The 57671-nt window shown below is 36.2% G+C and carries 42 protein-coding genes, 2 tRNA genes and 6 pseudogenes (2 of these 50 only partly in view); 13 read left to right on the top strand and 37 right to left on the bottom strand.

Features of this window, described 5'->3' with window-relative positions; all coding sequences use genetic code 11:
- Positions 1-2119, top strand: partial view of a putative LPS assembly protein LptD gene (locus CHV_RS01570; RefSeq protein WP_034576651.1) — the 3' portion only. 455 nt of this gene lie to the left of the window's left edge; the window shows 2119 of its 2574 coding nt (coding positions 456-2574); its start codon lies beyond the left edge, outside the window; the stop codon is at positions 2117-2119.
- A gap of 29 nt (positions 2120-2148) precedes the next feature.
- Here the strand turns inward: CHV_RS01570 and CHV_RS01565 are convergent, their stop codons facing one another.
- From CHV_RS01565 to mutS, 6 genes are all read right to left on the bottom strand, one after another.
- Positions 2149-2925 (bottom strand): TatD family hydrolase, encoded by a 777-nt coding sequence (locus CHV_RS01565; RefSeq protein ID WP_034576650.1) that lies wholly within the window; start codon positions 2923-2925, stop codon positions 2149-2151.
- 13 nt (positions 2926-2938) lie between these two features.
- Complete coding sequence (locus tag CHV_RS01560) at positions 2939-3454, bottom strand: metallophosphoesterase family protein (protein WP_034576649.1); 516 nt, start codon at positions 3452-3454, stop codon at positions 2939-2941.
- A 143-nt stretch (positions 3455-3597) separates the two neighbouring features.
- Entirely contained in the window at positions 3598-3840 is a 243-nt protein-coding gene (locus tag CHV_RS05170) for a SemiSWEET family sugar transporter (protein ID WP_191321619.1), read from the bottom strand.
- A gap of 55 nt (positions 3841-3895) precedes the next feature.
- A tRNA-Leu gene (locus CHV_RS01550) sits at positions 3896-3980 on the bottom strand.
- 89 nt (positions 3981-4069) lie between these two features.
- A tRNA-Gly gene (locus CHV_RS01545) sits at positions 4070-4142 on the bottom strand.
- Between the two features lie 71 nt (positions 4143-4213).
- Positions 4214-6811, bottom strand: coding sequence for a DNA mismatch repair protein MutS (gene mutS, locus CHV_RS01540; protein ID WP_034576648.1), 2598 nt, complete (start codon positions 6809-6811; stop codon positions 4214-4216).
- Between the two features lie 288 nt (positions 6812-7099).
- On the opposite strand from mutS, the gene CHV_RS01535 reads away from it, so the two are divergent.
- Positions 7100-8281, top strand: a complete 1182-nt coding sequence (locus CHV_RS01535; RefSeq protein ID WP_165393809.1) for an ankyrin repeat domain-containing protein — start codon at positions 7100-7102, stop codon at positions 8279-8281.
- Between the two features lie 149 nt (positions 8282-8430).
- Here CHV_RS01535 and CHV_RS01530 read toward each other — a convergent pair whose 3' ends face one another.
- The 4 genes from CHV_RS01530 to atpD form a co-directional block, all read right to left on the bottom strand.
- On the bottom strand, positions 8431-9492 hold the full coding sequence (locus CHV_RS01530; RefSeq protein WP_130721312.1) for a hypothetical protein: 1062 nt from the start codon (positions 9490-9492) through the stop codon (positions 8431-8433).
- The gene (locus tag CHV_RS01525; RefSeq protein ID WP_156933584.1) at positions 9473-10192 is read right to left on the bottom strand and encodes a hypothetical protein; all 720 of its coding nucleotides are present in this window, start codon (positions 10190-10192) and stop codon (positions 9473-9475) included. The genes CHV_RS01530 and CHV_RS01525 overlap by 20 nt, the downstream gene beginning before the upstream one ends.
- Positions 10193-10477: 285 nt before the next feature.
- Entirely contained in the window at positions 10478-11086 is a 609-nt protein-coding gene (locus CHV_RS01520) for an OmpH/Skp family outer membrane protein (RefSeq protein ID WP_034576639.1), read from the bottom strand.
- Positions 11087-11399: 313 nt separating this feature from the next.
- Positions 11400-12902: a F0F1 ATP synthase subunit beta gene (gene atpD / locus CHV_RS01515; protein ID WP_034576637.1), complete on the bottom strand. Its 1503-nt coding sequence runs from the start codon at positions 12900-12902 to the stop codon at positions 11400-11402.
- A gap of 441 nt (positions 12903-13343) precedes the next feature.
- Here atpD and CHV_RS01510 point away from each other — a divergent pair, with 441 nt between their 5' ends.
- Positions 13344-13793 (top strand): SPOR domain-containing protein, encoded by a 450-nt coding sequence (locus CHV_RS01510; RefSeq protein ID WP_034576634.1) that lies wholly within the window; start codon positions 13344-13346, stop codon positions 13791-13793.
- Between the two features lie 169 nt (positions 13794-13962).
- Here the strand turns inward: CHV_RS01510 and CHV_RS01505 are convergent, their stop codons facing one another.
- The 5 genes and pseudogenes from CHV_RS01505 to CHV_RS05165 form a co-directional block, all read right to left on the bottom strand.
- Positions 13963-14985, bottom strand: a complete 1023-nt coding sequence (locus CHV_RS01505) for an Rpn family recombination-promoting nuclease/putative transposase (protein ID WP_034576632.1) — start codon at positions 14983-14985, stop codon at positions 13963-13965.
- A 198-nt stretch (positions 14986-15183) separates the two neighbouring features.
- On the bottom strand, positions 15184-17109 hold the full coding sequence (locus CHV_RS01500; protein WP_034576629.1) for a hypothetical protein: 1926 nt from the start codon (positions 17107-17109) through the stop codon (positions 15184-15186).
- A gap of 123 nt (positions 17110-17232) precedes the next feature.
- On the bottom strand, positions 17233-22371 hold the full coding sequence (locus tag CHV_RS01495; protein ID WP_034576626.1) for a contractile injection system tape measure protein: 5139 nt from the start codon (positions 22369-22371) through the stop codon (positions 17233-17235).
- Between the two features lie 98 nt (positions 22372-22469).
- Positions 22470-22649, bottom strand: a complete 180-nt coding sequence (locus CHV_RS01490; protein WP_051602141.1) for a hypothetical protein — start codon at positions 22647-22649, stop codon at positions 22470-22472.
- Positions 22646-23408 (bottom strand): annotated as a pseudogene (locus CHV_RS05165) (IS5 family transposase). Before CHV_RS05165 ends, CHV_RS01490 begins: the two are co-directional and overlap by 4 nt.
- 361 nt (positions 23409-23769) lie before the next feature.
- Between CHV_RS05165 and CHV_RS01475 the strand changes: the two are divergent.
- A complete protein-coding gene (locus tag CHV_RS01475) occupies positions 23770-24849 on the top strand; it encodes a C2H2-type zinc finger protein (RefSeq protein WP_034576624.1) in 1080 nt (359 codons plus the stop codon).
- A 183-nt stretch (positions 24850-25032) separates the two neighbouring features.
- On the opposite strand, the pseudogene CHV_RS05160 reads toward CHV_RS01475, so the two are convergent.
- From CHV_RS05160 to CHV_RS01455, 4 genes and pseudogenes are all read right to left on the bottom strand, one after another.
- Positions 25033-26439 (bottom strand): annotated as a pseudogene (locus CHV_RS05160) (IS5-like element ISCca5 family transposase).
- Between the two features lie 199 nt (positions 26440-26638).
- On the bottom strand, positions 26639-27388 hold the full coding sequence (locus CHV_RS01465; protein ID WP_165393807.1) for an ankyrin repeat domain-containing protein: 750 nt from the start codon (positions 27386-27388) through the stop codon (positions 26639-26641).
- Between the two features lie 404 nt (positions 27389-27792).
- On the bottom strand, positions 27793-28854 hold the full coding sequence (locus CHV_RS01460; RefSeq protein WP_051602139.1) for an NAD(P)H-dependent glycerol-3-phosphate dehydrogenase: 1062 nt from the start codon (positions 28852-28854) through the stop codon (positions 27793-27795).
- On the bottom strand, positions 28829-30454 hold the full coding sequence (locus CHV_RS01455) for a 1-acyl-sn-glycerol-3-phosphate acyltransferase (protein ID WP_034576619.1): 1626 nt from the start codon (positions 30452-30454) through the stop codon (positions 28829-28831). Before CHV_RS01455 ends, CHV_RS01460 begins: the two co-directional genes overlap by 26 nt.
- 98 nt (positions 30455-30552) lie before the next feature.
- Here CHV_RS01455 and ybeY point away from each other — a divergent pair, with 98 nt between their 5' ends.
- The gene (gene ybeY / locus CHV_RS01450; protein WP_034576616.1) at positions 30553-30987 is read left to right on the top strand and encodes an rRNA maturation RNase YbeY; all 435 of its coding nucleotides are present in this window, start codon (positions 30553-30555) and stop codon (positions 30985-30987) included.
- Positions 30988-31146: 159 nt separating this feature from the next.
- Positions 31147-31323, top strand: coding sequence for a hypothetical protein (locus CHV_RS05535; protein WP_156933583.1), 177 nt, complete (start codon positions 31147-31149; stop codon positions 31321-31323).
- A gap of 91 nt (positions 31324-31414) precedes the next feature.
- Here CHV_RS05535 and CHV_RS01445 read toward each other — a convergent pair whose 3' ends face one another.
- From CHV_RS01445 to rpsL, 13 genes are all read right to left on the bottom strand, one after another.
- The gene (locus CHV_RS01445) at positions 31415-32134 is read right to left on the bottom strand and encodes a polyprenol monophosphomannose synthase (protein WP_034576614.1); all 720 of its coding nucleotides are present in this window, start codon (positions 32132-32134) and stop codon (positions 31415-31417) included.
- On the bottom strand, positions 32135-33958 hold the full coding sequence (gene uvrC / locus CHV_RS01440) for an excinuclease ABC subunit UvrC (RefSeq protein ID WP_034576612.1): 1824 nt from the start codon (positions 33956-33958) through the stop codon (positions 32135-32137).
- Positions 33959-33980: 22 nt separating this feature from the next.
- Positions 33981-34343 carry a 30S ribosome-binding factor RbfA gene (gene rbfA / locus CHV_RS01435; protein ID WP_034576611.1) on the bottom strand — a complete coding sequence of 121 codons (363 nt, stop codon included), beginning with the start codon at positions 34341-34343 and terminating at the stop codon, positions 33981-33983.
- Positions 34324-35100, bottom strand: a complete 777-nt coding sequence (gene tpiA / locus CHV_RS01430) for a triose-phosphate isomerase (protein ID WP_051602138.1) — start codon at positions 35098-35100, stop codon at positions 34324-34326. Before tpiA ends, rbfA begins: the two co-directional genes overlap by 20 nt.
- Positions 35100-36080 carry a pyruvate dehydrogenase complex E1 component subunit beta gene (locus tag CHV_RS01425; protein WP_034576609.1) on the bottom strand — a complete coding sequence of 327 codons (981 nt, stop codon included), beginning with the start codon at positions 36078-36080 and terminating at the stop codon, positions 35100-35102. The genes tpiA and CHV_RS01425 overlap by 1 nt, the downstream gene beginning before the upstream one ends.
- Before the next feature lie 90 nt (positions 36081-36170).
- Positions 36171-36962 carry a diadenylate cyclase gene (locus CHV_RS01420; protein WP_084303083.1) on the bottom strand — a complete coding sequence of 264 codons (792 nt, stop codon included), beginning with the start codon at positions 36960-36962 and terminating at the stop codon, positions 36171-36173.
- Positions 36963-37234: 272 nt separating this feature from the next.
- Positions 37235-38104, bottom strand: coding sequence for an NAD(+)/NADH kinase (locus tag CHV_RS01415; RefSeq protein WP_051602136.1), 870 nt, complete (start codon positions 38102-38104; stop codon positions 37235-37237).
- Positions 38105-38173: 69 nt separating this feature from the next.
- Positions 38174-38479 (bottom strand): septum formation initiator family protein, encoded by a 306-nt coding sequence (locus CHV_RS01410; RefSeq protein ID WP_051602135.1) that lies wholly within the window; start codon positions 38477-38479, stop codon positions 38174-38176.
- 152 nt (positions 38480-38631) lie between these two features.
- Positions 38632-39918 (bottom strand): DNA recombination protein RmuC, encoded by a 1287-nt coding sequence (locus CHV_RS01405; RefSeq protein WP_034577063.1) that lies wholly within the window; start codon positions 39916-39918, stop codon positions 38632-38634.
- 260 nt (positions 39919-40178) lie between these two features.
- Complete coding sequence (gene rpsJ, locus CHV_RS01400; RefSeq protein ID WP_034576608.1) at positions 40179-40484, bottom strand: 30S ribosomal protein S10; 306 nt, start codon at positions 40482-40484, stop codon at positions 40179-40181.
- Between the two features lie 19 nt (positions 40485-40503).
- Positions 40504-42645, bottom strand: coding sequence for an elongation factor G (gene fusA, locus CHV_RS01395; RefSeq protein WP_034576607.1), 2142 nt, complete (start codon positions 42643-42645; stop codon positions 40504-40506).
- Positions 42646-43116: a 30S ribosomal protein S7 gene (gene rpsG / locus CHV_RS01390; RefSeq protein WP_034576606.1), complete on the bottom strand. Its 471-nt coding sequence runs from the start codon at positions 43114-43116 to the stop codon at positions 42646-42648.
- Between the two features lie 55 nt (positions 43117-43171).
- Positions 43172-43549, bottom strand: coding sequence for a 30S ribosomal protein S12 (gene rpsL / locus CHV_RS01385; RefSeq protein ID WP_034576604.1), 378 nt, complete (start codon positions 43547-43549; stop codon positions 43172-43174).
- Between the two features lie 535 nt (positions 43550-44084).
- Here rpsL and CHV_RS01380 point away from each other — a divergent pair.
- The gene (locus CHV_RS01380; RefSeq protein ID WP_034576603.1) at positions 44085-44810 is read left to right on the top strand and encodes a rhomboid family intramembrane serine protease; all 726 of its coding nucleotides are present in this window, start codon (positions 44085-44087) and stop codon (positions 44808-44810) included.
- A gap of 132 nt (positions 44811-44942) precedes the next feature.
- On the top strand, positions 44943-45260 hold the full coding sequence (locus CHV_RS01375; RefSeq protein WP_130721306.1) for a phage holin family protein: 318 nt from the start codon (positions 44943-44945) through the stop codon (positions 45258-45260).
- Positions 45261-45407: 147 nt separating this feature from the next.
- Here CHV_RS01375 and rpoN read toward each other — a convergent pair whose 3' ends face one another.
- On the bottom strand, positions 45408-46826 hold the full coding sequence (gene rpoN, locus CHV_RS01370; protein WP_034576599.1) for an RNA polymerase factor sigma-54: 1419 nt from the start codon (positions 46824-46826) through the stop codon (positions 45408-45410).
- A 124-nt stretch (positions 46827-46950) separates the two neighbouring features.
- Between rpoN and asnS the strand changes: the two genes are divergently transcribed.
- The 4 genes and pseudogenes from asnS (at position 46951) to ltrA (ending at position 52216) form a co-directional block, all read left to right on the top strand.
- The gene (gene asnS / locus CHV_RS01365; protein ID WP_034576598.1) at positions 46951-48369 is read left to right on the top strand and encodes an asparagine--tRNA ligase; all 1419 of its coding nucleotides are present in this window, start codon (positions 46951-46953) and stop codon (positions 48367-48369) included.
- A 428-nt stretch (positions 48370-48797) separates the two neighbouring features.
- A pseudogene (locus CHV_RS05155) lies at positions 48798-50208 on the top strand (IS5-like element ISCca5 family transposase).
- Positions 50209-50238: 30 nt separating this feature from the next.
- Positions 50239-50367: pseudogene (locus tag CHV_RS05150) on the top strand (transposase); the annotation flags it as partial.
- 538 nt (positions 50368-50905) lie between these two features.
- Entirely contained in the window at positions 50906-52216 is a 1311-nt protein-coding gene (gene ltrA, locus CHV_RS01355) for a group II intron reverse transcriptase/maturase (protein ID WP_051602132.1), read from the top strand.
- Between the two features lie 164 nt (positions 52217-52380).
- Here the strand turns inward: ltrA and CHV_RS05145 are convergent.
- Positions 52381-53790 (bottom strand): annotated as a pseudogene (locus CHV_RS05145) (IS5-like element ISCca5 family transposase).
- A 117-nt stretch (positions 53791-53907) separates the two neighbouring features.
- Here CHV_RS05145 and CHV_RS01340 point away from each other — a divergent pair.
- A pseudogene (locus tag CHV_RS01340) lies at positions 53908-54339 on the top strand (IS256 family transposase); the annotation flags it as partial.
- Between the two features lie 19 nt (positions 54340-54358).
- Here CHV_RS01340 and CHV_RS01335 read toward each other — a convergent pair.
- The 3 genes from CHV_RS01335 to CHV_RS01325 all read right to left on the bottom strand — a co-directional run.
- Positions 54359-55984, bottom strand: coding sequence for a hypothetical protein (locus CHV_RS01335; protein ID WP_034576592.1), 1626 nt, complete (start codon positions 55982-55984; stop codon positions 54359-54361).
- 379 nt (positions 55985-56363) lie between these two features.
- Positions 56364-56801, bottom strand: a complete 438-nt coding sequence (locus CHV_RS01330; RefSeq protein WP_034576591.1) for an ankyrin repeat domain-containing protein — start codon at positions 56799-56801, stop codon at positions 56364-56366.
- Positions 56789-57671: the 3' portion of an ankyrin repeat domain-containing protein gene (locus CHV_RS01325; protein WP_051602129.1), read on the bottom strand. 65 nt of this gene lie beyond the right edge of the window; the window shows 883 of its 948 coding nt (coding positions 66-948); its start codon lies off the right edge, out of view; its stop codon occupies positions 56789-56791. The genes CHV_RS01330 and CHV_RS01325 overlap by 13 nt, the downstream gene beginning before the upstream one ends.

The following is a 57671-nucleotide window of genomic DNA, read 5'->3' as shown; positions in this document are numbered from 1 at the left end:
ATTAGCGTATCCCCATTTTTACATACGTGCCAAACGGGCTAAAATGGTTCAAGATAAGCAAATTACTACTGGACCTTTTCGTTTTTACTTTGACCATGTGCCTACGCCATTGGGCTCTATTTTTGGCACCCTATTTCTCGAAGGAAAGCGTACACATGGTATTATTCCACCGGAAATAGGGGAGGGAGACAATGGGTTTTATCTCCGTAATGGTGGATATTATATAAACTTCAATGATTATGCAGACATTTCTTTTTTAGGTAGCATTTATTCCAGTGGTATTGTAGAACTTAAAAATGCACTCCGTTATAAAAAAAGATATTTATGTAGTGGAGAGCTGGATTATGCAATAAACACAACAGAAACAGATAAGGGGTGGTCTTTAAAATGGGAACATAAAACGCTTATACGTGGCCCTAGAAGCTTGAATACAAATGTACATCTTCACAACAGATCTTCTAAAACACTAGACGATGAAGATAAAAAAATTCCAAAAAAATTGGAAGATGAGTCTGGTTTTAGTCTATCTTACCGAGACCGATTGGTAGGCTTCCCCTATGCATTAACGTTACAAGTAAAATATAAAAATGATCTTCGGTATAATTTTAAACATTGGACCTTGCCAGAAGGTAGCCTAAGTACAAATACTTGGTATCCATTTAGAACAGATCGCTCTAAAAGTACCAACTATTGGTTCCATAATATTCAGTTAAAACATAATATTAATTTTGAAACGCACTTTCAGAATGCCCAGCAATCGCCTACAGAATCCACCCTTTCGTCCTACTCATCACGTCCGTCAGCGCACGCTGTTCCTGCAACCTGGCCATGGAATCATTATGTAGGAAATGGTATAAAACATAACATACCGGTTAGTATGCGATGCAAAATATTTGATTTTATCAATATAGAGCCCCATTTTACCTATAATGAAGTATGGTATTGGCTGAATAAGGATACAAAAGGACCTATACAGGTACCAGGATTTAATAGAATCTATACTTGTGATTTTGGTGCAGAAATAGGAACTACATTATACTACACCCATTATTTTGAAAGCGGAACATGCGTTCAAGGGTTTCGTATAAAGACAGAACCCAGTGCTAACTTTACCTATACACCTGATTTCTCCGAAAAATATTGCCGAGTGATAGAAAATAAAAAAGGACAAATAGAAAAAGAATATGCCTTTAAAGGACTACGGCCTTACATAAGTTTGCCTAATCGGGCCACCTCTATTCTAAAATTTAAGCTACACAATACAGTTGAGTTAAAAGTAAAAAAAGAAACAAATCCAGAAGAAAAACAAAAAAAACAAACCAGTCGTAAAATATATTTATTAAAAAATTTAGATTTTAAAACAAAATATGATTTTTCAGAAAAGGAATTCCATCTCATAGATGGTATTGATATGCATCTTGCTAGCGAAATACAAGTGGGTAAAATAGGCAAAATTGGCTTTGATTTAATAACAAATTTTGACCCTTATCAATTTATTCAATCGTCAGAAATGAATCGAAATCAAGGAAAAATAATAAACCAATTTGCATGGAACCATGGTCAGTATCTTGGCAAAGTGCAAGCAGCACAGTGCAAGGTAAATATAGATTTTGCACATCATTCCAGTGAGCAGAAAAAGAAACCTAAGGAACTATTAAATGGTGGTGATCAGTCGACTGATAAGCTTGAAAGAACAAAGATAGATTTTGAATCGCCTTGGAATTTTGGGTGGGAGTTTAATTGGATTTATAAAAGCCCATGGTATAAGGATAAGAAGGATAAGTGGAAGAAGGCGTGTCAAACATTATATCCGAATCAGGATGATAAAAAGCATACCAATACAGAAAAATATGTAACTTTTAACGGTAGTGTTACCTTGGTTAAAAAGTGGAAAGTAACGTTATCCACTACCTATAACTTTAAGAAAAATAAACTTGATCCATCTGCTACAGAAATTTCCATTCAAAGAGATTTACACTGCTGGCAGCTTAGTTATAAATGGCATCCACTAGGAGAATCGGGTAAATATGACTTTTCTTTGGGGGGTAAGGCGAATGTTTTAAAAGCATTGAAATTACCAAGAAAAAGAACTTATAATAAAATAACTGATTTAGGGTAAATATTAATCGGATTTATTTAAAGAACCGATTAGTAGGATCCAAATACTTGTATTGGCTCAAAAATTTTCTCAGCATTTTGTGTAGTGACGGATGCTACTTCTGCTAAGGTTACTTGTTTGACTACCGCAAGCTTTTCGGCTATGTAGTGTAAGTAGCTTGGCTCATTGGGTTTCCCTCGAAGAGGTGCTGGTGTTAAGTAAGGGCTATCGGTTTCTAAGACCAAATGGTTGAGATCTATAGCGGCCACTGTTGTCGCTAATCCGCTTTTAGCCATGGTAAGTATGCCGCCAATCCCCAGCGCAAAACCTAGGGCTATACATTTTTCTGCTTCTTGTAGATTACCTGTAAAGCAGTGGATAACCCCTTTTAGGTTGCCATCTTGTTCTTTTTCGAGTAGTTGAATGACTTCCTTAAAAGCATTTCTACAGTGAATAGAGACAGGAAGATGATAGCGTTTGGCCAATCCAAGTTGGATTCTAAATGCTTCCTGTTGTGCTTCTAACAAAGTAGTATCGTGGTATAGATCTATACCAATTTCACCGACTGCTATAAAACCACCTTTATCAAGCCATTCCTCGACTAAGTATAATGGTTTGGTAAAATCTTTGCTGATATAACAAGGATGGATGCCCATCATAGGTAAGCAAGGATATAATGCAGCCAGATCCATCATCCTTGCTATGGTTGTTGTATCTATATTGGGCATATAAATTTTTTTAATAAAGTTTTTTTGTGCCCTTTCTAAAACCAGTGGTAAGTCATTTTGCAGATCATATATATGTGCATGTGTGTCAATAAGTTGCATACTCCATCAGTGGTTAGTGGTAATTTACTAATGTGGCCCTTTTGCCCAATTCGATCACTTCTATATGGTTGATATTTTTATTATTTATTTCAAAACGCAATAGGGTACGCATGTAATGGGAACCATGACGTCCAGCAGCACCAGGATTAAGATAAAGCAGTGGGGGATGCTTTACATCATGCATCACCCGCAAGATATGTGAATGGCCACCCACTAAAATATCAGGTTGTGTTTGGCTTAATTTAGTGCGTATTGTTGGCGTATACAAAGGTGGATGACCCGTTATATGCATCAGCCATACATGCAATTGTTCGCATTGAAATGATTGAAATACTGGATATTTTTGTCTTATTATGTGGCCATCAATATTACCATGCACTGCTCTAAAATGGTTAAACTGATCAAATGCAGTTAGCAATGCTGCATCGCCAATATCGCCTGCATGCCATACCTCATCGCATTTTTTAAAGTGATCAAAAATTTTAGGATCTATCCATCCATGGGTATCTGAAAGCAAACCGATTTTCATGTCAGTATATAGGGCTATAAGATCAAAAAGTAAAACCTAAGATATAAGCAACCGATTACAACGTATAGGTGACTACTTGTGCCAATAGACTTAACCCTAAGGAAAGATAAATTGCGTCCAATCAATAGGTACCCTTGTGCAACTTACGTAGAGCGATATTTTCGTTTGAGCACTACCAGTATCAATGAACCAACGGTCAGTAATAAATTGGTGAGCAGCAATGGCTTATCATCAGTGAGTGCGCCGTAGAGGGTCCAGCTAACCGAGGCAACGGTTAGGTTCAATAACATCAACATGGAAACATCATCCACAGATTTTGTCTTGTATGACTGTATAATTTGGGGAAGAAGGGATATAACAGCTGTAAAAGAACCAATACATGCCACAACATCTAACAAAGAAATAGAAGAAAAGCCCATCGATACAATAAAAAAAGAACATTGGTACCAGGAGCGGGACTCGAACCCGCACGGCCAAAGGCCACAAGATTTTAAGTCTTGCGTGTATACCATTTCACCATCCTGGCAAAGTTAAATATCTGTGGAAATGGTTACATTAAAAATTAAGAATGCCATTGTAGGATATAGTTAACAGATGCTCTAAACAGATATGACGAGCGAGAAACGGGACTCGAACCCGCGACCCCGACCTTGGCAAGGTCGTGCTCTACCAACTGAGCTATTCTCGCTTATAAGCTAAACAATAAGTCTAATTTACTTAAAGATTCTTTTTTTTCAAAATAGTTACGGAATTTTATAGCTAATTATTAAATCTTTTAATCATGTTTTTGATCTGATTTAACTTTAATAAGGCTTCTATTGGAGTAAGCAGGTCAATATCCATACCATCTAAAAAAGCTTTCAAATCACTTAAGGTTTCGTCTGGACCAAAAAGCTTTAACTGGTATTGCTGCGCATTTTCCACTTGTGCATCGATTTTGCCACCTACTTGCGATAGGTGGGCCAATACCTCTCTAGCCCTTTCCAAAATTATAGAGGGCATACCAGCCATTTGTGCTACATGGATACCAAAACTATGCTGACTACCTCCCGGTACCAGTTTATGTAAAAATAAAATTTTTTGTTCTATTTCTTGGACTGCTACATTAAAATTTTTAACTCTAGGAAGCGATTTTGCCAATTCATTCAGTTCATGGTAATGGGTCGCAAAAAGCGTTTTAGCGCTATAACGTGGGTGATGATGCAAATACTCTACCAATGCCCAGGCGATAGAAATACCATCGTAGGTACTGGTACCACGTCCTATCTCATCCATCAATATCAAGCTACGTTCACTAAGATTGTGCATAATGCTGGCCGTTTCGGTCATCTCCATCATAAAAGTAGACTCCCCTTGGGCCAAGTTATCCGATGCACCGACCCTTGTAAATATTTTATCTACCACGCCAATTTGTGCAGAAGCAGCTGGTACAAAAGAACCCATTTGTGCCATTAATACCGTTAGGGCAACTTGACGCAATAAAGCTGATTTACCAGCCATATTAGGCCCTGTAATCACTATGATTTGTTGCGATGAAGGGTCTAAATAAATATCATTAGGTGTATAGGCTTTGTCTATGGGTAAGCGTTGTTCAATAACAGGATGTCGATTACCTTTCAAATCGAGCAAGGTTCCATCATCTACCATAGGCTTGCTATAATGGTATTCACAAGCCTGTTTGGCAAACGAAAGATAACAATCTAATTGTGCAATATACTTTGCATTTTCTTGAATTTGAGGAATATATTCTACGGCTTCTCCTACTAACGCTTGATAGAGTTGTTGCTCTAGAAGTTGCGCTTCTTCACCTGCATGTAGAATTTGGGATTCATACTGTTTTAAGGCTTCTGAGCTATACCGTTCTGCATGGGCTAAGGTTTGTTTTCGGATCCAATCCGTCGGAACTTTATTTTTATGCGCATTGGGTACTTCAAGGTAGTAGCCAAATATACGGTTATAAGCAACCTTTAAAGAAGGAATGTTGGTACGCTGGCTTTCCTTCTTCTGTAGTTCAACCAAGTAATCTTTACCCGTACGCATAATTTCATTTAAGGCATCCAATTGATCGTTGACATGGGGTTGAATAAGGCCGCCTTGATGGGTAAGAAGGGGAGGCTGCTCTTGTAGTGTTTGGTGGATACGGTCCACCAAAGCATGGCACCCATTAAGTTGGGTATTCATTTTTTGTAGCAAAGGAAATGGAATGGGTTGCAATGCTGTTTGTATGGATTGCACTTGCTGCAATGCCCTTTTTAAGGCTACCATCTCTCGAGGATTCACCCTTCCAACTGCTACTTTGGAAATTAGCCGCTCTAAGTCACCTATTTGTTTCAGATGGTTGGCTAATAAGGCGGCTAATGGCGCATCCTCTACCAGATATTCTACTATAGCCAGCCGCTCTTGAATCGAAACCACCTCCTTAAGCGGAAACAACAACCATTTTTTAAGCAATCGTGCCCCCATAGGGGTAACCGTTCGATCTAATATTGCAATCAGCGCTGTTCCCCCTAATTGCTGAGGAACCATTAGCTCTAAAGCCCTAACAGTAAATGGATCCAACCAAACATACTGATGGGCCTCTAGCCGGACCATTGAACGAATGTGTTTGATTGCTTTATGTTCCGTTTCTGATAAATAATGCAAAATAACACCCGCTGCTACAATACCTGCAGGATAATCTGAGATGCCGAAACCTTTTAAAGAATGGGTTCCAAAATGGTCGTTTAACAAACCATAGGCATAATCAAATTGAAAAATCCAATCTTCTAATCCATACGTATGAAAAAAATCTTGCGTAAAATTATTCCATAAAATTTGCTGTTTTTTGTTAAAAACAATTTCAGATGGCCCCAAATGATGCAATATTTTTTGCATGTAATCAGTCGTCCCTTGTGTGACAAAGAATTCTCCAGTAGAAAGATCTAAGAAAGCCATACCGAGCAATGTTTTGTCAAAAAAAATGGATGCTACGTAATTATTGGCTCTTGTATCTAAAACCGCTTCACTAAAAGAAAGACCAGGCGTAACCAGTTCAGTCACGCCTCTTTGTACAATACCCTTAGCCTGTTTGGCATCTTCTAATTGATCACAAATCGCTACACGATAGCCTGCTTTTACCAATTTAGGTAAATAAATATCTAAAGCATGATGGGGGAAACCTGCTAACGCCACACTAGCAGCTGATCCATTAGACCGTTTCGTAAGGGCAATATCTAGTACCTTACTGGCTTTAACCGCATCTTCCAAAAAGGTTTCGTAAAAATCGCCCACCCGAAAGAGCAACAATGCCCCGGGATACTTTTCTTTAATAGCCCAATACTGCCGCATTAATGGCGTTGAATCAACCAGTTTTGACATAACAATAAAATTATACCATCTAAATAGATTAAGAATCTTACATTAGGCAATTTCGTCTAAATCGATGTCCTACAAACCAAATTTACGATAATGATTTAATGATTTGTTTTAAAATGGTAAAATACGAGATGGCATCTAGTTTTTTACCGTTTGATTGCTTATAATAAAAAGTAAGTGATCATTTTAAGCAAAGGTAAAAGTTTTACTATAAGACATACCGAATCGTTATTCAAAGATTACTTGTTTCTAAAAATTTACGTGTAGTTTACAAAGAAAATGTATAATATTATGAATAACCAACTAAAAAAACAGATAAAAGAGCTTAATTTAAATACCAAACAGCGTTGTTTTTTTTCAAAAAGCATTGCGGTTTTATCCCTATCCTTTGTCTTGCAAGGTAGAAGCTGTCGCTCAGGTGGTGGCATACAGGGCCAAACGGTAAAAATGACAACTGTTGAGCAATTTTGTGAAGAAATAAATGACAGAAAAGATATTAGTCGTGCTCCAGATGGAGTAGGTGACAATTGGCTCTACAATGCAGTTATAAATAATAGCCCTAAAAAAGTAGCCCATGTGTTAAAGCGTATCGATAAAGACATTGCGTCTAAATATAATCTTAAATATAAGCATAAAGATTTTCCCAACACATATCATAACAAGAGCAAAAAAACAGCCCTTGGCCTAGCTATAGAAAAAAATTATATCGAAATCGTCAAACGGCTAGCTCAGAGTGAGCATATTGATATCAATAAAGCCAAAATGGGTTCCACTTCATTGTTAGAAGCACTCTCTCATAAAAAGAAAGAAATAGCCAATATTTTAGTACATCACCCTAAGATAGATATCTATACCAAAGATGCAGCTTCAGGTTCTTCCCCATTACATTTAGCGATTGAACAAAAATATGAAAATATAGCTCATTCAGTCATTTGTACACTCAATGAGCAAGGTTTAAGAGAAAAAAATAAGAAATCTGAAACACCACTCCATCTGGCAATAGAATATAATCTTGACCATCTAGTAGCATTACTGGTAAACAAACTTTCTGGTATAGCAGATTTATGTGCACAGGATAACAAAAAGAGGACTCCGCTACATATGGCAGTGCGTGGTAACCATAAAAATGCATTCCAAGTAGTGTTTCATAAAATAGAGGATTTGTGTAACGAAAAAAGTGCATCCATTGTTAAACTTTTTGAGAAAGATAACCAAGGCCGCTCTGTATTTGCACGTGCTTATTTGCCAAAGTATACTACACAAAGACGGATTCATATACCTCAAGATAATGAAGAAATGTTCAAATATGTTTTGTCCAATGTACAGCATAGTTTAGATCCAGAGCATTGGAAATGTATTACTAGTGAAATTAATAGCTTAAAGCAAAAAGGAACCATCAATGAAAAATATGCGAATCAATTACTCAAGACAGTGAATGGATATAGGCCTGCACAAAAGGAAACAGGTGTATAAAATCATAGGTAAAAAAAGCCTTTTCTTTTTGTAATAGCAGCAAAAGGAAAGGGCTCTCCCCCGTTTGTTTTAAACAAATATTATTACTGATTTTTATTGTCTGCCTTGTCCGAACTTTTCGGTCCACTATATGTCACTGGAAGAGCCTATTAAAGCAACTCTTCTACTGCGCGATATTCTGGAGCAAAGTTTATGACAAATTCTGATTTAGCCCTTTGCATCCATTTGTCAAGCACTGCTTTTCTTTTCTGTTCCAGGAAGTGAGCATGGATCTGTTCATAATCTTGAGTAAGATTCATAGGATGCGCTTCTACCTTTTGCTTAAGATAGTATAACCGCCAAGCTGATCTACCTAATGTGTCAATATACTTCTCTGGTTGACTAACTTCCCCTACATTAAGGCGCTCAATTGCAAAATAGACTTCTGGATGCAAATGTTCAAAAGGAATGCGTATACCTGCTGATAATAGTTCATCTTGTTGGTTATGCGTAATTAACCTTGCCTGAACGGCTATTTTTTTGTCTTCTGCATATTGCTGTACAACTGCTTCAAACTTTAATGTACCTGAAACTATTTGTACGCTAATTTTATTTAATTCAATCTCAACTAATTTAATTTCTTGTTCTGTTGGCTTAACTGCTTTAGGATAGACAATTAGTTCATATACCTCACCAGAGGTAGGATAGTAAGGAAGATGATCTGGTGGCAATGCATTGAAATAACTTTTCACCTCTGCTGGTGTAAGTGCTACATGTTGGGTAAGATGGCGATAGGTTGACATAATCAAATATTGTTCCTTTAATTGTTTTTTTAGCTTTTTCTTAATATGATAGATAGATTTGTCTTTAGACTCCTGTAAAAGCTTTTCTTCAGAGCCAAACTTCTCTATCCAACTGGCTATTTTAGCATCACATTCTCGTTCAAGATATGCTTTGGGAACCTTAAGATCGTCTAATTTAGCTTTTGCTAAAAGCATTTTATGTACAACCAGATCCCGTAATAGTCTTATTTTTTTAGATTCATCTACTACTTCTGAGTAGAATTGCTGCTTGTATGCTTCTTCTAAATCAGAATATAAAATTATCTCTTGATTTACAGTAGCAATTACTTTATCCAACAATAATTTATCGCTCGCCCTAGCGATAGGTAATCTAGCACAAATAGTTATGGCAACGCAACATACTAGCGTTTTAGTTAATCTGAATAACACAGGTATTATTTTTTTTAGCATCTTCTAGGAGTTTACATTTAATTTTATTTATAAGATCTAATTTCCTTTTATGTAAAATAATTGCCTTAACTCGATCTTCCACTGCTTCTAACGGCGCAATTTCTTGTGCTAGTTTATACTGATCTATTTTTAAAAAATAGGTATACTTTTGGCCCACTATATGAATAAATTTGTTGGTTTTTAACAGTCTAGTTGCATCTCCAACTGGACGATAGCCAGTTTTAACCAAAACTGTTTCCCAAGGCAACCATTTGTTTCTTTCTAAGATAGCGGCATGAGCATAAGATTTGCAATAGGATTGCAATTTTGCTCGATCTGCTGCTTTATTTGATAGTATAAGTGACCTTACAGAATTAATAGAAGCAGCTTTTGAAGGAAGCACCAAAAACAGCCCCCTTACGATATCATGAGGTAGTATAAAGTCACGCTGTTTGTATTTTTGATAGTAATCTGCTACTTCTTCTGATGATACATATGGATCCCATTCAGACTGAATTAGCCTTTCTAAAAAATGATAGGCCAATAGGTCATTTTTATAGTCATTTAACTTCGCTTCCATAGAAGGCTGGATAGATGGGTAATCCGCTTGCGCAATAAGGAGCTGCTTACATGCCCACTCTTCTACATATTTTTTAATAAAAAAATCTCGATCTGCAACATCAGTATGCAAAGGATCCATGGGTGCAAGATCCGATGGATATAAATATTGCTTACCAACAAAAGCAATAAAAGAATCTTTTTGGGAATTTTTTGTGCTTTTTTCAGCATTACAACTGCCCAATATCCAATAAATCAGGATTGACAGCAAGCCATAACCAAAAAATCTATTTAGATAAGATAGCCTCAAAATGAATCCACAAAAAATGATACTAAACTAGACTACAGATTAATAAAAACACCATTATAAGCTGTATAATACCCCCTCTTTATTGACTACCTAAAATAGGAAAGAGGGGGCTTTGGCTTATTTTTTCTTGACTGCTTTAGCCGAACGAGTAGATGGCTGAGCAGGAGTTTGTGTTTTCGGGCCTACTACAGGTGGTTCTATCTCTTTAGGCGCCATTGTTTTAAGTTTTTCCAATACAAGCTCAGAAAGATCAAATCCAGGCTGCGCAAAAAGTACTACAGGACCTGCCTCTGTATCTTTGGCTAATACAAAAGAATAACTTTGTTCTTTTGCAATTTTGTCAATGACCTGTTTTATTTTGTGATGGATGGGTTGTATAACTACCTTATATTTTTTTTCTATTTCAGCAGGCATTTGCTGCTCAAGGGTACGAAGACTTTGGTGCAATTCACTGAGCTCTGCCTGTTTCTGTTTTTGCTGAGCTTCCGTAAACGTATCCACCTGTTTTTGGTAATCGGAATACTTTTTTTCTAGCTCGCTCGCTTTCAATCCAAGGTTATTACTCAATTGCTTCTGGAAAGTTTGAAAGTCTTGATTATTTTTTATAGCCTCTGGTAGTTGCTCGAATATATAAGCCACATTTACATACCCAATCTTTAAACTAGGTGGTACCGCTTGCGACTGGTCATCCTCTTTAGGTGGATGTGCTTTTACCCCGGTATACATGGAGGCCATTAGCACCCATGCAAATAAAAATCTATAATTCATCACAGTATAATTTTTAATGTTTAATGATATCAATACAAAAGAAATATTACATATTTCTTACTTCTACCTATTACTGTGCCATCCCATAGATGCCAAACTGATGGCACTAGTGCTATTTAGTTAAGTAAATAGCTTTTGTTTGGTAAATTTAACTAAAAAAATAGACTTTTAAATCTTTTTCATCATCATCTATGCGGCATACCCTTATGGTTGGTTACAGATGTAGCTCCTTTTCAAATCTGCTTTCAACTAAATGAGCCTATTGTCTCCCTTAATGTGGGCTGCTTAGCAGCTTTTCTCCTTTGGCAATAGCTTGTTCAATATTCCCGACTAAGTTAAAAGCCATTTCAGGTAGATGGTCTACCGCTCCATCAATGATCATATTAAATCCTTTAATCGTATCTTCTATAGGTACACGCTCTCCTTGGATCCCTGTAAATCGCTCTGCTACATGAAAAGGCTGAGATAAAAACCGTTCTACTTTTCTAGCACGGTAAACCGTGCATATATCTTCTTCTGAAAGCTCATCCATACCCAAAATGGCTATAATATCTTGTAGTTCTTTATAACGTTGGAGGGTTCTTTTTACTTTTTGAGCCGTATCGTAATGCAAATCGCCTAATACTTCAGGATTTAATGCCCTAGAGGAAGAGGCCAAAGGATCTACAGCCGGATAAATACCCAGTGCCGCTATCCTTCTGGAAAGGACCGTAGTGGTATCCAGGTGGGTAAAAGTAGTAGCAGGAGCAGGATCTGTTAAGTCATCGGCTGGAACATAAACTGCTTGAACAGATGTAATAGAGCCATGCTTAACAGAAGTAATCCGTTCTTGCATGGCACCCATTTCTGTGGCCAAAGTAGGCTGATATCCTACAGCGGAAGGTATCCGCCCCAGTAATGCAGAAATTTCTGCACCGGCTTGTGTGAAACGGAAAATATTATCAATAAAAAAAAGAATATCTTTTCCTTCCTTCCCTTCACCATGATCACGAAAATACTCTGCAATAGAAAGTCCAGTCAGTGCTACCCGGGCCCTTGCACCGGGAGATTCATTCATTTGCCCAAATACCAGTGCAGCCTGGGATGTTTTCAATGCTTCATAATCTACCTTACTTAGATCCCAATCGCCTTGTGCCATGGCCTCCGTAAATGCTTCCCCATAATTGATCACACCTGCTTCAATCATTTCCCGTAAAAGATCATTGCCTTCACGGGTTCGTTCGCCTACACCAGCAAATACAGAAAGCCCATTATAAGACTTAGCAATGTTGTCAATCAGCTCCATAATCAAAACTGTTTTACCTACACCTGCACCCCCAAACAACCCAATCTTTCCCCCCTTCACATAAGGCGCAAGCAAATCAATTACCTTGATACCGGTATAGAGTATTTCTGTTGTGGAAGAAAGTTGGTCAAAAGGTGGCACTGGCCTATGAATCGGCAATTTCTGATCGGTTACTGGTTGTGCCATGCCATCTATAGCGCTTCCTATAACATTAAAAAGGCGCCCACGTACCCCATTTCCTACCGGTACCTGAATGGGGGCTCCTGTATCCATTACCTCTAGTCCTCGTGTTAATCCTTCTGTTCCTTCCATAGCAATGGCACGTACACAATGGTCACCCAAGTGTTGTTGACATTCTATGACAACCAGTTTCCCAGAAAGGGTTTTAACATACAATGCATTTAATATGCTAGGCAACTGAGCTTCTTCACTAAAACGGACGTCTATTACAGGACCTATGATTTGAATAACTTTTCCAGTATGAGACATTGCTTTTTAATCAAAATTTAAAGATATAATGCAAGCATTTTTTGCCTATCGATTGTACTAGATCTTCAAAAAAGATCCTACAAAAAAATTAAATACCTGCAGCTATATGCAAAAATTTGGGAAAAACACCAATAGTTCTAAGCAACAGAGCCGTATATAATAACATTAAAGACTGGAAGTAAAGTTATAAATGGACGTTCAATGGTTGAAACTATTTTACATGGTGTATAACCATTTCTAATACATTGCAATGCAGTATCTACATTGTTTCCTAAATTTATAAAAAAGGATTGAATTTGCTACTGTAAATGTAAAAGGATCGATCTCTCGCGTTTGGTCTGTTGCTACTTTATGTTTATTTTTCGATAATGTAACCACATTTGAACTAATATGACTATAAAGTATTTCGTATGGATTTTTTTTAATGGCATCATAGGATGCATGGAATCAAAAGCTACCTCTTCATCTAACTTGAAACAATTAAAAAAGGGGATCTATGAAGAAAATCTTGCTCCATACAGAATGGAATACTTTAAAAGCCCTAAAGCAATAAAAAAGGGGCCTTCCCTTCCATTGATATGTCCATTAGACCAAACGAGTTGTTTGATGGAGCGTTTAACACAGCGAAAGCTAGCTTATAAGCAAGCTAATTCGTTAAAAGGTTATACCATACAGCTCTATATGGGTAGTAGTAGAACAGCAGCGTTAAAGGCACAAGAATCAGTGGCTACCTTTGCTTATCCTGCTACGCTTCACTACAGGCAACCCCATTATACTGTTCAGTTAGGCTTTTTTGGGGATAGATTAGAGGCCTATTTTGTCTATCTTACCTTAGTAAAAAAAATACCATCTGTGATAATTCGACCTTCTATACGCTCTATAGTGGACTGAAACCTTTATAAAATAGGTTCTATTTCTTCGTTAAAAACGTTACTCGGATTTCTACTATAGTTAACTCACCCTGTATTGCAAATACAGGGCTTAAGATTACGGTATGAATGACTTAGCTACAACTAAAATCTAAAAATCTATTGCAACGGTCTCATTTTGGGAAAAGCATTTAAAGCATAGATAGAGTCTGCTTAATATATTGAATATCAGACTTAGATAAGCCAGTAAGGAGAGTAATATCTTCCATAGGGTATCCTTTTAAAAGCATAGCTCTAGCTATAGAAATGGCTTTATTTTTTTCTCCTTCTTGTCTCCCTTCTTGTCTCCCTTCTTGTCTCCCTTCTTGTCTCCCTTCTTGTCTCCCTTCTTGTCTCCCTTCTTGTCTCCCTTCTTGTCTCCCTTCTTGTCTCCCTTCTTGTCTCCCTTCTTGTCTCCCTTCTTGTCTAGCTTTTTTTTTCATATAGTCCTCTACAGCCTGATTATCCATAATACGCTTAATCTCTTTCTCATAGGTCCTTAATTCTTCTTCTGACCAGTTAAAACGATTTAAGACTTCATACGCACGTTGGATCACTAAATCTGAATCTATTATTTTACGTACGTCTGCTTCGTTAGTAGAGGAAGCATATTTAAAAAAGTAACACCACTTCTCTATCATCGTAGAGAGTGATTCGATAGATTTAATCTTGAATTTGGGTAATTCTATAAAGGTGAAAGAAAAATCTTTTAAATCTCTTTGATACGTTTTAGAGTCTAAAATAACATGATTAGATAAATAATCTTTTTTTTCAGGAAAAACAATATAATCCGTGATAGCTATAAAGATAACTGATTTGAGATCTTGATATCTAGCGCCTACTTCTTGACCTACGTTGAGTTGTCTGGAATAGGCTTTAGAGGCATAGTATTGCGCTCTTTTTTCAAATCCTTCTTGAGGAGCTACCTGCATTTCTACAATGATTTGCTTCCCATACTGGTCGGTGCATAATACATCTACGATACTCTCTTTTTTACAAGCGATATCTGGATCTTGAATAGTAGACAAAAAGGTAACCTTTTCTACCTTTTCTGAGCCTTTTAGACCCAACACATCATTGATAAAGTGAATAAGAATATCTTTATGTTTTTCACTACCAAATATTTTACGAAAGGCTACATCGTTCTTGGGATTTAGAAATTTTGAGGTCACCATAAGGATAGAGTAGAGCTATTAATAATAAGGTTCAATATAATGACTTTTTAGGTTCTGGCGAACCAATATGATGGCAATAGAATCCTATTTTTGACATATCTTCTCAAGAATACTAAAAATAATGAGTTTATAGTATTTTTTTTGAGACTGAAATATAATACAAATATACTTTGAATCTATAGCGCCAATGCCACTATATTAGTTAATAATAAGTTCTATACTTACTGGACTGCTCCATACAATTTTATTTTCATATTCTGCCCAATAGCTAATCTTTAAAGCTTGATTGCCTGCTGACTCATTTTTATATGCGTCATACATATTCCTTACTAAGTCCTGTTCCATTCCTCCCGTAAGCTCCTCTTGGAAGATCAAAAATGTACCATCATAAAATATGGGCCTATTTTTATTTTTAATAAAGTTGCGAATCACATCACTATGATTATCCATTTTTGAACCATTTAGCTGTGCAGCCTTAGCGATTAAAAAGCCTCCATGGGCAAGCTTATTTTTATCTAATTGTTTAGGTGTTAATGTAACTTTAGGGAGGTTATAGTCAATATAGGGTTCTGACCAAAGTTTCCAAGCAGGGGGTACAGTCAAAGTAATATGGGCATCCTTATTATCTAAGGTTATATCTATTGGCCGATGGGATTGCAGCCCATCTTTTTTAGGTAGTTGTGGTTTTTCTTTTTCTTGTATGGTTATGTTTTCTTTTTGTGTGCAAAATGTAAGCTTATGGTTTTCTGTAGAAAGCAAGCAGACAAAATATTCATAGTCTGTTGCACGGCTAAAAAAGTTTATACAAGATGCGTCTAGCAGTTTGCCTGAACCGGCTGCCAGACAAATGGTTCCATCGTCGCTTATACCAGCTTTTTGGTTCGATGTCTTCAATTTTTTAAACAAAGATTCAATGGTAGCGGTTCGCCAAAGGGTATTTTTTGGTAAAAAAAGCAAAAATGGCTTTAGATGAGCCGGTAATGATGTTTTTTGACCATTAAGAGCATAGTCAATTTTAAAATCAGACAAGGTAACCACTTGCTTTCCTTCTGATACTTCCTCACGGCAAAGGCTTACATTGGATACTTCTATACGATGGCTATCGTCGGTAAAGAGGATAGTAGCAGGAGCACTAGCATCTGATTTTGACCTACCATCAGAGATTATATGTTCCATTTGACTCAAATAGCAATGTTGATTTTGAATCCAATAACAAATTACCTTAAACTTACCACCTTGAATAGGGGCTTGGCTACTTAATAACTCACCTACTATAGGAGGATCTTTTTCCCTTAAACTACCTGGAATGATAACCATTTCATCATTAAAAGATGTAGGTAGCGTAGGCCATCCCTCTTTAGAAGCCATTACTTGCTGAACCAATGGATAAGGGTTAATTGCTTCTCTAACCAATATAAAACCCATTTTGGTACCATTTTTTAGGTCTGCATTTATCTTACCTTTTAAGAACCAACCTGTACTATTATTGATTTGTTCTTCAATAGGGTCTATGGCTTCTAAACCAATATTTTGATAATTGGGCAGCTGTTCATTTTTATCTTTAGCATTTATTTGAACTGAGTTAGTCGAAATAATATGATCCTCGGGAGAGGCACCATTGGGAAGGTATACCATATGCACTGCATATGTTTTTGACGTTAATTTTTTGTAATCCTGTTCTTTTATCTTAATAATCCATTCGTTTATACCTGTATCAGGTTTATGCCAATAGATAAAACCATCTTCGCCTTGCCATAGTAATATTTCAACTTTATCTTTAGCATCTATCGCACTTTTTACTATAGGTGATGCTTTATTAGGGGACCTAGCACCATCTACTATCCCTATAAAAGCCAATTGACCTTTTAATGGAAGGTTTATATTGGAAATGGTCCCTTTACATTGAAATAAAAAATCTGTTTTTGCACCTCCCATGCAACTGATGCTGCCTAGCTCCCTGTAAGAAGAAAGCGAAACGACAGGCGGCTTACCTGCTAATCTATGATTCTGTAGTATATCTTTATGGTCTGAAATCGATAAAATAGGTACTTGCTTACAGTTAGAAGAAACGAAGAGCAAACAGTAGGATAGTGACAAGATCAATTTATTTTTGTTGTAAAACATGATAAGGATCAATTAAATGGTTTATAGATAGATAAGTTCATAACTTATTTTAATAATCGCAAATATAAAATACATTTTTAATCAGCAGTATAGCTTGACAAGATCACTATATAGGTCTTTGTACTACTCAACCATCCAAAACAAAACAATGGCTTCTTGCATCCAAGGTAGCTTCAGGCGGGTCGTAGACCAAGGAGGCAGTAACTCGACTGTATCATATTCTTGATGCATAACGGTAAGATGCCAAAACGTGCTTTCAGAACCATCATGAATCTGCTGCCTAGTCAAAATCCCCATTCTGTTTAAAAAATAATCGTTCAATATATGTTGAAGTGTAACATCCTGATATAAGATTGTTTCTTTAAGTTTTTTTAAACTTTTCCACCGTTTTATTACTTTTTCAATAAGTAGTTCGGTATGAATGGCTATGGGTTCCAATGTGTCAGCGGCTATTAAGCTGTTGGAGGCTATTTTTTTTGTAGCGTCCTGTAAGGATTGCTTTTCTAGCTGAGCTACCATTTCTGATTGCAGTTGACCATAGGCATCATCATTTGCATCTATAGGGCTATAGGGTAGCAATACTGCATCATAGGCTAAGCCACAAAGTAGCTTCGGAAGGGTAAGTTGCCATTCTGGACTCTTTAGCTTTCCTGTAACTAAGTATTGCAAGAGATAAACTCCATTGTGGGCTGCTTGCTCACAAACAAATTGATTGCCTACCATTAGGTTATGGACCTTAAAAAAATCATAGAAAAAAGGCCATAGAAAAACCAATCCAGTATTTTTGGTATAGACCCGAACCTCTTCTGTTGCTATATTATCTTTCTTAGCTGTTTTTTTTTCTAGGGTTGCTGGTAACTGTTCTAATGGATTATTTACTACCATTGATGCGTCAATCCTATTTTGATTGATCTGGTTAATCAGTGGCTTAAGGTAGCTTATGATTTTATTTTTTTCTTGGTTGGTATCTTCGTTCGCTACGGTTGAAGTGATGACTTGGTAAACAATTTCTTTAGGATAACAGATAGTCAGTAACGTACGGTGTACAAACTCTGCTTCTTCAACTTGATTGTTTGTAATTAAATAATGCATAATAGAAATACAGAGTTCTTTTTTCCATCTAGATAGATGGTGGAGTGGTATAATAGTGTGTGGCAATGCATTGCTTAATAGATCCAGGTAGTGCGTTATAAATAGAGATTTTTCTTTTGCCAAACAGGTTATCATTTTTGTAGTAATTTCTTGGCTAAAGTAGTATACCATACGTCTGGCTGCCAATTCATGGTTATCCTGCTCTTTTAATAGCTTTGATAAAGCCAATGGTTGGTCCGCCATGGATTGCATCAATTCATTACCCAATGTAGCCATGGCTAGAGGATACTGTTGGGAAAAAAAAGATAAGCTTCCATTCAGCAATAGATACAGTTTGGTTAAAATAGGTGTTTTGTAGCCACGTTGTGCGGCTTGTTGTTGAATGCCTTCTCGATATTTTTCTTCTAGCCTGTGTAATGAAGTCGTTAGTTGTTCTACTTCTGGTATCCCTTTGGTATCCTGAATAAAGAGTTGAAAAGTTTCTAATAGTGTAGTGGGGGTGATTTGTAAAATATTACTCCATTCGGTAATGATCTCTGCAAGCCAATCGTCTTTGGTCATTAATGTTCTAGGTAGTGTTTTCAATACACTCTCCCAAAATAGATTTCTACTAATATTTTGTTGGTCTAATGAGCCTTCTGTAGCACACCACAATTGGTAGCTTCCTTGTATAAAGTTTGCCAATGTTTTGCCTATATCATTATGGTTTCGAACCAATAACATGAGTTGACCGGTCGTAAAATTTGCAATAAGGCGTCGTCGTACATGTATTTTATCTTGTGCTAAGGGAAAAGTAGGCAAATGTTCTATCACATCATTCCATAAAGCGGTAACATCTGTATATTGTTCTAATTGACCGGTATGTAAAAAAAGGTTCCATCTTTTTGCAACGCGTTGTTGCTTGCCTTGTAAGGAATCGGTAATTTGTTTGTAGAGCGCTGTGCCAATGGTTCTCTGTAAGGGTTTATCAATAGTTGACAGGTGTTGCGCAACCAGTTGGTCGATCACCGATTGGGATAAATTAGCTCCATCGAACTGTCGGACGCTATGTTTAATAGCTGGCAGCAGCTTACTATAGTAAATTGGAAACAAGGTTTGGTCTAAAGAAAATGTTTCATGTGTAAATAGAAACATAAGATCTACTTCATCTATCTTATTTAGGTTCAGTGGTGCTAGCTTTTTTTTGAGCAAAGAAAAAGTCTCTGCTAGATGGTAATCGTTTGTCTGTTTGGTACCATCAATCAGCTGATCACATAAAATAATTGGACTGAATGAAGTTTGTCTGCCAAGATGGTATAATATGCGTTCTATATACTGTTTTTCAGTAGTAGGTGGTATATGCATGATCGCTGCTTTAATAAAAATTTCTTTTATTAACCGGATATTAGTCAGCTGTTCTGTGCACTGCACTACTTTTGATTGGGCAATGACCTCCTCTAGTCTATCTAATATTTGATCGGAAAAAGGAACAAAGACCTGTAACAGTTTGTTTAATATTGGTTCTGTCGCATGTTGTATTAACTTTCTTAGGATAGTTGCTTCTTGGCATACAGGTGTAAGCTGATCTCGTATTTGTTGGTATGTCGCATGGCCCAACCGTTTGGCTATTAAATAAGCTGGCACCAACTGGTCTTTGGGCAATTCATTATAAAGCAAAAAATCTACTACATCAGATAAGCTACTTTCTAAGCTCGAAACAGAATCCCTATCCAAATAGGTAGCTCCAATACCTGTTAGTTTCGGATCGGTATGTAGGCTATTATTGTCATGCACCCTTATTTTTGGCCCATCTGATAGAAGAGACGTTTGAGAGATAGATACCAAAGGTTGCATGATGGCTTCTACTTCTGGATGATAGGTATGCGTGGCACATAGTATGGAGAGGCCTTGCTTGTTGATGAGGCCATTGGAAATATATTCCTTAAATAGGGACTGAATCGCTTTAAGATAGGCCCTTTTAGAATGCTCAAAGGCACAATAATCCAAACTATTCGCTTTAATAGCGCAGATAGGTGCGCTTGTAACAGTAGTAGCTGTTACAAGCGCTACAAAATCAGCGTATAGCGTTACTATATAAGGATCTATAGATTGCAAAAATCTAATAAACAGTGCATCAGATAAGCGTGTAATCAATTTTTTCCTGGTTGCTTTTTCTTTAAGCCAGTTTTTTACTAAAGAACGTATGCTAGGTTGGCCTATTGCTACCTTAATTTTACGAATAGCTTCCGATCGTTCATCAGCTGGTATAGTAGGGTGGATTATCGTTTCTAATGCTTTTAATAGACTAGATGATCCACCTTCTGAAATTGAAATAGGTGCGCTATTTAAATAGGCTGGCTGGGTAGAGACCAGTTGAGGATTATCTATACTGCCATCTGAATAGGTGGTTATTTTGGGTCCATTTGATAGAACGGAGGCTTGTGTTATGGATACCAAAGGTTGCATGATGGCTTCTACTTCTGGATGATAGGTATGCGTGGCACATAGTATGGAGAGGCCTTGCTTGTTGATGAGGCCATTGGAAATATATTCCTTAAATAGGGACTGAATCGCTTTAAGATAGGCCCTTTTAGAATGCTCAAAGGCACAATAATCCAAACTATTCGCTTTAATAGCGCAGATAGGTGCGCTTGTAACAGTAGTAGCTGTTACAAGCGCTACAAAATCAGCGTATAGCGTTACTATATAAGGATCTATAGATTGCAAAAATCTAATAAATAGCCCATCAGGTAGACGTTTAATGAAAATTTCCCTATTCTGCTTCTCTTTAAGCCAACGCTTTACTAAAGAACGTACACCAGGTTGGTCTATTGCTGCCTTAATGGTACCAATAGCTGCGGATAGTTGATAGGGGATAGTCGTAGGGCTACTTATTTTTTCTAATACTTTTAATACCTTTTCCTGGTTTTTAACCTCATTAAAATGTTCAAAGGCACAATAGGCTAAAGCATTGGCTTTTATGGTACCAATAGGCACGATTGTAGAAGTAGTATCCGTTGCGATCTTCTCAAAATCAGTGCATAAATTTACATAAGGATCTATAGATTGTAAGAATGCAACAAATAACGCATCAGGTAAGCGTTTGATCAATTTTTCCCTGTTTTTCTTTTCTTTAAGCCAGCTTTTTACTAAAGAACGTATACCCGGTTGACCTATTACTGCCTTAATGGTACCAATAGCTGCGGATAGTTGATAGGGGGCCATGGTATAATTTCCTATTTTATCCAATTCTTTTAGTACTTTTTGCTGATTGTTATGGTCTTGATACCAGTATTTTGGTGGCATTGCAACCATATCTCTCAACTGAAATATGCATGCTTTAACAGTTGGGTTATATAAATATTTTTTTTCATTTTCTTCATAATAAGCGTGTAATTTTTCTAGAATTTTTTCGTAGCTGGTAGAAGTTTGAATAGCTGCTTGTTGGAGGAGCATTTGCAAAAAACCGATCCGGTCTACTTTATGCTTTTGCTGGTTAATGGTGGCCAATAGGGCTATTCCATGCAGTTGCTGCTCCAGTGTGTATGGCCTATTAATCAAAATCCCTGTTTGGTGTAACAGTAGTCCTATTTCGGCTAATATAGGTGTAAAGTAGGGTATAGGCTGCTTTAATAAATAGGCAAGCGTATTGGCCAGAGTAGTTTGGGAAAAAAGTCCCATACAACGTTGAACAGCTTTTTCTTTTTTCGTTAAATTACACCAAAGTTGTGCTATGCGCAAAGGGGTATGGTGAAGCAATTCTAAATATATTTTTTCAATTTGTTTTTCAGAACGTTCGACCATCCACCAGGCAAAGTTACCTTCTGATAGATAGTGTGCTATAGCCTGCATTTTTGCATCAGGTAGTGGAATGATTTGGTCTATAGTAGGGTTATGTATTACCTTATTAATCTCTTCTTTTAATTTAAGCATTAAGATCCGTTCGACCTGATAAGGTAGTTGTTTGCCAAGGGTAGATAGATTTAAATCACCAATATCTATTACAAGTTTATCTAAATGAATAACTGCATCATCGGGAACGTATTGAGAAAATAATTTTGATAAGATAGGCATAATATGCCGCTGGACCACTTTATGAAAGGTATGTTGGAGTATGTTATTTTGATGATGTTGATCAAGCGTAATCTCGATCCGACTACGTAGAATAACATGATGGATTTTTGTAGACATAACCAATTAAGTTAGATATAGCGGGTTTAAAGACTGCTTTCCTATTTCTGTAAAATTCAGAATTGACGTAGATAAAATGTTATTGAGGCCTTCTTGGCCTAATCATTTTTAAGATTATTTATTTCATCTTTATATACGCCCACAACTTTGCATGGATCAAAGGCTAATGAAGGATTTTCCAAAAATTGACGTTCCCAATTTTGGATCGTCTTACCACCTACTCCATACTTTGATGATAATTGAGACAACGTTAATTGTTCTCTATATAGTCTCGTCATAAGAAGTTAGTCCATAGATGGATACATCTAAATTGGACAGCTGCCAAGAATGATGCTGTGTTTTTTGCATACCTAGTGGAGATTCCTCTCCATTGCTTAATTTTGAGAAACATATTTTCAACAAGATGTCGGAATTTATATAGATTTTTGTCAAAATCACGCTTTATTTTTCTGTTTTTTTGGGAGGGATAACAGGAACAATACCTTTTTCTCTAGCATATTTAATGATTTTATCGGTATCATAGGCGCGGTCTGCTAACAAATGCTTTGGAGTTATCCCTTCAATAAGATATGTAGATTGGCTACAATCAGCTCTGGTACCTTCTGTGATAATAGCTCTGACCGGCATACCAGACGCATCCACGGCCAAATGTAGCTTCGTATTAAGCCCCCTTTTGTTCGACTCATAGATTGGTTTCCTCCTTTCGCACCCGTTCCATGCATATGTACTTTTATATAAGTAGAATCAATCATAAGCCATTTAAAATCAGGATTATTAATTAGTCTCTCTAAGATCCTTTCCCATATACCATTATCTCTCCAGCGAGAAAATCTACGATGGGTGTTTTTCCAATCCCCATAGCTAGATGGAAGATCACGCCAAGGAGATCCTGTACGTAAAATCCAAAATACTGCATTAATAAACAGCCTATTATCTTTGGCAACAGCTCCCCAACCTCCTTGTTGACCTGGAAGTAGAGGTGATAAAATAGACCATACTTTGTCTGAAATATCATGACGGTGAATCCATTTAGACATCTTAGGAATATAATTGATCTTATTAATCTAAAAATATAATACGAACTACAAACCTAATATACAAAATATTTCATGACGACACTATCTAACTTAGAGCTAATACTATTTTAGTCTTTTCTGATGCATTAAACTTTCTAATCTTATTTCTTCCCATTTGATTTATTCATATTAATTTGATGGAATCATACTTGCGAGAAACAAATCTAGTTTTTTTCTGTTCTAATTTTTCCGGCCATTATAGTTAAAATATTCCTTTATGACGTAAGTAAATATTTATTGTATTTGCTTTTTGATAAAAAGTTTATGAATTTTGCAAAAGTATGTTTTTGGTTGATAACCATTTTTTATTTATATAGCCTTTATGAAAAACTATTTTTTTGTTTTACCTCTTATCGCATCTTGTAGTGGTTTGATGAATAAGTCTAACAGGATCAATAATGAGTCACAAGTTTTATACAATGGTGTACAGATTACGTATGACACGGTTGCTGTGAATAGAGATAGCCTAGCCTTGTCGATAGGTCGACATGGGGATACTAACCTTCATGTTCTAGCCTCATATAATAATACAAATTTTTTCAAAGATTATATTGAATCTAATAAGCTATCCGGACACGATTTTTTAATGGAAGTATTCAAAATAAAAAATCAATCAGGGAATAATCTATTCCATATTGCAGCTAAAAATGGTCATATAGATATATTGACCACGATCTTAGATGGCTTATCTAGTTTAGATTCCATACAAGGTACTTCTTCTATAGAATCATTGACAAATGAAATTTTAACGATAAAACATGGTAATAGTGCTGATGGTTTAACTTTTATTGATTTATTAATTGAGAATGGACATATAGGTGCGCTTCAACGCTTATTAGATGATTCATCAAATAAAGGATTTTATATTGAAGCATATATGCTAATGCCTTCTAGGAATTATGCAAAAAGTTGTGCAGAAAATAATCAAAATATTGAATCTAATAAATTCGTGATTAAAATAATGGATAATTATATAGATAAATCAGTGATTGAAATAATAGATGATTCTATAGATCAAAGCAATCAATTGTCCGAATTTTCAAAAGAGTTCGAAAACTACAAAAGTTTTAGAGATCTTGAAAGTTTAAAAAATTTGGGCGGTTCGGAACAAGTCGAATCTTTAGAAGATATCGATTTATCTTGTTTGGATATACGATTCAATCACAATGGTATACAAAACTCTATACAAAATTTACATAACCTTATAACCCACGCAAGCGTTTATACAATCGAGAAACCTTATACATGTCAAATATGTGAAAAAAAATTTAGACGTAAAGCTACCCTTCAAATGCACCAAAGGACATGTGAAGGAGAGGGTGCTCATGAATGCGATAGATGTAAAAAGCGTTTTAAACGGCGAGGTGACCTTACAAAGCATGAAAGAATACATGACAGATAAAAGCCGACACTTTATCAATATTATTATGTAATAAAAGTTTTATCTTGCATCAGTAAGCTGCGTGATTCATAGAAGTTGCTACACTGAATATATAGAATTAAAAATCAACTTGAATGTATATCATGCCTATTCAAGTTTTAATTTAATAAGTAGTCGGCCCTGAAATATTTTTTTTGAATAAATTTATTGAATGGATCTTTTTTTACAATATTTATGGTTTAGCAGGCGCTCTATTTTTCCTACCCAAGATATAGGTATAACTGGTTTTGGATTAAGAATTTTAATTATATAGGTTTTAATTTATGTGATTGTGAGTGTGTTAAGAATAACTTTCTTGTAATCAGTCGTAGGTTATGAGCAATAGCACATAAAATAACGTTAAGTTTATCTCCTAGAATACCTTTCAAATAGTTAACAGATAATTTACCATCGGATTTCATATGACCAATATGCGGTTCAATAGAAGATCTTCTTTTTATAGCTTTTTTTAGAGCAGGCGTTATTCCCCTTTTAGAACCACTTATAAATATATTACATTCACTAACAGGTATATTATTACCCCGGTAGGCTTTATCTACAAAAGCATACTTTACTTTGGTACCAGATAATTGCTCGGCTTGTAATAAACTCTTCTGCAAAGTATGGCCATCGTAAGCATTAGGATGTATTGCTTCTGTTGAAACAATTAAACCTTTTTTATGCGTTACTGTAAATTGTACCTTGCAACCAAACTCATAAGGATGTTTAGACTTACCTTTACTTACACAGTAGACGGATGGTTCATGGATGCTATAAATTTTATCTTTACTTTTTTTGTATTGGTTTATAAGTTTTTTACTTATAGATAGTAGATTGGTAAATTGATTCCGTATTAGATCATCAGAGGATTGTATAGAACGTTCTACATCTCTGACTACTCTACCAAGATAGGTTTTTAATGTTTTAATGCCTTTAGATAAACGTTTATACTGTTTAGCATGAGCATAGCAATCAACTTTACGTTTGTATAGATAGACCTAAACGCTTGATAAGTTTGACGCAGTTTAATACCTGTTTTCTTGGCTATACTGACCAATTTTTCTCTGGATTTATTAAGCAAAGAAGAGTCAGTTGGGTAACGGATATTTTTCTCCATTACAGTAGTATCAGCTATAACTTTTTCAAGTTCTTTTCGGGTCAGTACTTTTTTTTTAGCGCTAAGTCTATAGTCATAGATAAAATCTTATTGAGACCTTCTTGACCTAATCTATGGCGCCAACGGGTCAATGAACTGGGGTTACAAGGCATCTTAAACTGAAAATAATCATATCCACAAAAGTATTGCCAATAAGGGTTTTCTACCCATCTAACCACTACTTGTTCATCAGAAATATTATACATATGACTGATAATGAGAAGACCTATAATTAAACGAATAGGCAAAGGAGGTTGACCAGGTCCATAGCTAAAACCGCGGTCTAAATCTGATGATAAGGAGTGAAAAGGAATCGAATCAGATAACTGGAATAATGGATGTTTCGGGTTGAGAAAACTAGATAAGCGTTGCTCAAACAAACGCTCAAGGCTATTATTTATTTTCTTAGATTTCATCCTTATTTTGCAAGCTTTTTATACAAAACAACCTAAAAACTGGTTATTAACCATATATAAATTTAACCATTTATTTGCTGATTAACAAATAATTATATGGTATTTCAGGGCCGACTAAGTATGGTTGTAGAACCCAAAAATAGAAAAGTTATTAGGTTTAAGTTTAATCGAACAACATAGGTGTAACAACCTCTACGCATCACGCAGCTTTTATGTATTGCCTACAATTGGGACATCTTGTTATCTTATTTGAAAGACTAGCGATCCATTTTTTAAGGCAGTGTTTATGAAAAGAATGGCAACAGAGCGTTATATATAATATATCATGGGATATACGATCAAGACATATAGAACAAAATGGGTCATATTTTGTTCTGTTATCATTTAGTAATAATTTAACTATTTCCGTGTGACCATTCTGCAATGCTATATAAAGAGCTGTTTCTCCATGATAGTTCTTTAAATTAACCAAGATCTTAGCAGAAGATAGCAATACTTTAGCCACTTCTGTATAACCTTTAATCGATACTACATGAAGGGGCGTATTGCCATATTTACTTGCTTGATTTACATCTGCATGGCCATGATTCAGTAAAAAAGCTACTGATTCTACTTTATTGTGTTCAGATGCCCAATAAGTTGGTGTTTTCCCATCTTTATCTCGTTCATTGATATTAGATTTGTTTTTTAATAAAAATTCCATAAGGGATATATCCCCCATTTGGCTTATGGTATGTAATAGGGTACGACCTTGTGCATCTTTTTTATCAAGTTTTTTCATTTGCACAGCATTTTGTATACAATGACGTGCAATAGTACTCAACTTTTTCGGTCTATATGTTTTTCCCTTATTGCTACCAGACGTAGCAATCACATTCATACCAAATCTACCAACCACTTTACCACAACCAGTCAATACTGGAAATGAAAATAAAATTGATCTAGCCATCAATTTAAAATTTAAACCGACGATTTTACGGCTTTTATATAGGCTATCCATAGGGCTCTGTCTGGTTTGTTAAAAAATGCTCGTATTAAATTTTTTCTTCAGCACAAGTAATTTTGCTATTGCCTATATGAAATGCTCTTTTTGCTTTGACCTATAGAGATCTAAGACCATATGGTCTCATATTATTTTGTCTTTCGTAACAAAACGTGATACACTTTTTGACCTAAAAGTAGTGGCGATAAAAAGAAGATAGAAGAAATTTTGTTTGAAATATCCTCAGAGTAAAGTTTATTTAAACATCTAATGATGTAATCATCTAATCTTTTTAAGATATAAAAATTATATGTTAAAAGCAACATAAGAATTTAAAAACAAATGTACAAAATATTTTATATCTATAGTTTTTAGTTCAGTATAGGAGGGGGTAGATCAGTAGGATAGGTGGCGCTTTCTGAAGTACGCATTAAATAAGAAAGCCCTTTTTTCAATGGAAGTTCCTCAAAAAGGATCCGATAGATCAGTGCGGTAATAGGTGCTTCTACGCTATAAAATTGCATAAGTTGATGGATGACTTTAACCGTTTGGACCCCCTCGAAAACCTCTTTTGCGCTATGCAAAATGGCGTTTAGCTTTTCACCTTTTGCCAAACGATAGCCAAGCATATAATTTCTACTAGCCGTACTGCCACAAGTAGCTACAAGATCCCCTAGACCAGCTGGTCCGAACAAAGCAGTTGTGCCGATGCCCATAGTGGTCATCACATAATGCATTTCTGAAATGGACATGGTAAGGAAAAAGCCATAGGTATTGCATTGGTACCCCATGCCTTGTAACATACCCGCACCAATGGCAAAGATATTTTTAAGCACACTACACATTTCTACACTAACGAGATCATGACTTGTATAGACACGGAACCAATTTTGGCTTAAAAGCTGTTTCCCTATAGATAAAACCTTTTCAGAACCACTGGCAACGACGGTAACCGCTGGATCTTTTTTAACTAAATCTCCAGACAAATTGGGGCCAGCCAGACAACCAACCTGTCGAATGGTTGTTTCTTGCATGATGACTTCACTCATAGTAGCCAAGTGGCTTCTGGTCAATACGCCATCATATTCGACCAAATCTAATCCCTTGGTGCCATGTATGCATATGTGGTCTGGTCTAAGATGTGCAGCAATTTCTTGGATTAATCGACGAAATTTAGCCGCAGGCACTATTGGAAAAATAACGGGACAAGAACGCAAAACCGTTACCAAATCATCTGTGACCACAATATTAGCTGCCAATGGTTGCGCTGCCATGGTGCGGCTTATTTGTCCAGCAGCAGCACGTGTTGTTTTATGCGTATAAAGCAATACTTGGTCTACATTAGCAGCGATTAAGTTTGCAATAGCTGTACCAAATTTCCCAGCCCCTAAAACGGCTACTGGATTACTAAGAGAAAACTGCTTGAAGTCCATAACCAGTAAGTCTATTGTGATAATAAAATAATGTTAAAAGGTCTTGAATAAGTAAATTCCCTTCTTTTGTTGCCACCAATGGTCGTTGGCCATGGTAAATCCCCAATTTAGCCAATCCATCTTTGGCAATGGCATCTAATTGATCATTCCGTAAGATAGGGGTAAAATCTATTTTTTTTTCTGTATAAAGCCGTTGTAATGCTTGATAGGTATGGCCAAATGCTACCATAAAATCGCCATACTGGATTACAATATGGGTCAGATCTATGGCAAACTTTTGGCTTTTTTGAGCCAATTCATAGGCTACAAAAGCTACTAGATGACTACTTAAGACCGTATTCATACTGTAGTACGTTGCTACGATTTTATGGCGCACCAATTTAACATAGTCATCTGATCGCTTTCTAAAAGCCGTTTTGATGGGAAGATCTAGAAACTGTTGATATAAATCTATTGCTTGTCCTTGATCATCGTAACTATCTCCTTTTATATCTACCCTGTTTCCCATTACATCTAGTGGTGCGCCTATATTAACGAATATTTCTGACCCTTTAAATAGTATATTTTTACTGAACAACAGATTGGTACAACAATCATTTTGCGGACGCATAGAGGGCTCAATCTCTTTAATTTGAACCGACTCACGTATCAATTGGCAGGCTTCTAAGACACAATGGTAATTAAGTACTATAGGAAAAATAAAAACTTTCTTGGCGTTTGCGCCTTTATTTTGGAAGTTGCGTTCCTGTGCCTCAAAAGGAGTACCTAATAACCCTAATTTTAAATCGGATTCTATTGCCCCTAAGCGACTACGGGTTCCACCCGGATAAAATAGGGTATGACAGCCCCATTCAAGTATGAGTGAGGCATAATCTTTCTGTACTTGTAAGTAGGGTATGGTCTTTTTACGCCGATCTACCTTATAGGTACCTAGTTTATTAAAAATATAACGAAACCCTTTATGATTAAATAAATTCAATCCTGCTCCCCAGGTCAGAGGAGGTAGTCCCAATTGTTTCATGGCCAATCCTATCACAACAGAATCCCAATTGCTGACATGGGTAGGTACTAAAACAATAGTCCCTATTTGGGCCAACGCCCGAATGGTATCCGTTTGGCCCATCAAATGAAATTTATCTTGCAACCTTTTGTGTGGAAAGGTCCAACGTTTTGTTCCAAAGCGCAAACAATGGGGTTTAAGCAGATAAACAAAGGTATGGTGCACACCTTTGGCTATGCACTCATAATGACCGACACTAAAATAGCTGCAAATTTCCCTTACATAACGTTCTATAACACTTTTTAAAAGCTTCGTTGCTTCGATTTTGTTTGCAATGGCAGCTGCCATTGCTTCCCAAAAAGAGCGATCATCTTTAGGATCACAATGCCATGGATCTGATTCGATTCTGGCTAACTCTCTAGAGGTTGTTTGCGTCAATATCCGGTAAACGACTGTGTCCATTGGATAACGTGCAGACAAAGAGGTAAGACTTTTATCGACTACTTCCTTTAAAAAGGTTTTTTGGTTTTTATGGAGTATGGTAATGGGCCAACGATTGGATTTAGGCTCAACAGCCACAAACTGATCTTGTGTAGACATCCTATATCTTTTTAAGAGAATAAGTCGTAATTTAGGGCCCAACTGGCTGGACTAAAAGTTTACTTGATCGTTCCGCTTAGCAAGATAATAAGATCAAAATGAATATTTATTATTTTTCAGAAGAAATTAGGTTTAGATTACGACAGAAAAAAAAAATTTCTGCTTGGCTGCAAATGGTTATCCAACAAGAAGGCTACACCCTCATCCAGCTTAACTTTATTTTTTGTGCAGATAGCTATTTGCATGCTAAAAATATCACCTATCTGAGCCATGACACTTTAACAGATGTGATCACATTTAACTATGCCACTGATGAAAAAACCATTTTTGGAGATGTCTACATAAGCATTGAACGGGTCAGGGAAAATGCTAAGGCCTATAAACGCCAAATGGCAGCCGAGCTTTATATGGTCATGGTCCATGGTCTATTGCATTTATTGTCTTATAATGATCAAAAAACAGAAGAACAATTGATTATAAGAGAAAAAGAAACTTTTTACCTTACGCAACTATGGCCGAATTTGGCCTTATAATGCTCTATACAGACTACTGTCTAAAGTATAGAATCTAGCGTAAAGTCTAGTAATCTGATTTTTTATCCTAGCATTTAAAAGTTTCAGGGAACAATTTTCTTATTTTTTGTTCTATTTTTTCAGTCCACTATAGAATGTCCAACGTGCAAAGAGGAATGCATGATATGCGTAGGTGAACTTGGTCCAGACGGTTGCTATGCAACTACCTGTTGTAAGCAAATGCCTTTGCATATAGATTGTATAGCAGATTCTGCCATTGCTTCATACAATAGCATGGCAGGAAAAGACCCTAATCCTCAATATAAATGTCCTTTTTGTAGCAGATCTTTATTCTAAAGAATTTATATAACTCTAAAGAATTTACATAACCTGAATTCAGGTTATGTGATACGTAAAGTAGAAAGATCCGATGTAAGTGGATGCATACTCACCTCCAGCTCTTCCATTTCATTTGTATCAAACGAAAAAAACTTTCTCCTGCCATGATTAAACCCATTTTAGACTTGCCTCGTACTCTATTGATAAAGGTAATAGGCAGCTCTACCATATTGGCCCCATATTGATAAGCGAGAAATTTTATTTCTACTTGAAAGCTATATCCTACAGAAGCTATGTTTAAAATATGTTTGAGTAGGGTCCGCCGATAACAGATAAATCCAGCAGTTGTATCTCTAATAGGTATGCTTGTAATAGACCGAGCAAACCAGTTGGCCATGTAGGACAATACCCTTCTCATCAGTGGCCAATTGACCACACGCCCACCTGCAACGTACCGCGAGCCAATCACCATATCAATGGTAGGGTGGGCGCATATGGTTAAAAGTCGAGGCAAATCAGTAGGCGCATGGGAAAAATCCCCATCCATGGTGCAAATATAGTCATAAGGATAAGCCAGTGCCCAAGCAAATCCGGCTAAATAGGCACGTCCTAACCCCTCTTTTTTAGATCTATTTAAAAGATGTAATGCGTCCGGGTAATGGGATTGTAGCCGTATGACCACCTCTGCTGTACCATCAGGGGAGTGGTCATCTACCACTAGAACATGTAACCCTATGTTTAAGCCAAAAATAGCTGCCAACAACTGTTCAATATTTTCTTGTTCATTGTAAGTAGGTATGACTACTACCGCACGCAGTAAGGCTGCCATTTATAAAATATTTGAGCTATTTTTAGCTAGATTGGCTTGGTCTAAAAAATAGTCATGCAATCGTTTCGCTTTTGATGGCCCAATTATGCCAGCTAAGGTTGATAAAGAACTGGATTGAATCGTTTTGGGGCTACCCAATTTTTCTAATAGTGCGGCTAATGTCTTGGGCCCAATACCGGGAATAGCCTTCCATGTAGACTGGAATGTACTTTTGCTACGTTGTTTTCTATGAAAGGTAATGGCAAAACGATGGGCTTCATTTCTAAGCTGTTGGAGCAGTTTCAGGGCAGGAGATTGTTTGTTCAAATATAAGGGAAAAGGATCATTGGGAAAGTAAAGTTCTTCTAATCGCTTGGCAATGCTGATAATGGCTACTTTGCCATATATACCTAATTCCTGTAGCGCCAGAATAGCAGCATTAAGCTGCCCTTTTCCACCATCTATTACAATAAGATTGGGTAATACGGATGGCTCTTTTGGTTGATAACGGCGCTTGACAATTTCATACATAGAGGCAAAATCATTGGGCCCTACTACCGTTTTAATATGATAGTGCCGATAGTCTTTTTTAGAAGGTTTGCCATCCTTAAAACAAACCATGGCCGCTACTGGATGGGCGCCTTGAATATTGGAATTGTCAAAACATTCTATCCAATAAGGTATCTCTTTTAACTTTAAATCCTCTTGTAATTTTACAAGTGTTAGATTGGGTTTTTCTTGAAAATTAGATTTTTGATATAAAAAGTCTTTTTTGCATAATAATGCATTGTGAAGTGCCAAATCTACCAGTTTGCGCTTGTCACCCATTTTGGGCATCGTGATGGCAAAGGGGCCTATCGTTAGGTTTAGAGGTAAATTTACTAAAACTTCTGGGGCATTACTATGGCTGCAAGAACGGAGTGTACAGATGACCAAAGGCAATAGATCTTCCATCTCCTCTTCTAATTTTTTGGTTAGCACACGATGTTGGGTAAAAGAAATGGCACCTTGCTTAATATGCAAGTAACCTACAAAAGCATGGGTCTCATTTGAAAGAATAGCCACTACATCTAAGTCTCCCACTAGTGGATTGATCACTAAAGACTTCGCTTGGTATTGATCCAATACCATTAATTTTTCCTTAAACCGTTGGGCTTGTTTATAATCAAGTAGGTCCGCAGCTGCGCCCATTTGTTCTTTAAACGACTTCTTTACAGAAGCAAAATTGTTTTTAAGTAAGGCCTCTATTTGCTCTATTTCTTTTTGATAATGAACTTCATCTTGAAAATTCTGGCAAGGTCCTTTGCAGTGGTCTAAATGGTAATCCAAACAAACTTTAAATTTATTTTTGGTTATGTTTGCTTGGGAAAGGTTATAGTTACAGGTACGAAAAGTAAATAATTTTTTTATGACCTCTAAGGTTTGTTTAATGGTGTAGGAGCTGGTAAAGGGGCCGTAGTATTTTCCCAAAGGGGGGACCGTTTTACGGGTGACCATCAGTTTAGGAAAGCGATCGTTTGTAATACATAAGTAAGGATACGTTTTTCCATCTTTTAGCAAAATATTATACCGTGGTTGTAGCGCTTTGATCAGGTTGTTTTCTAAAAGTAGCGCTTCATACTCGGAATTTAAAGCTGTATAGGCAATAGAAGCAATATGGCCCACCATCCGCTCTGTTTTTAAGTTATGTACCTTGCTAGCCGCAAAATAATCACCCACCCTTTTTTTTATATTTTTTGCTTTGCCTACATAAATAACCTCTTCTTTTTGGTTATAGAATAGATAAACGCCCGGCAAGTTGGGTAAATGTTGTATATCATTTGGGGTATAGCGTGGCGTTTCCATACTGTAAAACTACAAAATCCTTTTATTGCTCTACAAGATTTAATTGGTCTATTAAAGCAGTCACACGTGCACCTTGTCCAACTGAATCATCGAGTATAAACTTTAAATGGGGTATTTTATATATTTTACCAGCCATCCTTTTGCCCAATAATCTTTTAATGGTATGCTTATGGGCATTTATCTTTTTTAACAACCCTTCCTGATCCTCATTAAGGGAAAAGCTTAGGTAAACTTTTGCCAGACTCAAATCGCCGCTTACGTTGACCGTTGTAACCGATATAAACATATGACCCAACCATCTTCTGGCTTCTGTTAAAAAGAGCATACCTAGCTCTTTTTGCACCATCTTAGCGATTTGCTGTACTCTAATTACAGTTTGTTCCATTTTTTTGTTCAAGTAATACAGTAACGATTTTTATAAAATCATCTACCCGCAGAGAAGCGCCCCCGATAAGGCCACCCGCTACATTGGGGCAGTTAAATATTGCTTTGGCGTTTTGGGGATTACAGCTGCCACCATATAGAATTGGGACATTTTTACTGCCATATTGGTGCCATAAAATTTCTTTTATAAAGCTATGCATTGCTTCAATTACTTCTAAGCAGGCCACTTCTCCTGTACCAATCGCCCAAACAGGTTCGTATGCAATAGCTACTTTTTCTATTTCCGTAATCCCATCTAAACTTTCCTCTATCTGTTGTTGCACCACTGCTTTATGTCTGCCATTTCTACGGTCCTCCAAACTTTCTCCACAGCAAAGAAAGGGTTGCATTCCCATTTCCAACACCCTTTTAACTTTTTTAGCCAAAAGTAGATGATCTTCTTTCTGGTACATTCTTCGTTCACTATGGCCAATTAGCACGCCACCTACCCCTATATCCGCCAGCATGGTGGCAGATATTTCTCCGGTAAAAGCACCTTCTGGCTCGTGGTGGCAATTTTGGGCGGCCAATTCAATAAAGGTTGAACCATTTAGCAACGCTCCTATAGCTGGTAAGTGTACAAAAGCAGGCGCAATAAATAATTTCAATGAACCGCTCTCTATGGCTTCTAATTGAGGCAACAAATGCCGCATAAAGGAAGTGGCTTCTTGTATGGTTTTGTGCATTTTCCAATTGCCTATAAGGTATTTTTTGTCCATTACGTTAAATATAAAACTTGCTTTAGTGCTGCCACTGTTTTGGCTACATTGGGTAAAATTGCCTCTATTAGTGTAGGTGCATAGGGCAACGGTACATCCAGACTATTTACTTTTTGAATAGGTGCATCTAAATAGTCAAAAGCATGCTTTTGTACCTGGTAAGCTATTTCAGAGGCAATAGAGGCCAGTGGCCAGGCTTCTTCTAAAACTACCAAGCGATTGGTTTTTTTTACGGACTGAATAATAGTAGATAAGTCCAATGGGCGGACGGTACGTAAATCAATTAATTCTACTGATATACCTTGCCTTTTCATCACAGTTGTGGCTTCATTGGCTACTTTTATCATTTTACCAAAAGAGACCAAAGTTACATCCTTGCCCATTTCTATCAGATGCGCTTTACCGATTGGCAGCAAATAGGTTTCTGTAGGCAACGCTCCTAAGTCACCATACATTAACTCTGATTCCATGAATATAACTGGATCATCATCTCTAATCGCACTTTTAAGCAACCCTTTTGCATCGTAAGGATTAGATGGCACTACTACTTTTAGTCCTGGACAGTTTGCATACCAATTTTCAAAATTTTGAGAATGTTGCACACTTAACATACCCGCATTACCAGTTGGTCCTCTGAATACAATCGGCACATGGTATTGACCACCAGACATAGCATACATCTTAGCAGCCCCGTTTACAATCTGATCTATAGCTACTAATGAAAAATTAAAAGTCATAAATTCTATAATGGGACGCAAACCATTCATAGCTGCACCAATACCTAGTCCTGTAAACCCTAATTCGCTAATAGGGGTATCTATAACCCTTGTGGGGCCAAAATGGTCCAACATACCTTGGCTGACTTTATAGGCGCCATTATATGAGGCTACTTCTTCACCCATTAAAAAGACCATTTCATCTCTTTGCATTTCTTCTATCATTGCTTCTCGCAATGCTTCTCTAAATTGTATGGTCCGCATCTCCTGGTATTTTATATAAATCAAGTTATCTTTATCAAAGATAGGCCGCCTCTAGTAAAAACAGTACCTCTTTGATCTGTATCAAAAATTTTAATCCTTACTGATATAATCCTTTAGGGTACTTCTAATTTCTTGAGCAGATAGGTTGTTTTCCATTGTGCCCTTTCTAGCTATGGATATTTGACCTGATTCTTCTGAAACGATTAAAACCAATGCGTCTGTGATTTCACTAAGACCAACGGCTGCTTTATGGCGCAATCCAAAACAAGCAGCAATATTTCCATTTTCACTCACAGGTAAAATGCACCTTGCTGCTACAATCTTATTGCTATGAATAATAACCGCGCCATCATGCAATGGACTTTCTTTGTTGAAAATCGCAATCAATAATCGAGCAGAAACTACGGCGTTAATCAAATCTCCAGACTCTTCATAGTATCTAAGGTCTCCATCTTTTGTAAAAACGATTAGCGCACCTGTGTTGCTTCCACCTAATGTTTGAACCGCTTTTACCACTGGTGTTACATCCACTTCTGTCTTTTTATCCGTCCACCACGGAATCATTTGCATGACCACGGCTTTGCTACCTAAGAGACTTTTTCCCATACTAAATAAAAAATGGCGAATTTCTCTTTGAAATAAAATAATCGGAACAATGGGGCTTGTAAATATGCTTAAAATAGATGCCAACAGTTTAATATGCAGTGTTTCAGCCAAATGGTAAAAAAGATGTACCATACATAAGCCTATTATACTCTTTTCCCCTACACTACCCTTAAAAAATGTATATACCCAATAGATGAAGCAACCCATTAGTACCATGTCCATGACAAGGGTAAAACCGATCTCCTTGATTTCAAAATATAATGGGTTAAGTAGCATGCCTTAAGTATTTTTTAGATTCAAAGTCAAAATAATTTACATAGAATGGACTTATAGAAATATACAAACCAGTATGATTTGTATGATTTGTATGTTTTTTTAACTAAACTTTATACTAAAAAGATATATTTTTTACTTTAAACGCAAACTTAAAATAAACTAAAAACATATAAAAAATACATTAATGATACATTGTTGGCCTAGATGTTGGAACCCTTTGTGGTCTATATAGGTTTAGTTCTGTTACTTTTATTTTACTGGATTTGTAACCGCTATTGTTTTCTAGCATCCAATCCCCAATACAACTTTTCACGCAATACATCAAAAATAGTTGTATCGCTAAATTGCACTACTTTTAATAAAAAGGGGGCTTTTTTAACCACAAGTTCTTCTTGCATAGCGATTGGAATAGTCCTTCCATCTATGGCCACCAGTATATCTTTATTATGGCGTTTCACCACGAAACTTAATAGAGCAGTATCAGCCACAACCAATGGCCGTAGGGCCAAATTATGAGGGTTGATAGGTGTAATCACCAAGCTATTTGAGTTAGTCAATACAATAGGGCCTGAGCAACTCAACGAATAGGCGGTAGAGCCTGTAGGGGTAGCAATAATCAACCCATCTGCTCGATACGTAGTAATAAATTGTCCATCTATATAGCCATCAATGGTTAGTAAATTAACTTTATCTCGTTTTACCAGTGCTACTTCATTCAATGCAAAAGCAATGGGCACATCTGAACCATATAAGGCCAAAAGTATCCGCTCTTCTAGGCTATAATCCCCTTTAAAGAAAGCTACTAATCCAGCGATGGCTTCTGCTTGGGTAGCCCTAGTTAAAAACCCTAAATTACCTGTATGAATACCCAATAAAGGAATGGCATGGTCTTTAAGATAATGGGTCGTTTCTAGAAAAGTGCCATCTCCTCCTAAGCTTATGATCAATTCTAAATCTAGTTGTAGATTCAATTGCGTTAAATCGAAACGGGGTAGTTGCGAAACCATAGACGCATCTAACAATTCAGCTAAAGTGCTAGAAATCATTACCCGTTTTTGGTACAGTTCTGCTAAAGTGACCAGTTGCTTTAAAAAATCTAGGCCAACTGGACAAATTTTTCTGCTATGTATGGCAATTGACATGAAGCTATCATACAAGATTTAAATGTTATCAAAAACAGCTAAAAAATTTAGCTATTGGTTTCCTTACCTCTATGCTGGTATAATAATGTATAAGTCTTCTTTTTCCCGTTTCATATAATATTTTTCACGAGCAAGCTGCTCTAAAAAATCAGGATTAGAGGCAAGCTCTTTTTTTTCTTTTTTAATCTTTTGAATCTGAAAAGCGTAGTCAATCGCATCTGTTTGCAATTTTTTCCAACGTTTGTACAAGCTATATTGTACAAATATATTTTGATAATCAAAAAAAAACATCCATATTGTGAAAAATAGGATCGAAATAAAATAAAAATTTAACCCTACTTTTTTAGTGGGGCGTATTGTATGTTTATAATTCATAATAAGTCCTTAAAATAAGTCAATTATTTTGGAATAATGGGAAACATGATTACTAAGTTTTAAATGCGAAAACCAGCCCAATATTTTCTTTAACACAAAGGTAACATGACCCATTTAACTACTACGGTTTAGAGAGGTGGTCTCCTTATTTTTTAGTTCTCTTTGGCTCTATCTATCAGTTTTTGATCTAAGACTTTGCTGGTGCGTGCGCCTAATTGTTTCATTTTTTCTGCTCTAGATACCAAACTTCCCTTTCCATCATATAGTTTTTTAGTCGCTTCTAGGAAGTTTTTTTGTGTTAAATCTAATTGTCGACCTATGTTTTTTATATCTTCTACAAAGGCAACAAATTTATCGTATAAGGCACCGCCTTGGGTGGCAATTTCTAAGGCATTTTGATTTTGATGGGCTTGCCTCCATAAATTTGCAATGGTACGTAGGGTGGCTATTAAATTCGATGGTGATACAATAACAATATTGCGTTCATAGGCTTCATTAAATAGCATCACTTCTTCTTGAACGGCTAGTGCAAATGCTGGCTCGATGGGTATAAACATTAAAACAAAGTCTAATCCTTGAAGGTTGTAAAGTGATTGATAGCGCTTCTCGCTTAGTGTTTTAATATGGCGCCTAATAGAGTGAATGTGTTGTTTAAGATGAAAAGCTTGTTCCGAGGAATGCGGATTGTTAAAAAACGCTTCATAATGGTTTAAAGATACTTTTGCATCAATGACAATATTTCGATCTTCTGGTAGATTAATGATTACATCTGGCTGCAATCTTTGTCCATCTTCTGTAGTAATAGAGGGTTGTATTACATATTCTCTATTTTTAACCAGTCCAGATTGGGCAAGAATATTTTCCAAAATAAATTCACCCCATCCTCCTTGTAATTTTGTATTTCCTTTCAGTGCCTTGGTGAGCCCTTCTGCTTCTTTTGTGATTTTTAGATTGAGGTCATGGAGCTGTTTTAGCTCTGTTCGTAAAGCTACATTTCTTTCCAAACTTTCTTGGTTGTACTGCGTTACCTGCTGGGAAAAGCGCTGAACTTTTTCGCTAAGTGGTGTTAATAACTGTTCCATTTGGCGTTGACTATGCTCTGAAAATTTTTTACTTTTTTCTTCTAATAGTTCATGTGCTAAGTTTTTAAAATGGATGGTTAGCTGCCTTTGAAGTTGTTCTACAGATTGTCCTTGTTCAGCTATTTTTTCCTCTAAGTGGTGGATATGGGCATGTGAAGTTGCTAATTCTTTACTAATATGCAGATATTTTTCTTGTAATGTGTTAGATTGATATTGGCATTCTTCTAAATGCTTTTCCAGATTAGCAATTGTATTTTGCAAAGTTGAAATGGTTGCTTTGCTCAGAATCTTTGCTATCCACCACCCGATGGTTAACCCAATAAGCCCTGTGGCAATAAAGTAGATTAAGAACGACATAGCGACCAAAAAATAGAAAAAATAAAACCATACTATAAAAATTTGTAAAAAGCCCATTCTCAAAATAGTAAAATAGCACCTAATCTAGAACTTTTATGTAGCTGATTTACCCTTTACTTTTAAGAATGGCTTTTTAACAAAGCTTTTTCTAAAGTAGATTTTTACTTCTTATGGAAGATAGCCAAATGGGGATATATACAAATGACCCATCTATAAAAGTAGCTTTTTTATATAAAGCTAATGGTTGTTTTATGGCAGTTTTAAACTTTAATTTCAACCTCTACACCACTAGGTAGTTCCAGTTTGGTCAATGCATCTACTGCTTTTGAACTACTAGAGTAAATATCTATCAATCTTTTATGGGTACAAAGTTGAAATTGTTCACGCGACTTTTTATTCACATGTGGCGATCGCAATACAGTATATATTTCTTTTTTACCTGGAAGTGGAATAGGACCATTCACTACTGTTTTAGTAGCTTTCACAGCTTTCACGATGCTATCTGCTGATTTATCTAAGAGCACAGCATCGAATGATTTAAGTTTGATTCGAATTTTTTGATTCATATGATTGGTGCTTATGCTACTATACCGTTATGCCTTTTGCTTTATTAATAACCGATTCTGCTAAATTTTTAGGAATAGGTTCATAATGGGAGAAAGTTAATGAAGCAGATGCCCTGCCTGAAGTAATGGTTCTCAGATCCGTAACATAACCAAATAGTTCTGCCAATGGTACGTCTGCTTTAATAATTTGTGTGCCTCCTTTACTATCCATTCCTTTCATAATGCCCCTTCTTCTATTAAGATCTCCCGTTACAGAACCTGTAAATTCATTAGGTGTAGCTACTTCTACAGACATGATAGGCTCTAAAATTACAGGAGAAGCTTTCTGTGCAGCGGCTCTGAATCCAGCCCTAGCAGCTAATTCAAAAGATAAAGCATCTGAGTCCACATCATGATAAGAGCCATGAAAGATTTTAACCCGCATGGATTCTACCGGATAGTTTGCCAATGGACCATTCTCCATAGCTGCTGTAAACCCTTTTTGAATAGCTGGAATAAATTCTTTAGGAATAACCCCTCCAATAATTTTATTTACAAATTCTAACCCCGGCTTAATAGATTCCCCTTCAACTACTTCTCTAGGCCCTATCTCAAAAACGATATCTGCAAATTTACCTCTACCACCTGTTTGTTTTTTATAAACTTCTTTATGCTCTACGGTAGCAGTAAGTGCTTCTTTGTAGGCCACTTGTGGGGCACCTTGGTTGATTTCAAGTTTAAATTCACGCTTAAGCCGATCAATAATAATTTCCAAGTGCAACTCACCCATTCCTTTCAAAATGGTTTGGCCTGTTTCACGATTGGTTTCCATCCGTAAGGTTGGATCCTCTTCCATTAGCTTGGCAATGGATAGGGTCAATTTATCCTGGTCTGCCTGTTTTTTAGGTTCAATAGAATAACCAATTACCGGTTCTGGGAAGGTGATCGCTTCCAATATAGCTTTATCTTTTTCACTTGTTAGGGTATCTCCTGTTTTAATTTCTTTAAAGCCCACTACTGCACAAATGTCTCCTGCTTGTACCCTATTGATCGGATTTTGTTTATTGGCATGCATTTGCATGAGACGCGCAATCCGTTCTTTTTTACCTGTTCTATTGTTTTGAACATAGGATCCTGCATCTAGGGTACCAGAATAGACCCGTAAAAAAGCAAGCCTACCCACAAAAGGATCAGTGGCGATTTTAAAAGCCAATGCTGTAAATGGCTCACTATTCTCTGCCTTTCTAACCATTACTTCTCCTGTGTCTGGATGGGTGCAGGCTACTGGAGGCAAATCTAGTGGAGACGGCAAATAGGCACATGCTGCATCCAATAGTGCCTGGACCCCCTTATTCTTAAAGGCAGAACCACAGAGCACAGGGGAAAAAGAGAGGTCAATAACAGCTTTTCGAATGGCTGCCCTGATTTCATCTGGTGTAATGGCATCTGGATGGTCAAAGAATTTTTCCATTAATGGTTCATCATAACTAGCTACACTTTCAATCAGCTTTTGACGCCATTCCTCAACCGTCTCTACCAAATCATCTGGAATAGGTATAAGCTGATAGGTCATACCCAAATCATCTTCATTCCAGACGATTGCTTCATTGGTAATCAAATCTACTATCCCTTTAAAGGATGCTTCACTGCCAATAGGAATTTGCAAAGGAACAGGATTGGCTCCTAGTTTTTCCTTGATTTCATTCAAGGCATTAAAAAAGTTTGCACCGGCTCTATCCATTTTGTTTATAAAACAAACACGGGGCACCTTATATTTGTCTGCTTGATGCCAAACCGTTTCAGATTGGGGTTCTACACCAGATACGGCACAAAATAAAGCAACAGCGCCATCTAAAACGCGCAAAGAACGCTCTACTTCTACTGTGAAATCTACGTGACCAGGCGTGTCAATGATGTTTACCTTGTAAGTTTGGGTCTTATCAGTTGTTTTACCCTGTATCGTAGGATATTTCCAAAATGTAGTGGTAGCAGCAGAGGTAATGGTAATGCCACGCTCTTGTTCTTGGGCCATCCAATCCATCACAGCCCCTCCATCATGTACTTCACCTATTTTATGGGTTAGCCCTGTGTAATATAAAATACGTTCTGTAGTAGTCGTTTTACCCGCATCAATATGGGCCATGATGCCTATATTTCTTAAAAAAGTTAGTTCGCTAGCCATTTATCTCAGGTTAAAGTGTGAGTAGGCTCTACTGGAACTTGCCATTTTATGGGTATCTACCTTACGCTTGAAAGCAGAACCTTCTTCCTTAGCAGCTGCAATGATTTCATTGGTAAGTTTTTCTTTCATAGTCTTTTCTCCACGGGATCTTGCATAAGTAATCAACCATTTCATACCTAAAAACACCCTTCTATCTGGCCTTATTTCAATAGGAACTTGAAGCGTAGCCCCACCAACACGTCGACGTTTGACTTCTAAAGTGGGCGTTACGTTTTGGAGCGCCTTGCGCCAAATTTCTAATCCTTCTTCTTTTGTTTTTTGAGAGACTGCTTCAATGGTATCATAAAAAATGCTAAAAGCTAGACTTTTTTTACCTCGTTCCATTAATCCGTTTACAAACCTAGTCACAAGCGGATCACCATATTTATAGTCGGGTGCTAATATTCTTTTTGTAGCTTGTTTTCTTCTCATATTATTTCTTTCACTGAAATTAATCTTTTTCTAGAGCTATTTAAATATCACCCTGTTACTTTTTTTTCGATTTTTTAGCACCATACACAGACCTACCTTGACACCTTCCACTTACACCTGAGGTATCCAACACACCACGAATAATAGAGTAGCTGACACCTGATAAATCTTTTACGCCTCCTCCTCTGATCAGAACAATAGAGTGTTCTTGCAAGTTATGACCTTCCCCAGGAATATAAGTGTTCACTTCTTTACCGGTTGTAAGACGTACTCTAGCTACTTTCTTCATAGAAGAGTTTGGTTTTCTTGGCTTCATAGTATACACTTTTATGCATACACCCCTTCGCTGCGGACATGATGCAAGTGCTGGGGACTTGGATGCAGAAGGAATTTTTTTTCTCCCTTTTCTTACGAGCTGTTGTATGGTTAACATGTACTATATTTAATTATTTATAATTTTTGTTTTAAACCTAAAGGTGTGCAAATTTAAGAAAATTATAAGCCTATATCAAAATCTTAAGAAGGCTAACAAAAAGGCCAAAAAATTGCCTATGAAAACTGACCAGCTGAATATACGTATTAATATTGACTATTTCTAATTAAGTGGCCTACTTAAGGTTCTTTGCATGGGTAAAATGTTTGGTGCTACTGAATGTCTCTATCGCAAATGATCCTTCGGTAGGGGCTAGGAAAGGTGTGCTATATCTAATAACATGGTAAGGCAATGTTTTTTTGAACAATCTTTTATCTCTTAGGTGTAGGGGTAATGGCTAAAATATACAATAAGTTTTTGTAAATTCAGTAGTCTAACTAAAATGTATTGTAAGCCTTAGCATGGTATTATTTTTTATACTAAATCTAAATCTAAATCTAAATAGAAAAACCCAGTAGATGTGGTAAGTAGTTTCCAGATGGCCTGTATTAAAATGGTCTTTGATTCTGGTGGTTTTTGTTAATTTCTAGTGGTTATGCATATGGTTTACCTCTATTTTCGCAATCAGTTTAAAGCGTCTAAGAATGGGTTGAGGCAACTGATTTTAATACATATTTTCAGTTTTCTATTGCTTTTTTTATTTGAGACTGGCTGTTATATCTGCGGTTGTAAAGATTACTTTTTGTGGCTTTATAGACAATTAACCTTTCCTTCTCTCTATCCATTGTTACTACAGCGGCCATGGACTATTATTACCTACTCTTTCATCCATAAAGGTTTTATAGATTTGTTTTGGGATATTTTTATATTATATATCTTTGCACAGAAAATACCTGCCATTACACGTTCAAAACATATCCTTCGCCTCTATGGTTTGGGACAAATAGTAGGTGCAATTGTTTTTGGTATGCTATATCACTTTTCGCCACCTTTTAAGGGCATGGCTACTGATCTTACTGGTCCTTCAGCGGCCATTTATGCTATTATGGTGGCTGTTTGTGTATCGATGCCTAATTTAAGGTTATATTGCTTCTTTTTCTCGTTGCCATTAAGATATATTGCACTTGCTTTGCTGTTGATTGCGCTTATCCATCTTCCTACGCAATATGCAGGTGCTTACTTAGCCCAGTTGGGTGGTGCGCTGGTTGGATATGTCTATGGCAAGCTTTGTAAAAATGATATGCAGAACCAGTCCTTTTTTAGTACAAATGCGCATGGTATACATAGGACCTATATGTCTGTTAAGGTTACTAAGCAGTAGGATAACTGCCATATGGAATAGCCTATATCCTTAGCCATGGAAAATCTATTCAACCAAAGTTAACTTTTGTATTTATCTCACTTTAGCAGAATGTTTTTTAGAATTGTAAAAATAGTAAGTAAGCTACTTGGAATGGCTTGTATCCTGGAACTAGTAAGAGAAAAGTTAGCTGTATTAATTTATACATTCCAGCATAGCCTGAAAAAAAAGGCCAAAAAAGTAGGCTGGATCTTGTTGATCTTTTCCACAGCTTTTATCCTATTTGGTTTAGGATTGCGGTTCTTATTACTTGGACTGGCCTGCTGGTTGAATCAAATCTTTGAGAGTAACTACATTGGGTTTTTAATGGTAGCACTTTTTTGCTTTTTAATGGTAGCAGCTGTGTTGCTTATGTTGCGCAGCCATATTAATGACCAAGTAGCTGATCAGGAAAAAATTACGGATGGCTAATGGATAACTGCTCTTGCCTCTGTAGTTGATTTTGTACAGCCCTATCCCTTATCCGAATTTTTCGGTTTGCTATAACACAATCTTGGCAACTACGATACACTATAACTTTTACTGTCTATAAAGTATCAAATTTTGACTTTTTATACATTATATGAGTGCCTTTCGTAACCTAGCAACTGGTAGATGCAATTGCTTTCTGTACTTAGTTACGGTACGGCGTGCCACATTATATCCCTCAGCTGCCAATAACCCTACAATACGCTCATCCGAGTAAGGATTTTCTTTATGCTCACTATTAATTAACTCTAAAATTCTGTTTTTAACAACTTTATTGCTAATATCTTCTCCAGTAGATCTGTTGATGGCTTCAGAGAAAAAAAACTTTAAAGGATATACACCAAATCTACCTTGTACTGACTTTTGGTTGACAATTCTTGAAATAGTAGAAGCATCCATACCAACTTTATCGGCTACATGTTGCAAAACCATCGGCTTTAATTTATCCATTTCTTCCTCTTCTGAAAAGAAAGCATATTGCAGTTGTAAAATTGCTTCCATGGTCTTTAAAAGTGTTTGACTCCGTTGACTTAGTGCTTCCATAAACCATTTGGCATGCTCTAGATTTTTTCTTAAAAAGGCAATCATCTCCTGACTTTCTATATCTTGTTTGCCCTTTTTTTCATAGGTTTCCAGTATGTTAAGATATCTTTTATTAAAGCGTGGCTTATAAACAGGGTAGTGCACCAGTTCAACGCTAAGCTTGCCTTGATTTTCTAAAATTATAAAGTCTGGAGTAAGATAATCGTTGGTATAGGTTATTCCATTATTATATTCGCCTGGTCTGGGATTAAGTCGAGCAATATGCGCCAGTGCTTTCTTCAAAAGATTTGTATCATCAAGTCCTAATTTTTTAACTATGATGTCATAGTGCTTCTTCCTAAAAGCTTCAAAACAACTACTTACCACACGCTGTGACAACTGAACGAGGGGATCTTTTTGATTTTGAACTTTCAGTTGAATTAATAAACACTCTTGTAGATTTCTGGCTCCAATACCAGGTGGATCTAAATGCTGAATAGCACTTAATACTTCTTCAACTTCTTCTAGAGAAAGTTCTAAATAATGTATTACATGAAGATCTTGTACAACTGTTTCCAAATCACATGAAAGGTAGCCATTTTGATCTAAACTACCAATTAGGTGTTCGCCTATTATATACCCTACTTTGTTTAAGTGAAGCAAATGGAGTTGTTCTCTTAACTTTTCTTGTAGTGAAACAATAGATGGCGTCCAAAGGTCACGAGTGGGTTGACCCTCTGTTTTGTATATTTTTTTATTTAAATCAATTGAACGATAATCAGAAAAATTCTGAGCAAGTTGTTCGGATATGCAAAATACTTCTTCACTTTCTACCTCTTTTGCCTCATCTAATAAAGGATTCGTGGCGACCTCTTTTGAGATGTAGTCGTTAAGTGCTATAGTAGGTACTTGCAATAACTTAACAAATTGAATTTGTTGTCCAGATAATCTTTGCGTTAGCCGTTGTTCTAATTGTAACTTCTGCATCTTACCATTCAGTTGGATTAAATAAAAACTATTTATAGATTAGATTTTACTGGGTATCTTGTATAGGTACACCGAGAAAATATGAATTTTTTTATACTATTCCTATACTAATAAAGAGAATACATTGTATCGCAAAATTAAAGAACTTTTACAATTTGGCACAGTTGGTAGTGCAATTGAAGCAAAAGGTTGGATTCGTACCAAGCGTATCAATAAGCAAGTTATATTTCTTACGATAAATGATGGCTCTTGCCAACAAAACCTACAGGTCGTTATGGCGCCATCTGCACTTCCCAAGGCACTCCTGAATCAACTGATTACAGGTGCTAGTATTGCAGTATCTGGCAATCTTGTGGCTTCAAAAGGCAGCAATCAATTGGTGGAATTACATGGTTGCCAACTCACCCTATTAGGTGATGCTCCAGGCTACCCCTTACAACCCAAAGCCCATTCGTTAGAATTTCTACGCACATGGCCACATCTTCGTTTTCGGACCAATACTTTTGGTGCTGTCTTTCGCATTAGACATGCCGTTAGTTATGCCATTCACCATTTTTTTCACGAGCGTGGTTTTTTTTACCTGCACACGCCTATTATTACTGCAGCTGATGCAGAAGGTGCAGGAGAATTATTCCGTGTAACCAGTCTGGATATTGCCCGCTTACCTAAAAATCTAGATGGTAGTATTGATTTTAGAGAAGATTTCTTTAATCACCCTACCAATTTAACCGTCTCTGGACAACTTGCTGCAGAAGCAGCTGCAATGGGACTAGGAGCAGTCTATACTTTTGGTCCTACTTTTAGGGCAGAAAATTCTAATACAACTAGACACTTAGCAGAATTTTGGATGGTTGAACCAGAGGTAGCTTTTAATAATCTGGAAGATACTATTTCCCTTGCAGAAGCGTTGTTAAAATTCGTATTAGACTATGTACTAAAACACTGTCCCACAGAACTAGATTTTTTGAACCAACGTTTGCTTAGCCATAGAAATGAACAAAGTCCAACTGAGCTACCCCTATTAGAACGGTTGCGATTCGTATTGGCAGCGCCTTTCGCTTGTATTACCTATACAGAAGCCATTGCCCTTTTAAAGGAATCTGAATCAAACAAGCATGGTAAATTTGTCTATCCTGTTACCGATTGGGGTATGGATCTTCAATCAGAACATGAACGTTATTTGGTAGAACATTATTTTAAAAGACCTGTAGTAGTAACCGATTATCCAAAAAATATTAAAGCATTTTACATGCGACAAAATGATGATGGCAAAACAGTAGCAGCTATGGATGTGCTTTTCCCTGGTATAGGAGAAATTATTGGGGGGTCCCAAAGAGAAGAGCGCATAGACTATTTACAAAAATCAATGACGGGTATCTCTATTCAAGATTTAAACTGGTATTTGGATACTAGACGTTTTGGTACCATACCCCATAGCGGATTTGGGTTAGGGCTTGACCGGTTGATATTGTTTATAACCGGTATGGAAAACATACGTGATGTTATTCCATTTCCACGTACACCAGGCCATGTACCCTGTTAAGTGGCTTTAGTACATCTATATTGGCTCTGTCGGGTCTGTGGTTGATTTTTTCTAGTTCTCTCTTTTGTCTTAAAATTAGGGTATTGTGCGGCCATAATTTTAGCAAAGTTCCCAAAAGTAGATACCTGTTTTTTAGATCCGATTATTTGTCCTTATACCTGAAAATTTAGAAACACTACTCACTTTATATTTAGATGAAGATCCTTTTTGTTTAACTAATTCATGGCAAGTAGCTCCACTCAAAGACATAAGACCAAACAACACTATACTTGAATAATTTGCACCTTGCATATAATATTTATTATTTAATTAGTCGGCCCTGAAATACCATATAATTATTTGTTAATCAGCAAATAAATGGTTAAATTTATATATGGTTAATAACCTAGTTTTTAGGTTGTTTTGTATAAAAAGCTTGCAAAATAAGGATGAAATCTAAGAAAATAAATAATAGCCTTGAGCGTTTGTTTGAGCAACGCTTATCTAGTTTTCTCAACCCGAAACATCCATTATTCCAGTTATCTGATTCGATTCCTTTTCACTCCTTAGCATCAGATTTAGACCGCGGTTTTAGCTATGGACCTGGTCAACCTCCTTTGCCTATTCGTTTAATTATAGGTCTTCTCATTATCAGTCATATGTATAATATTTCTGATGAACAAGTAGTGGTTAGATGGGTAGAAAACCCTTATTGGCAATACTTTTGTGGATATGATTATTTTCAGTTTAAGATGCCTTGTAACCCCAGTTCATTGACCCGTTGGCGCCATAGATTAGGTCAAGAAGGTCTCAATAAGATTTTATCTATGACTATATACTTAGCGCTAAAAAAAAAAGTAGTGACCCGAAAAGAACTTGAAAAAGTTATAGCTGATACTACTGTAATGGAGAAAAATATCTGTTACCCAACTGACTCTTCTTTGCTTAATAAATCCAGAGAAAAATTGGTCAGTATAGCCAAGAAAACAGGTATTAAACTGCGTCAAACTTATCAGCGTTTAGGTCTATCTATCAAACGTAAAGTTGATTGCTATGCTCATGCTAAACAGTATAAACGTTTATCTAAAGGCATTAAAACATTAAAAACCTATCTTGGTAGAGTAGTCAGAGATGTAGAACGTTCTATACAATCCTCTGATGATCTAATACGGAATCAATTTACCAATCTACTATCTATAAGTAAAAAACTTATAAACCAATCAAAAAAAGTAAAGATAAAATTTATAGCATCCATGAACCATCCGTCTACTGTGTAAGTAAAGGTAAGTCTAAACATCCTTATGAGTTTGGTTGCAAGGTACAATTTACAGTAACGCAATTAAAAAAAGGTTTAATTGTTTCAACAGAAGCAATACATCCTAATGCTTACGATGGCCATACTTTGCAGAAGTAGTTTATTACAAGCCGAGCAATTATCTGGTACCTAAAGTAAAGTATGGCTTTTGTAGATAAAGCCTACCGGGGTAATAATATACCTGTTAGTGAATGTAATATATTTATAAGTGGTTCTAAAAGGGGAATAACGCCTGCTCTAAAAAAAGCTATAAAAAGAAGATCTTCTATTGAACCGCATATTGGTCATATGAAATCCGATGGTAAATTATCTGTTAACTATTTGAAAGGTATTCTAGGAGATAAACTTAACGTTATTTTATGTGCTATTGCTCATAACCTACGACTGATTACAAGAAAGTTATTCTTAACACACTCACAATCACATAAATTAAAACCTATATAATTAAAATTCTTAATCCAAAACCAGTTATACCTATATCTTGGGTAGGAAAAATAGAGCGCCTGCTAAACCATAAATATTGTAAAAAAAGATCCATTCAATAAATTTATTCAAAAATAATATTTCAGGGCCGACTAAATAATCGTGGTATTAAGGATATTTTTATTGCTTGTGTTGATGGATTAACAGGATTTCCAGATGCTATTAATACAGTATTTCCAAAAACGAAAATTCAGTTATGTATTGTTCATCGCGTGCCAAGTATGGCACAGACAAAGGAGATGAAAGGTTCTCCTACCAATAAAACCTTTAAGTTGGATAGCCTGAGACAGATGCTAGCGGCGTAAGCTGCTGGTATGAAGCATGTCTGACAATGCATGACCAACACCCACTTTGGGTCAGCGGGCAAATCAATAGGTCGTAATGAAAATGAACGTAATTAGTAGCGTCGTAATTACATATCTAGCAGGTATTAGTGGGAGAGCTAGAAGAAAGAAGTGCTGATCGCCTCTGATGTACGGGTAAAGGCAGCAAGATTAGTGGAAATAAAGGTGATACCACTAGTCTACTTCTCCGCGTCAAAACGGCGACATATTGAGAATGTTTGTGCAGTAACTTGGGAGATCCTTAGGTGCACATGGATTGTAATATTTATAATGTACTGGTTATAAGGTAAAAAAAATATGAAATACTAAGTACTGCATTTAAGGAAGTCGGAGGGGGCCATAATACTGATGATAGTAAGGACAACATAACCTTACAGGAAGGAAGGGCCCCTACTTTGATCAAAATTTATTAAGTATGGAGGAATTGGTGACTGCAGAGGATAAAACCTTTGCTCAAAGCGCCCTAGAAAAAGTTCGGGTACTACAAAATAAATTACATCAAGCAGCCAAGAAGGATCAAAAGAGAACATTTGGCATTCTATATGATAAGGTTTGTGAAATAGAAGTATTATGGGTTTCATGGCTTCGGGTACAAAAGAATAAAGGTGCTCCTGGGGTGGATGGCAGGACTATACTTGCAATCAAGGAATATGGTGTAATAAAATTCTTACAAGAGATTCAAAAAGAACTTCTTAGTAAGCAATATAAACCTAGCTCAGTGAAACGAGTATATATCCGAAAAAGCAATGGTAAACTTAGACCACTTGGTATACCTATTGTAAAAGATAGAGTAATACAAGGAGCGGTCAATTTGATAATAGAACCAATATTCGAATCTAACTTTCTAGAAGGATCTTATGGATTTAGGCCAAAACGCAATTGTCAAGATGCTATAAAAGCAGTAAGGAAGTGGGTAACCTATGGATATAGGACAGTAATAGACGCTGATATATCGTCTTATTTTGACACTATCAATCACGAAATTCTATTGAAGTTAATACAACGCAGAATTAGAGATAAGTGGATTATAAGAATCATTAAAGGATGGCTCGTTCATTCTGTATTCAAGCAAGATAAAACTTCTTTATCTGATAAAGGTACCCCACAAGGATCAGTTATATCACCGCTACTTGCTAATATATACCTACATAGTCTAGATAAATACTGGCGTCAGCAACATAATGAATGGGATACTCAAATAGTGAGGTACTGTGATGATTTTATAATTCTGATCAGAGATAAAGACCCATTTCCGTATATGGAATCATTAAAGCAAATGCTAAGTAAATTACGATTAACTCTTTCAGAAGAAAAGACAGAAATTACGGAAGCTGAAAAAGGGTTTAATTTTTTAGGCGTAAGGATGGTATTGAACAAAAGCAGAAGGTCTTCTGATAAACAATTTTGTTACGGTTTTCCTACAAGAAAATCCATGTCAGCATTAAGAAATAAGATCAGAAAAGAAATTGGTAGAGACTATCAACCATCCCTGGCTCATAAAATCAACTACCTAAATCCAATATTGCGAGGATGGGCTAATTATTATAATTGGCTTAATAGCGCAATACAATTTAGAAAGATAGACCGATATGTTGTTAGAAAGCTAAATCTCTGGAACCGAGTCAAACATATGGCAAAGAAAAGAAAGTATGAATGGCTATCAACCAATGAGCTACATACCCAAGGACTATACAAAGTCAGTGGTCATCTTAGCTATAGTTGGTAAGGCTTCGCATGCTGCGTGTATGTTGACATTCGCGTTGATCATCGGAAAGCCGTATGAAGGAAAACTTCACGTACGGTTTGATGAGGAGGTAGGGGAAACCGGGAAACTAGGCGCCTCTTCCTTACTCTACTTAGTCGGCCCTGAAATATTTTTTTTGAATAAATTTATTGAATGGATCTTTTTTTACAATATTTATGGTTTAGCAGGCGCTCTATTTTTCCTACCCAAGATATAGGTATAACTGGTTTTGGATTAAGAATTTTAATTATATAGGTTTTAATTTATGTGATTGTGAGTGTGTTAAGAATAACTTTCTTGTAATCAGTCGTAGGTTATGAGCAATAGCACATAAAATAACGTTAAGTTTATCTCCTAGAATACCTTTCAAATAGTTAACAGATAATTTACCATCGGATTTCATATGACCAATATGCGGTTCAATAGAAGATCTTCTTTTTATAGCTTTTTTTAGAGCAGGCGTTATTCCCCTTTTAGAACCACTTATAAATATATTACATTCACTAACAGGTATATTATTACCCCGGTAGGCTTTATCTACAAAAGCATACTTTACTTTGGTACCAGATAATTGCTCGGCTTGTAATAAACTCTTCTAGCAAAGTATGGCCATCGTAAGTCATTAGGATGTTATTGCTTCTGTTGAAACAATTAAACCTTTTTTATTGCGTTACTGTAAATTGTACCTTGCAACCAAACTCATAAGGATGTTTAGACTTACCTTTACTTACACAGTAGACGGATGGTTCATGGATGCTATAAATTTTATCTTTACTTTTTTTGTATTGGTTTATAAGTTTTTTACTTATAGATAGTAGATTGGTAAATTGATTCCGTATTAGATCATCAGAGGATTGTATAGAACGTTCTACATCTCTGACTACTCTACCAAGATAGGTTTTTAATGTTTTAATGCCTTTAGATAAACGTTTATACTGTTTAGCATGAGCATAGCAATCAACTTTACGTTTGATAGATAGACCTAAACGCTGATAAGTTTGACGCAGTTTAATACCTGTTTTCTTGGCTATACTGACCAATTTTTCTCTGGATTTATTAAGCAAAGAAGAGTCAGTTGGGTAACGGATATTTTTCTCCATTACAGTAGTATCAGCTATAACTTTTTCAAGTTCTTTTCGGGTCAGTACTTTTTTTTTAGCGCTTAAGTCTATAGTCATAGATAAAATCTTATTGAGACCTTCTTGACCTAATCTATGGCGCCAACGGGTCAATGAACTGGGGTTACAAGGCATCTTAAACTGAAAATAATCATATCCACAAAAGTATTGCCAATAAGGGTTTTCTACCCATCTAACCACTACTTGTTCATCAGAAATATTATACATATGACTGATAATGAGAAGACCTATAATTAAACGAATAGGCAAAGGAGGTTGACCAGGTCCATAGCTAAAACCGCGGTCTAAATCTGATGATAAGGAGTGAAAAGGAATCGAATCAGATAACTGGAATAATGGATGTTTCGGGTTGAGAAAACTAGATAAGCGTTGCTCAAACAAACGCTCAAGGCTATTATTTATTTTCTTAGATTTCATCCTTATTTTGCAAGCTTTTTATACAAAACAACCTAAAAACTGGTTATTAACCATATATAAATTTAACCATTTATTTGCTGATTAACAAATAATTATATGGTATTTCAGGGCCGACTACTTATTCGTAATTCGTTACGCTATGTACCCTATAAGGACATGAAGTCCGTTGCATCGGATCTTAAAGTTATTTATCGCGCTATTTCTCTTGATCAAGCCGAAGAAGCACTTCTTATTTTTAGTGACAAATGGGATAAAAAATATCCAGCAATTAGTCGTGCATGGCATAAAAATTGGAGTAACATTATAACTATTTTTGACTATCCTGACGAAATACGAAAAATCATTTATACGACTAATGCCATAGAATCACTCAATAGTGTTATTAGAAAATCAATCAATAACCGTAAGATTTTTCCTAATGACCAATCTGCATTAAAAGTAGTATATTTAGCCATACAAAAGGCATCACAAAAGTGGACTATGGCTTTACATGATTGGAGAGCGGCTATGAATCGATTCGCTATAGAATTTGATGAACGATTCTACTAAAAACGGCACTTACACAAAATCATTTACAGGCTCTCATAGTAACTACGCATACATTTTCAATACCTAATTTGGTATCAACAGGAACTATCTTATTTTGATCAAAAGTCGTACCTTCAGCCTGATAGGTTGATTTGGATCGAGTATTCGGCTCTCCATTACTCTCTATAATATTGAGTATGATACCTGCTTTTCTACCCTTTTGCTTCAGTATAATAGTGGTTACTTTATCATTAATAAATTGAGATGTATATGTAAATACATGGCTTGTGTCTACTAAGTCAGCATTTAGTGTAATAACTTCTCCTAATAATACATTACGTAAAAAATGATGCTCTGTACTCTTAATAGATGAGTAATACAAATGCTTGATATTTTTTTTGATATTAGTTTTGATTTCATCATTTGACTTATTATCCTTAATATCAACTACTAAATCAGCTATTAAACTTCTTTCAAAAGTATCTATACACCTTGTTTCTACTTTTACATCACTAATTTTCTGATCGTTGCTATGATCTGCTGTTTTATCATTTTTATCATTTTTATTAAAGTCTACGCCTACTATCACTGCATCTTCGGCATTGGTTCTAATATTTGGTAAATTATATATGTAACCTACTTGATTGATCTGTTCTATTGCTTGATCTGCTCCCCCTCCTGACTTTATTTCAACAATTATTGGAATAGATCGCTTTTCCTTATTACTTGGAATATTTTTATCGTCTGCTGCCTCATCTGATTTACGCGATAATAATATTAAATCAGCATACCCCTTGCCTGCTATCCGCTCTACATAACAATCCAGTGCATATTTATATTTAGCGTTGGATCGAAAAAAACCATATATAAATCCATGATACGCTGCCTCTGATTGGCCTAATACTTTCGTATAATCTTTATGCGTATATATATTTCCAAGGAGTTTAAAAATACCTTCTGTACCCTTTTTTACATTTTTTACATCACTCGAGCTTAGTTTATCCAGATTTTCACCAAAATCTGATTCATCAAAGTGCTTTTTAACTTTTGTAAAAGTGGGTTCAGAGCTACTACTACCTTGAAAAGATTGTGGATTAAATCGTTGAATACCTTCTTCTGGTAATATGCTTAATTTAAATCCTTTATCTGTTTTATATTTAGGCTTATCAATATACAATATATGACCATATTGGTTTTTTGTATCTCCATTCCAATCCCCGTTTGTTGATAATAGACGATAAATTTCCTTTATTTCTTCATTAGTAAATCTAATATTATCTGACTGATCTCCACGATTAATTATTATAAACTTTGCTTTATAATTATCTTTCCCGTTTATGTTCTCCCGTATGCTGAATACCAGTTTAAGCCACTTAGAATCTTTCGGATTATCTAATTTAAAGTATATATCTTGTACATCTAATTCAGCCATTAACTTAGTATAAGGTAATGTCAGTGCAGCACCAAGGAAGAAATGGACCAAAAACTCTGGCTTTTGTGCTGAATGTATGACTGGTATCTCCGAAAGTAATAAAGCCAATGATTGACTAAAACCTTCTGGGTTTGACCTATTGGGTACCTCTACATAATTACCTTGACTAGTAAATGATATATCAGGATCAGTAAGTAATCGTTCTATTAACTCTTTTTTAATCTTTTGTGGCATATTGATGGCATTTATTTGTTCAATGATATTACGCCCATCGGGCTAATATATTCATTTAGCCGGATGGGATAGAAGTATCCTTTAAACTGAACTTGATATTAGCTTGTTAAAAAACGGATTAAAACGGATTGAAAAAGATCCTTTGGGTTTTGAATTGAGTAATTCAAATTGTAGAACAAATCACTAAAGGAATCAATTATAAATATATGAAAATTAGTAGAAATATATTAGTCGCCTAGACGAATTATATCGAGCCTTACAAAGTAAAAAGTTAATTCGATTGATTAACTTACTGGACTTAAGACTTAACGCAGGGAAACAGAGGGGTGGATGTATTTTTTAAATATAAAAAAGACAACAGAACCAATAAGTGTTTTTATCATTTAGCTTGCATAGCATTTTCTAGAATAGCTATGCAAGCCACATGTCCATTTTTTGATGCAATATGTAGTGGGGTATCTCCTTTATTATTTATTGATTGAATATCAATTAATCCTTCCTGAAGTAATGCACCAATGGTACTTACACGATTATATATTGCTGCATAATGCAATGGAGTATCTCCTTCATCATCTTTGGCATTGACATCAGCATCCGCTGACAGCAAAACGCTTACAATCGCTTCATGACCATATTGTATAGCACGATGCAACGGAGTACTACCATACCTATCTTTTGCATTAATGAGCATACCTATATCTTTATTTTCTAGTAGCGTGTTAAATAAACCTACATGGCCATTACATGCTGCATGATGCAGCGGAGTAGCATTATCATTATCTTTTACATTGACATCAATACCTGCTAACAGTAGCATACTGACAACCTATACTGTATGGCACGATGTAGTGGAGTACTACCATACCTATCTTTTGGATTGATGAGCACACCTATACCTTTGTTTTCTAGTAGCGTGTTAAATACACCTACATGACCATTACATGCTGCATGATGCAATGGAGTAGCATTATCATTATTTTTTGCGTTTAAATTAGCACCAGATGAAAGTAGTGTTCTAACCACTTCTACATGACCGTTTTTTGCTGCATCATGAAGCGGCGTATCTGCATTGTTACCTTTTGCATCTACCTCAATACCTGGAAACGCCAGTAGCACTTTGACGACTTCTTCATAGCCATTTTCTGCTGCAAGATGTAGTGGCGTATCTGCATTAATATTTTTTCCATGTACCTCAATACCTGGGAATGCCAGTAGCGCCATAACTACTTCTACACGGCCATTTTTTGCTGCAGTATGAAGGGGGGTATTCCGATTAGCACCTATTGGATTAACCAAAATGGCCTCAGCCTTTAGTAGTACTCTAACGATTTCTATATGACCATGTTGTGCGGCAATGTGCAGTGGCGTATCTCCATTAATGTTTTTTGCATTTATTTTAATACCCAAAAGTTTCCTTTCCAGTAGAATTTCTACTACGTTTAGATTATTGTTGCGTACTGCATAATGAAGAGGGGTATTGCCAATTTCAGTACCTTCATTGACGTCAATACCTGGCACTTCCAGTAGCGCTTTAACCACTTGTTCATGACCATTTTGTGCTGCCAAATGAAGAGGGGTACTTCCAGAATGACTTTTTTTATTGACCTGAATTCCTTGAACTTTTAGTAAATTCCTTACTTCTCTTTCATTACCACTTTGCGCTGCAATATGAAGAGGAGTGTTACCA

The sequence above is a fragment of the Cardinium endosymbiont cBtQ1 of Bemisia tabaci genome, from assembly GCF_000689375.1.
In the GTDB taxonomy this organism is placed as follows: domain Bacteria; phylum Bacteroidota; class Bacteroidia; order Cytophagales; family Amoebophilaceae; genus Cardinium.
The sequence above is the reverse complement of the archived record's forward strand: the minus strand, read 5'-3'. Positions and strand labels throughout refer to the sequence as shown.

Bases quoted from the DNA above. Each gene is read 5' to 3' on its own strand.
- CHV_RS01565 (WP_034576650.1), bottom strand. From the start codon at position 2,925: ATGCAACTTATTGACACACATGCACATATATATGATCTGCAAAATGAC.
- CHV_RS01560 (WP_034576649.1), bottom strand. From the start codon at position 3,454: ATGAAAATCGGTTTGCTTTCAGATACCCATGGATGGATAGATCCTAAA.
- mutS (WP_034576648.1), bottom strand. From the start codon at position 6,811: ATGTCAAAACTGGTTGATTCAACGCCATTAATGCGGCAGTATTGGGCT.
- CHV_RS01535 (WP_165393809.1), top strand. From the start codon at position 7,100: ATGAATAACCAACTAAAAAAACAGATAAAAGAGCTTAATTTAAATACC.
- CHV_RS01525 (WP_156933584.1), bottom strand. From the start codon at position 10,192: ATGGATCCTTTGCATACTGATGTTGCAGATCGAGATTTTTTTATTAAA.
- CHV_RS01520 (WP_034576639.1), bottom strand. From the start codon at position 11,086: ATGTATACCGGGGTAAAAGCACATCCACCTAAAGAGGATGACCAGTCG.
- atpD (WP_034576637.1), bottom strand. From the start codon at position 12,902: ATGTCTCATACTGGAAAAGTTATTCAAATCATAGGTCCTGTAATAGAC.
- CHV_RS01510 (WP_034576634.1), top strand. From the start codon at position 13,344: ATGGAATCAAAAGCTACCTCTTCATCTAACTTGAAACAATTAAAAAAG.
- CHV_RS01505 (WP_034576632.1), bottom strand. From the start codon at position 14,985: ATGGTGACCTCAAAATTTCTAAATCCCAAGAACGATGTAGCCTTTCGT.
- CHV_RS01500 (WP_034576629.1), bottom strand. From the start codon at position 17,109: ATGTTTTACAACAAAAATAAATTGATCTTGTCACTATCCTACTGTTTG.
- CHV_RS01495 (WP_034576626.1), bottom strand. From the start codon at position 22,371: ATGTCTACAAAAATCCATCATGTTATTCTACGTAGTCGGATCGAGATT.
- CHV_RS01490 (WP_051602141.1), bottom strand. From the start codon at position 22,649: ATGACGAGACTATATAGAGAACAATTAACGTTGTCTCAATTATCATCA.
- CHV_RS01475 (WP_034576624.1), top strand. From the start codon at position 23,770: ATGAAAAACTATTTTTTTGTTTTACCTCTTATCGCATCTTGTAGTGGT.
- CHV_RS01465 (WP_165393807.1), bottom strand. From the start codon at position 27,388: ATGGCTAGATCAATTTTATTTTCATTTCCAGTATTGACTGGTTGTGGT.
- CHV_RS01460 (WP_051602139.1), bottom strand. From the start codon at position 28,854: ATGGACTTCAAGCAGTTTTCTCTTAGTAATCCAGTAGCCGTTTTAGGG.
- CHV_RS01455 (WP_034576619.1), bottom strand. From the start codon at position 30,454: ATGTCTACACAAGATCAGTTTGTGGCTGTTGAGCCTAAATCCAATCGT.
- ybeY (WP_034576616.1), top strand. From the start codon at position 30,553: ATGAATATTTATTATTTTTCAGAAGAAATTAGGTTTAGATTACGACAG.
- CHV_RS05535 (WP_156933583.1), top strand. From the start codon at position 31,147: ATGATATGCGTAGGTGAACTTGGTCCAGACGGTTGCTATGCAACTACC.
- CHV_RS01445 (WP_034576614.1), bottom strand. From the start codon at position 32,134: ATGGCAGCCTTACTGCGTGCGGTAGTAGTCATACCTACTTACAATGAA.
- uvrC (WP_034576612.1), bottom strand. From the start codon at position 33,958: ATGGAAACGCCACGCTATACCCCAAATGATATACAACATTTACCCAAC.
- rbfA (WP_034576611.1), bottom strand. From the start codon at position 34,343: ATGGAACAAACTGTAATTAGAGTACAGCAAATCGCTAAGATGGTGCAA.
- tpiA (WP_051602138.1), bottom strand. From the start codon at position 35,100: ATGGACAAAAAATACCTTATAGGCAATTGGAAAATGCACAAAACCATA.
- CHV_RS01425 (WP_034576609.1), bottom strand. From the start codon at position 36,080: ATGCGGACCATACAATTTAGAGAAGCATTGCGAGAAGCAATGATAGAA.
- CHV_RS01420 (WP_084303083.1), bottom strand. From the start codon at position 36,962: ATGCTACTTAACCCATTATATTTTGAAATCAAGGAGATCGGTTTTACC.
- CHV_RS01415 (WP_051602136.1), bottom strand. From the start codon at position 38,104: ATGTCAATTGCCATACATAGCAGAAAAATTTGTCCAGTTGGCCTAGAT.
- CHV_RS01410 (WP_051602135.1), bottom strand. From the start codon at position 38,479: ATGAATTATAAACATACAATACGCCCCACTAAAAAAGTAGGGTTAAAT.
- CHV_RS01405 (WP_034577063.1), bottom strand. From the start codon at position 39,918: ATGTCGTTCTTAATCTACTTTATTGCCACAGGGCTTATTGGGTTAACC.
- rpsJ (WP_034576608.1), bottom strand. From the start codon at position 40,484: ATGAATCAAAAAATTCGAATCAAACTTAAATCATTCGATGCTGTGCTC.
- fusA (WP_034576607.1), bottom strand. From the start codon at position 42,645: ATGGCTAGCGAACTAACTTTTTTAAGAAATATAGGCATCATGGCCCAT.
- rpsG (WP_034576606.1), bottom strand. From the start codon at position 43,116: ATGAGAAGAAAACAAGCTACAAAAAGAATATTAGCACCCGACTATAAA.
- rpsL (WP_034576604.1), bottom strand. From the start codon at position 43,549: ATGTTAACCATACAACAGCTCGTAAGAAAAGGGAGAAAAAAAATTCCT.
- CHV_RS01380 (WP_034576603.1), top strand. From the start codon at position 44,085: ATGCATATGGTTTACCTCTATTTTCGCAATCAGTTTAAAGCGTCTAAG.
- CHV_RS01375 (WP_130721306.1), top strand. From the start codon at position 44,943: ATGGCTTGTATCCTGGAACTAGTAAGAGAAAAGTTAGCTGTATTAATT.
- rpoN (WP_034576599.1), bottom strand. From the start codon at position 46,826: ATGCAGAAGTTACAATTAGAACAACGGCTAACGCAAAGATTATCTGGA.
- ltrA (WP_051602132.1), top strand. From the start codon at position 50,906: ATGGAGGAATTGGTGACTGCAGAGGATAAAACCTTTGCTCAAAGCGCC.
- CHV_RS01335 (WP_034576592.1), bottom strand. From the start codon at position 55,984: ATGCCACAAAAGATTAAAAAAGAGTTAATAGAACGATTACTTACTGAT.
- CHV_RS01330 (WP_034576591.1), bottom strand. From the start codon at position 56,801: ATGCTACTGTTAGCAGGTATTGATGTCAATGTAAAAGATAATGATAAT.